This window comes from Chryseobacterium aahli (assembly GCF_022699665.1).
Lineage (GTDB): Bacteria > Bacteroidota > Bacteroidia > Flavobacteriales > Weeksellaceae > Chryseobacterium > Chryseobacterium aahli.
This window is the reverse complement of the sequence record NZ_JALDNB010000004.1, coordinates 288358-346028: the sequence shown is the minus strand read 5'-3', so window position 1 is coordinate 346028 and position 57671 is coordinate 288358. Positions and strand designations below refer to the sequence as shown.

Here is a 57671-nt window from a genome sequence, read left to right as displayed (position 1 = left end):
CCTCTGTTTTCCTTTGAATAAATTTAAGTAGTTTTTATTATTACAAAGTAAAGGCACGATTGTATCGTGTGGCGGATAAAGAAAAACCTCGCAACTTGCGAGGTTTTTAAGTTTTATAAAGCAGCTACATTTTTTAGTGCTACTTAATGTTACTTACAAAGTTAAGTGCTTTGTGATTTTTAGTCTAAAAATCTGTATGGGATAAAATCTTTCAAAGTTCTTTTCAAATTTTCATCTAACTTTCCTTTTCTTAAATGCGCTTTGTTTAAAGTTGAGTTGTTTATTAAGCTCTCATTTTTTGAAATTATTGATAGAAGCTTCTTAAGATCATTAATTTTATATGAAACTAACTTCAATGAAGCTAGATAATCAAAAAAACCGAAGAGTTTTACAATTTCTTTATATTCAATCTCAGTAATGATAGGTATTTCGACACTTTTGTTGGTGGTCAGAAATGTAATGAGATTTGAAAAGTTGGCTTTCCATTCTTTTTGTCTTCGTTCATCTCCTTGTAGCCCATCTAAATCAATGAATTTGTGAATGATTTTTGTGGCTTCGATTCCTGTACAATAAAATTTTAGCGTGTCTTTTAATTCCTTAATCAAAATAGCTTCATTCGTTTTTTGCTTTAGTTCGTTTATAGCTATTTCATTGGGATCCAACTGACCACTATAATAGGAGTGTGTATTTAAGAGTGAAAATTCCTCAGTATAAGTTTTTTTGAAAAAAAGCAATAAAAATTCATCTGTAACGAAGCTAAAAGATGAATCAATTATATAAATATTTATTTCTTCAAAAATATCTATTTTTTTTTGATTCGACTTTCAGCAAGCTAATCGCCTCACTCCAATTATAATTTGAGCTTACAGAATTGTAATAAGAATAATTGTAGTTTTTAATGTAGCTTAAACCGGTTCTCTCGAAAATTTGTGATTTTACATTTGAAAGTCTGCTATCAAGCAAGTTTATTATTTCATTTTCTCTAATTATTAGATTGTCTTGTTCAAATTTTAATTCCTGAAGTTCCTGATCAAGATATCTAGATAGATCAAGCGGAGGAAATATAAAAGGAGCGAAAAATAAATGATTGTTATTATTTATTAAAGCTGGGGTTTGAATGTTTTCGTGGTGCAAATACTTCTGAAGATCGGTGTTCTTAATAATCATGTGGGCTAATCTGAAAAGTTCAGCTTGAAATGATATCCACATATATAATGTTAGTTCCTCAGTACTTTTTACAGAATATTTGAAATTCTTTGATTGAGGAAAGCGTCCATCAGAAAATAGTAATTGGAAAACTGATGCCACATGTGTTTCATTCGTTTTCAAGTAATCTTCATTTACATTAAAAAATCGCTCTGAATGAGAAAACAAGAAATAAAATTTCGAAAACTCATCCAAATAAAAAATGTCGTTATATCTTCTTAAAATATCCTGAACGCCATTGTTTATTTTAAAATACTCATCAACGAATGATAGTGTTTGAGAATCCTGCTCCAGGTTTTCTAATAATTTTAGATTCTCTATTTCCATGCCTTATCCATTTGATCGTCAGTAAATGCCTCAGTAACCTTCATATACTTATCTAAAACCACATCTTTCTTGATATTTGCAATCTTCTTAATAGCCTTTGGTTCCATTCCCAATAGAAGAGAATTAGTTATAAATGTTTTCCTTGCCGTATGGCTCGTAATAAATTTGCATTTAGGAAGAGTTAAAGTTTCTTTCTTGTTGCCAACAAACCAATGAACCGTAAAAGGCTGGGTAATTTCAGCTAATTCGCAACATTCTTTGATGTAATCGTTAAATTTTTGCGATGATATATGTGGCAAAGGCTCATAGATTGTGCCTTTGTACTTTGCTAGAATCTCTTTTGCATATTTTGTTAGTCTAATTGCGTGATTCTGTGTTTTGGTTTTCTGAATAGAGAGTACAATGTGTTCTTCAGAAATATTCGCTAAATGCAACTTTGACAAATCGGAGAATCGAAGACCTGTAAAACAGCCCATGCAATAAAAATCTCTTACATGACTTAATCTGTCAGTGTCAAATTTGTGATTGTACAGTTTCATCAATTCATCAAATGTGAGGTATACAATGTCGATATCGTGCTCTGCAGCAACAAACTTTTCATAATCCCGATTTGAATGAAAGCCTTTTTCTTCAGACCATTTTAGAAATGATTTTAAAACCTTAATAATCTTTGCAAAGTAGTTTTGTTTAACTTCTTTTTCTTTGTAAGCATATTCCATTAGTGTTTCAAAGAAAACCGAATTTACCTGTTCAAATGAAATTGAAATTCCGGAATCATTGCAGAAATTATCAATAAAGTTTCTGACAGTTGTTTGCCCTTTGGTTGTGTTGGGAGTTTTAGTCAGCTTTCCTTTCTCAATATATTCATCAAAGCATTCAAAGAAATCAAATTTGTTTTCTATTAACTGTTCTTTCTTATCGTAAAGTTCATTAAATTTTTCTGTAGAAAACGCAATATCGTTAACCCTGAAATAAAGCAGTATTTTTTGAACTTTGTCTTCTAATTTCTGCAAGTCGTCATTAATGAGCTGATAATTATTGCTTGATTCCTTCTTTAAATTGGGCTTTACTCTGTGACCTGTCCAATGATTTTCTAAAACAGTTAAACCTGTGTTTTTTCTAATCCTTACACCATCAATTCTAATAATAGCCTGAATTGGAATTAAACCATTTTTATTAATCTTTTCTTTTCTTAATTCGAAAACTAACTTCATTCTGTGTTTAAATTTAATAAAGTAAAATAAAGGGTGGCTAATAGGGTGGCTAATTTTAAATTTAAAATCGATTAAGTTTGAAAAATTAGCACTACCTAAATCATCTATATATCAAAGGTATTGAATATAAACGAATTAAAAACAAGAAAAATTAATAAAACAAATATAGTACCCCCGTCTGGGGTACTTGAAAAGACTGCTAATCATTGATTAGCAGTCTTTTTTGTTTTATGACATTAAAAGGACGTATTTTATTTAAATTATTAAGATATACTTATTTTCAAATTTCCCAAACTTACTCTTCTTTTCAGGTAATTATTCTTACTATTTTAGCAATTACAAAGTGTTATTTCCAGCGAAATTTCAAAAACAGTGATTTTCCCCTTTTGTATATTTAAAGAGTTAACTACTTTTGTTAGATAACCTTATAAAACAATATCCATGAAAACTCCTTTTTTATTTAAGAATGTAAGTTCGTTTTTAGGAATACTAGCGCTGTGTTTAGTTGTGTTCACTTATGTACGCTGTACTCCGCCTCCACCTGAAAATCCTGTAGATGATAGTTATAAAAAGAAACTCATCACGCACGAGGATGCACAGATTCTTTTTGATGAATATACAAGAACCAATAACAAAGTTCTAGCAGACTCCAGAAACGGAAATCCCGACTCAAGATGGTATTCTTTTACCATTGAAGAAATGGAAGGGTATATTCAATATGTAAAAGAACAGGCAAAAGAAAAGAACATTAAAAATGTAGGAATTAAAATTTATATGGGAAAATACCCAGCAAATCATCCAACAAACAAAATGGCAAAACCTGAATTTGGCGGCTATCAAACAATCTTTTTAATGCCGACAGCTAAAAAGCAAGGAACTTCTGATGCGACAATGAAAAGACGTGGAGCAACTGAAGAAGATGAAAAGATAGAGTCTATACAGCCTATGAATATGACAAACCTTTCACCACCTCCTAATAGTTTGTCAGCAAACTCTTTGAACTAGAAATTATAGCCATGGCTTGGAATGTAGAATTAGGTAAACAGATATCAATGGTCATTTTGGTGATCATGATGATTTTGATTATAGTTAAATATAAAAGGATCGAAAAAGTGAATCTGTTTTTTTTCGTAGGATATCTTTTATTATCTGTAAGCGATTTCTTTTTCTATTTTTACTACAAGCTGACTAATTTGCCAACCGAAAAATATTACAGTATTTGTCTCGCAATTGTATTTTTAATGTATTTGCTTTACTATTACAAGTTGATATATCTTCCTCTTCTTAAAAAATTACAACTTGTACTCTTAGTTTTGTTCTTTGTAAATATTTTTGCAGTGTCTTTTATTGAGAAGAGTTTTTTTCAAAATTTATCATTTAATATTTTTTACATCAACATTCTTCTGTTGATATTTTCAATCATATTATTTTTATATCAAACTTTCAATTCAGATAAGATATTCGAAATAAAGAACTACCTACCCTTTTGGCTCTCAGTTGGCTCCTTAATCTTTTATACAGGAATTATTCCCCTTTTCTTCTTTCGTGTAAAAGTTTCAGAAGACCTTTTCGCAATTATTGTATTTTTATTAAATCTAATCAACAATATAGTAATAGCTTTTGGGTTATTCTGGAATAAGCCGGATAAGGCTAAACAAGTCGGATTATGAGTATGGAACTGAATAAAATAATAGTTGTTTTTACGGTTACTTTGTTAATTATTGTGTTGACGATGATTTTCGTTTACGTCATATTTATCCGAAAAAAAACGACGCTATTAATTGAGCAAAAAGAAAAAGACTTGCATTTTGAAAAAGAGCTTGCCACCTCGCAGGTAGAAATGAAAGAACAGACGCTCAATTATATCGGGCAGGAGTTGCATGACGATTTAGGACAAAAACTCTCAGTTGTAAGATTAAGACAAAATCAATTGATTCCAAAGCTGGCAAATACAGAAAAAGAAGAGTTAAGCGAATTAAATGAATTATTAGGCGAATGCATCCAGGATGTCAGAAATTTATCTAAAACTTTAATTACCGAACAAATTATTCATTTCGGATTAATAGAATCTATCGAAAGAGAAATTAAAAGGATAAAAAAGTTACGCTTATTGACCATAGAGTTCATTTCGCAAAAGCACGACATTGATATTACACCAAAACATGGGTTGATTTTATTCCGAATCATTCAGGAAAGTATTAATAATATTTTAAAACATTCAAGAGCCAAAAATGTAGCCATAAAGCTGGAAGACGACCACGATACGTTACAAATTACAATTACAGATAACGGAAAGGGCTTCAATACCAATATTATAAATGATGGTTCAGGATTAAAAAACATGGAGTTAAGAGCTAAATTGATACATGCAGAATTTTCTATTCAGTCAAAGCTTGAAGAAGGAACCAAAACCACAATCACATACCACAAAAACTTACCATGAAAACAATTCCGATTGCAATAGTTGATGATCATACTTTAATGTCTAAAGCATTAGAAAGTATGATCGCAGAAAACCCAAAATACCGTGTGGTAATGAATCAGCCGAATGGGGAAGACTTCATCTCTGGGTTAGAAAATATTTCCGAACTGCCCGCAGTTGTTTTGATGGATATCAATATGCCCTACAAAAACGGCATTGAAACGACAGAATGGCTTACTGAGCATCATCCAGACATCAAAGTGATTGCTTTAACGATGGAAGACGATGAGAAAGTACTAATCAGAATGTTAAAAGCCGGTGCAAAAGGTTATTTGCTGAAAGATATGCAGCCTTCTATACTTTTTCAGGCAATTGATACCGTTTTTGAAAAAGGAAGTTTCTATACCGATTTTGTTGCCCAAAAATTGTTGAAAGTACAAACTGAGGATGCAAAAAATGCCTCACTTCTTTCAGATTTAAAAGAACGCGAAAAAGAATTTATCAAATTAGCATGCAGTGAGCTAACCTACAAAGAAATCGCTGACAAAATGTGCCTCAGTCCAAAAACCATCGATGGTTACAGAGATTCTGTTTTTGTTAAATTAGAAATAAAAAACAGAGTAGGTCTTGTACTTTTTGCTTTAAAACATAATTTGTGTTGATTTAATTTAAATACAAAAATAATCACATGAATTTTTGCTCCAGCGGAGCAATTGTTTGTAGTAATATGTAGCCCATAATTTAGAGTTCCGTAGGAACGACACTTAGTTTTAAAACAATCAATCCTTATCAATTTTGGTAAGGATTTTTTTTAGGTCTAAATTCTTAATACGGGTTAAGTTTTTTAACTCAGGTGCTTTTCCTGTGATAATTAAGGTTTTCTCCTCTGTTCTCATGTTTCTGAATATCAGAATTTTGTCATGTAAAATTAAAGTTACAGGCAGAACCTGAAAAGCCAAAACAGAGTAAGGAAAATTAAAAAAACTAATACAATGAAAAAAGCACTTATCGTAGGAATCAATGACTACGCGCCCATCGGATCAGGTGGTCCCGATTTAAACGGATGCATCAATGACGCACGTGATATGGCAAACACCTTAGTAATTTGTGGTTTTGCACCTTCACAAATCAGAATTTTGACCAATCAAAATGCTACAAGAGCCAATATTTTAAATTATCTAAAATCTTTGGTGAACACCAGCGTCAAAGGTGATTCTTTGGTGTTTTATTATTCAGGACACGGAACGAGAGTTGCCAACATCGGAACAGATTTAGAGATCGACGGTTTAGATGAAGCTATTTGTCCGCACGATTATGCAAGCGCAGGAGTTATTCGTGATGATGATTTTAAAGCTGTTCTCAGCAAACTGAAAGCCGGAGTAAATCTTGAAGTTGTCTTCGACTGCTGTCACTCCGGAACAGGAACAAGAAAAATGGATTTAGGACTGAGTGTAGATTTTTCTTACGAAACAGCACGTTTCATTCCACCCATGTTGGAAGATGAGTTTTATATGACGTACGCCAACGAAATTCCATTATCTAAAACTTCGAAAAAAACAACATTTACCACTAAAGCTTTAGTTCCTGTTGTCGGTATGAACCATACTTTATGGGCTGCTTCTAAGGATAACCAGGTTTCTATGGAAGGAAGTGTGAATGGGCAAATCAGAGGTTATTTTACCTATCATTTCTGCAAAATTTTGCGTGCTACCAATGGTAATATTGTCAGAAAAACGCTTGACAACCAAATCGCAATGGCATTAGCAGCAATGGGAGCTGCGCAAAGCAACCAGACTGAAAGCATCAAAACAGAATTTTCACAAAAAATATTTTCATAAAATAAATTGGCGGAATCCGAAAAGCCATCCAAAGAGTAGGAAAAAACTGATTAAAACACCAAATAATCATGTCTAATATTGAAAACAAAAACCCAATGTCTGCTGAAGAAGTTTTAAAGCTTAAAACTATTAAAGCAAAATCGGCTGAAAAATCAGCCAATTTAAAATTATCCGACAAAGAGCCAGAAATGGAAACAATCGACGGAAGAGCCTATCCAAAAGGAATGAAGTCTGTAGCCATCACAATGAATGAGAAATCAGCTGGCGATGAAAACCTTGAAACCGATTTTTTCTATCCAACTCATTCAGACTTCGAGTATCAGCCAAAATTGGAACCTAAAAAAGATCGTAAACCAAAATTTATTGAAAGAGAAAATTTCTTAAGTGCTGAAGGGGCAAGAACAATCTTCGGAGTTGATCAGAGAAAAGTATTCAATTCTACAGCGTATCCGTGGCGTTGTGTCGGAAGAGTAGAAAGCTCCTTAGGAATTGCAAGTGGTGTAATGATAGGCCCGAGACATCTTTTGACTTGTGCGCATATCATCGATTGGAAACCCAATAACCAAACAGGCTGGTTAAAATTCACACCAATGTATTATAATGGTAGCGCACCTTACGGAAGTGCTTGGGGAATCCAAACCTACTACAAACATAAAGTTGCCGGTCCAACTATTGATGGCACAGAAGTTCAGTTTGACTACGTGGTAGTCGTTCTTGACAGACCCATTGGAAACAGTACAGGCTGGTTAGGTTCTAAATCTTACTCAGATTCTTGGGATGGGCAGGCTTCTTTTACTCACGCTGGTTATCCTGCAGATTTGACGGGAACGCAAAGACCTACTTATCAAACAGGCATTGCTTTAGATGGTGATTTCTGGAGTCCGGATGATAATCAAAGTATTCAACACAAAGCTGATATCTGGCCCGGACAAAGCGGTGGCCCGTTTTGGGGGTATTGGAACGGTTCGCCGTATGCAGTTGCCACTCAAAGCGCACACAATCCGAGCATTAATTTTGCAAGTGGGGGTTCAGATTTAGTTGGTCTCGTGACAAGAGCAAGAAACGAATATCCTTAAACATTATTTTGTTTTATAAATGGAGAGTCTGGTTTTAGGATCAGGCTCTTTTTAATTTTTATAAGCTGCGGTGTATTTTTATTTTTAGTATTTCAAAAATAAGTGAAACGGCTTTGTTTAGCTTATTTTCAATAATGACTTTTTAATATTCTTTGTATACCCTTGCGTTTTTAATCGCAAAGTAAGACAAAGCTTTTTTACGATAAAACTGTTTTACTTAAGATATACAAAGGCATTTCAATTAACAAGGAAATACAATTAGTAAAGGTTTGGAGTATTTGAAAATGCAAACCGTTTTTATAATCAAAATCAAAAAAAGCACCTTCAAAAAGTGCTGTTCTGTATTTAAATAAAATTATTTTCTAAACATTTCCGTGTGTGGAATATTGTCTTCCAAATATTTCTTTCCGGTATCTTCAAAACCAAATCCTGAATAAAATCTTAAAAGATAATCTTGGGCAGAAATTCTCACTTCGCTTGTATGAAAGCGATTTTCGATGGTTTCTACTGCGTATTGGATCAGTTGTTTGCCTAAGCTTTTTCCTCTGGCTTTTTCAGTTGTTAAAACTCTTCCGATAGAAGTTTCGGGATATTTTATTCCTTTGTTGAAAATTCTGCAGTACGCTAAAACATTTTTATCTTCTTCTGCCCAAATATGTATTGCCTGCTGATCATATCCATCTAAATCATGATAAGGACAATCTTGTTCTACAACGAAAACATCCACTCTCGCTCTGATAATTTCGTAAAGTTCAGAAGTAGTAATTTCTTCAAAACTTTTTATTTTCCAAATAATATTATTCATTGAAAGTCACGCCGTTATTAACCAAAAATTCATTCGTTTTTTGAATGAAACTTAAAATCTCATCTGTTCCGGTTTTCTTTTCAGCAGATGTTACATAAATTTCAGGAAGATCTTCCCATGTTTTGTGAAGTTCAGCTTTGTAATCTTCAACATTTTTTATGGCGATATTCGGTTTTAGTTTATCAACTTTCGTGAAAACTATTGAAAACGGAACACCGCTTTCTCCACACCACTGGATAAATTCTAAATCAATATTCTGAGGAGTATGACGAGAATCAATCAAAACAAAAAGATTCACCAGATTGTTTCTATTTAAAATATAGTTGTTAATCAACTTTTCAAAATCACGTCTCATCACTTTTGAAACCTTTGCATATCCATATCCAGGTAAATCGGTAAGGTACCAACTTTCATTAATGATAAAATGATTAATCAACTGAGTTTTTCCCGGAGTTCCTGAAGTTTTTGCTAAATCTTTCCTGTTGAGCATTCCGTTGATCAATGAAGATTTTCCTACGTTTGAGCGTCCGATAAAAGCGTATTCAGGGATGGTTCCTTCAGGGCATTCCTGCCATTTTCCGCTGCTTTTTACAAACTCTGCTGTCTTTATAACCATTTTGTCTTGATTTTATTTAGAAAAATAAACCATTAAGAAATTCTTAATGGTTTACGGTCAATTTATATTTTATCTTTTACCCAATTGTATAGAATCTCGTTGAATTCATCGGGTTTTTCCATCATCGCAGCATGTCCGCATTTATCAATCCAGAAAAGATCTGAATTTGGGATAAATTTGTGCATATCTATAGCAACTTCAGGAGGTGTTACGTTGTCCTGTTTCCCCCAAATCAGGCACGTCGGGCGCACAATTTTAGGAAGATCGTTCAACATGTTGTGCTTGATGGCACTTCTTGCCAGCATCACCGTTTTGATTCCTTTCATTCTGTCATTCACTACGCTGAAAACTTCGTCTACCAAAGCCTCTGTTGCCACTGCAGGATCATAGAAAACCTCTTCTGCCTTCTTTCTTATATATGAACGGTCATTTTTTCTCGGGAAACTGTCACCAAATGCTCTTTCGTATAAACCAGAGCTTCCGGTAAGAACTAAATTTTTCACCAAGTCTGGTCTTGCTAAAGTCAAAATAAGTCCCACATGACCACCCATAGAATTTCCTACAATGGTTACGGGTTTGCCAATTTCGCTTTCGATAAATTTAATGACGTATTTGGCGATTGTTGTAAGATTGGTATTGAGTACCGGCAAATCATAGATGGGGAGCTGAGGTACATAGACCTTAAACCCTTTCTCTGAAAAAAAATTCACCATCTTGTCAAAATTGCTCAACCCACCCATTAAACCGTGCAAGAGCACCAATGGATGTCCTTCCCCAGCTTCAATGAAGGTATATTTCTTATCTTTTTTTGTACTAAATATCATAAAATCGCTTTAATAAAGCATTGCAAAAATACAAATTATACACCAAAATTTTTTTGATATCTCTAATTTAAAATAAAAATAATATAATAAGGCTTTTCTTACAGTCTTTTTTAAAAATCTTTTTATTATTCGACGAATAGCAGGGCTTGTAAGTCTTTTCGAATCAAATATTTAAACCGCTTTTGTTGACTCTGGTGTAAAACTTATTAACATTAAGTCAAAAAGTGGGAAAAAGTGGGAGCTTTTGGAAAAATTTGTATAATTTTGTCCCAAATGAGAAATTTCATTGGAACATATGAGTGCAAAATAGACGACAAAGGTCGCCTAAAGGTGCCTTCATCGCTGATTAAGCAGATGGAGAACTTTGAGGAGAAAACCTTTGTGGTAAAGCGTTCTGTGTTCCAACCGTGTCTCGAAGTTTACCCTATGAAAGCATGGGATAAGCTTATGGAAAAGATTAATAAACTAAACAGATTCATTAAAAAGAATGCTGATTTCATCAGGATGTTTACTGCAGGTGTAAAAACTGTAGAACTAGACAGCGTCGGAAGACTACAGATTTCAAAAGATCTTACGCATTATGCAAATCTTACGAAAGAAATTGTAGTGACAAGCGCAGGTGAGCTTTTCGAGATTTGGGATAAAGATGCCTATGAAAAGGTAATCGCAACCAATGAAGAAGATTTTGCAAGTCTGGCAGAAGATGTAATGGGCGCTTTTGATGAAGAATAAATAAAAGTATCACAAATGAGCATATATCACAACCCCGTTTTATTGAAGCAAAGTGTGGATGATTTGGTGACGAATCAGGACGGAATATATGTGGACTGCACATTTGGTGGTGGTGGTCATTCACAGGAAATTTTAGACAGGCTTTCTGAAAATGGAAAGCTATACGCATTTGACCAAGATTTAGATGCGCTAAAAAATACAATTGATGACCCGAAGTTTACTTTAATCAATCAAAACTTTAGATTTTTAGAAAATTCTCTTTTGATGTACGGAGTTGCGAAAGTGGATGGCGTTTTGGCTGACCTTGGCGTTTCTTCTCATCAGTTTGATGAAGCGGTGAGAGGTTTTTCCACAAGAAACAATGCGCCATTGGATATGAGAATGAATGTGATGCAGAGTTTGGATGCCAAAAAAGTAATCAATGACTACGAAGAAGATGCTTTAGCAGATATTTTTTATTACTACGGTGAATTGAGAGAAGCGAGAAAACTGGCAAGAGATATTGTTCATCACAGAAAAATAAAAGCGATCAACACAACGGAAGATCTGAAAAAAATCTTCAGCTTTCTTCCGCCGCATAAAGTGAATAAATTTTATGCACAACTTTTTCAGGCGATTAGAATTGAAGTCAATCAGGAGCTTGAAGTTTTAAAAGAAATGTTGGTTCAGGCTTACAATGTTTTGAAACCCGGAGGAAGACTAGTGGTGATTTCTTATCATTCTTTGGAAGATCGTTTGGTCAAAAGATTCCTGAAAAACGGAATGTTTGAAGGAGAACCGCAACGTGATATCTACGGAAATTATGCGAAAGCATTTGAACTTGTAAAAAGCAAAGCAATCATTCCTGATGACAAGGAAATTGAAGAAAACTCAAGAGCCAGAAGTGCTAAAATGAGAACAGGAATTAAATTATAAATGATAAATAATGATTGATCAGTGATTTAAAATCAATTATTATTAATCAATCATCAATGATAAAAAAGTGGCAAGAAAACCAACATATCGTCCTCAAAAAAGACTCACTTTTATAGACATTATAAAAGGGAATTTTCTGAACCGTGATGAGTTGACAACGCACTACAAATTTTTCCTGTTGATTTTTGTTCTGATGATGGGAATGATTTATTCAAACCATTTGGTGAACAAAAAAATTAAAATTGTTAATGCTTTAAAAGAACAAACAGAAGAGTTTAAATCAAGAAATGCTTACGCACAAAGCAAGCTCATTAAAGTAAAAATGGAATCTGAATTGGGGAAACAGGTTGCAGCAGATTCATTAATGACCTTAGAAAGTCATCCTCACAAATTGTTAATAAAATTGGACAGTACAGATGCAAAAGCCAAGTGAATACGACAACAAACGTAAAAAAACGTTACGATGGGGCTACCTCTTTGCAGTGGGGGCTCTTTGCGTGTTTGTGCTTTTCATCGGGAGAATTATTCTTCTGCAGAATACCAATGTTCAGGAAATTAAAGACGACTACATCAATAATAATTACCGAAATGCCACTTTAAAAGCCGCAAGAGGAAATCTTTATGCTTCAGACGGTTCTATTTTGGCGACGACGGTGATGCGTTATGATGTTTATCTTGATTTTAAAACAATTAAAGATACGGTCTACACCAACAATATCGGTCCGCTCACAGATTCTTTAAGCAAAATGTTCGGAAAACCGAGAGCTGATTTCAGAAAAAGATTTGACGAACAGAGAAAAAAGAAAAACCAATATTATTCTTTGGTAAAAGGTTTGGATTTCGATGAGTACGACAGAATTAGAAAATTTCCAATTTTCAGAAGAGGAAAAAATAAAGGTGGTTTCATCATCGACAGAAATTACAAAAGAGAATTAGCAACTTCAGAAATCGGCGCAGGAACAATAGGAATTGATAACGGAGTCGCAAAGGCAGGACTTGAAGGTGCTTTTTCAAAATATTTAACAGGAATTGACGGAAGCAGATACGAGCAAAGAGTAAACTCTTCTCAGTGGAAACCCATCGACTTTTGGAAAGTGAATGAACCTACCGATGGTCAGGATGTTTATACAACTTTAGATCTTAGAATTCAGGATATTGCCCATTCAGCTTTAGAAAAACAGCTGATAAATTTTGAAGCAAAACACGGAACCGTGATTGTCATGGAAGTGGCAACCGGAAAGGTGCGTGCTTTGGTTAATTTAAGAGAAACCGAGCCGGGAGTGTATGAAGATGCTTACAACTATGCTTTAAAAGATAATATTGAACCAGGGTCTACGTTCAAAACCATTTCGCTTTTGGCGGCAATGGATGACGGATTTATCGATGAAAATACAACCGTAAACGTAGGGAACGGAGTTTGGGTGTACGCAAAACAGAGAATTTCAGACGGTCACGGTGGTGGAACTTATGACATCAGTGATGTTTTGGCAAAATCGAGTAACGTGGGAACGGCAAAATTGATCACTAAATTCTACGCAGACAAACCGGAAATTTTTCTCGATCATTTAAGAAGATGGAAACTGTTTGACAAAATGGATATTGAACTTCCCGGAATTACAAAACCAAGAATTTTAACTCCAAAAAGCAAATCGTGGAATGCTGCAACATTAGCCTCAATTGGTTATGGATATGCGACCAACATCAACCTTTTGCAATTAGCAACATTTTACAACGGTGTAGCCAATAAAGGAAAAATGCTGAAACCGATTTTCATTGACAAAATAATGAAAGACGGAAAAACAGTTTTCGAAGCGAAAGAAGAAGTAATGGTTAAAAAAATGGCTTCTGATAAAGCCATTCAGATGATGACAAGCGCTTTGACGAAAGCGGTAGAAAAGGGTACAGGTAGAAGTATTTTTACCCCAAACTTGAAAATGGCAGGAAAAACAGGAACGGCAAGATTTGAATATTGGTTGCCTGGTCCGATGAAATACAGAGCATCATTTGCAGGATTTTATCCGGCAGACAATCCGAAATACACTTGCTACGTGATGATCAGTGAGCCGAATGTTTCAAAAGGTTTTTACGGAGGAACAGTTTCTGCGCCAGTTTTTAAAGAAATTGCCGGAAAAACTTTCCTGAAAACACCTCAGAATGTTGAGAAAGAAATGCTTGTCGACAGAAAGGTCAATCTGAATAAAATGGTTGAACCGAATGTAAAAGTAGCAGTTAATAATAAACAAATGCCAAATGTAGTGGGATTGATTGGTAAGAATGCTATTCCACAACTTGAAAATTTAGGATACCGTGTAGACTTTAAAGGAGTTGGAAGAATTAAAGAACAATTTCCACTTGAAGGCACAACAATCAGTAAAAACCAGAGAATTTATTTGTCTCTGCAAAATTAAAAAAAAGTCCCGAAGGGACGACCTAAAAAAGTATAGGATGAAATCCTATTAAAATAAACGGTCATAAAAAATAAAATAAACCGCATCAAAGAAATGCAATTAGTTGAATTATTAAACAGAATTCCAGTACTAGAAATTCACGGTGAAAATAACCGTGAGGTTTCCGAAATGGTTTTTGACAGCAGAAAAGTTTCCGAAAACTCTTTGTACATCGCATTGAGAGGAACGGTTGTAGACGGACATTCATTTATTGCATCTTCAATTGAAAAAGGCGCAAAAATTATTGTTTGCGAGGAACTTCCTGAAAATTTAGATGAAGACATTACTTACGTTAAAGTAAAAGATGCTTCTAAAACTTTAGGTCACTTGGCTTCCAATTTCTATGGAAATCCTTCTGAAAAGTTAAAGTTGATCGGCGTTACCGGAACTAATGGGAAGACCTCTGTTTCGACTTTGCTGTTTGATGTGTTTAAAAATTTAGGCTACGATTCAGCTTTATTGTCAACAGTAGAAATCAGAATCGGAGAAAAAATAATTCCGGCGACACACACGACTCCGGATGTAATTACCATCAATAAAATTTTGGCTCAGGCTGTTGAGGAAGGATGCGAATTTGCTTTTATGGAAGTGAGTTCTCATGGCATTGCCCAAAACAGAATTGAAGGTCTGACTTTCAAAATTGCCGGGTTTACAAATCTTACACACGATCATTTAGATTATCATAAAACGTTTGATGAATATTTAAAAATCAAGAAAAGGTTTTTTGATGAGTTAAATGAAAATGCAATCGCCATCACTAACGTAGACGATAAAAACGGAAACGTGATGCTTCAAAACACTAAGGCTGCAAAAAGGTCTTATGCTTTGAAGACGATAGCAGATTACCATGGAAGAACGTTGGAAGTAGATTTCAACGGAATGCTGTTAAACTTCAACGGAAAAGAATTCTGGACAACTTTAACAGGAAAATTCAATGTTTATAATTTGCTTTTGGTCTTCGGAATTGTTTCTGAATTAGGATTTGAACAGGATGAAATTCTTCAGGCAATCAGTATTTTGAAAAGAGTTTCTGGAAGATTTGAAACGTTCAAATCCGATGGCGGAATTTTCTTCATCGTCGATTATGCGCACACTCCAGATGCGTTGGAAAATGTTTTAGACAGCATAAACGACATTAGAACAAAAAACGAAAGACTGATTACGGTTTTCGGTTGCGGAGGCGACAGAGATCAATCCAAAAGACCTGAAATGGGAAATATTGCTTCAAAGAAATCAACTTTGGCAATCATCACTTCAGACAATCCGAGAACTGAAGATCCGAATCAGATTATAAAAGAAATTGAAGCTGGCGTTGAACCTCAAAACTTCAGCAAGTACACTTCAATTCCGGACAGAAGAGAAGCCATAAAAATGGCCATCAAATTCTCAGAACCTAAAGATATTGTTCTCGTAGCCGGAAAAGGCCACGAAAACTATCAGGAAATCAATGGTGTGAAACATCATTTTGATGACAAAGAAGTAATAAATGAGCTTTGGAAGCTTATGAGTAAGTAATAATGTAAGCTTTAAACAACTAAATCAAAATTTGAACTAAATGTTATACTACTTATACGAATACTTAACGAGCCAAGGCATCCACATTCCGGGAATGGGAATGTTGAGGTACATCTCTTTCCGTGCAGGGATGGCGGTTTTGTTGTCTTTGACTATAGCGCTTATTTACGGAAAAAGCATCATCAATTACCTGAGAGGGAAGCAGATGGGCGAGTTGGTTCGTGATCTTGGGTTAGACGGACAAAAACAAAAAGAAGGAACGCCTACAATGGGAGGTTTCATCATTATTATTGCGACTTTAATTCCTGTTTTGCTGTTTACAAGAATTACCAATATTTATATTGTTCTTCTGATTGTAACCGTAGTTTGGATGGGAGCGATCGGTTTCTTGGATGATTATTTAAAGAAAATCAAGAAAAATAAAGACGGATTAAGCGGGAAATTTAAGATTGTAGGACAAGTTGGTTTAGGGCTAATCATCGGAGTTACAATGTATTTTCATCCCGATATTACGGTTAAAAGAAAATATGCAGATACAAAAGTGGTCAACAGAAACAATGTGGAGCAAAACTTCATGCCTGCTGAGAAAATCACTGTTTCTACCGTTCCTTTTGCTAAAAACAATGAGTTTGATTACAGTGGAGTTTTATTTTGGATGAATGACGAAGATGCCCACGAATGGGCTTGGATTGTTTTCATACCAATTGTAATTTTCATTGTAACAGCGGTTTCAAACGGAGCCAATATTACCGACGGAATTGATGGTCTTGCAGCCGGAACAAGTACGGTTATTTTACTGACACTTGCGTTTTTTACCTACGTATCAGGAAACATCATTTTTGCAGATTATCTTAACATTATGTTCCTCCCAAACATGGGCGAAACCACGATTTTTGTCGTCGCCATGGTGGGAGCTGTTATCGGATTCTTCTGGTACAATACGTATCCGGCACAGGTTTTCATGGGAGATACCGGAAGTTTGATGTTGGGTGGTGTAATAGCTGTTTTGGCGGTTATTTTAAGAAAAGAATTAATGATTCCTGTGCTTTGTGGAATTTTCTTAATTGAAAATGTTTCGGTAATGCTTCAGGTAGTTGTTTTTAAATACAGAAAAAGAAAATTTGGGTTAGAATATGCCCAGAACAATAGATTGTTTAAAATGTCTCCTTTGCATCATCATTATCAGAAAGATGGTTTTCACGAAAGTAAAATCGTCAACAGAATGATTATCATCGGTGTCATGTTAGCGATTGTATGTCTTATTACATTGAAAATGAGATAAGATTAATTTAAAAATTGAAAGATTCAAATTATTTAATAATTAAATTTTTCAATCATTAAATCAAAACAGAATTATGAAAATAGTTGTTTTAGGAGGTGGAGAAAGCGGTTGTGGTGCTGCTTATTTGGCTAAAAAGAAAGGTTTGGAAGTATTTCTTTCAGACAAAGGAGCCATTAAGGATAACTACAAGCAGTTTCTGAAGGAGAATGATATTGATTTTGAAGAAGGAAACCACGATGAAGCAAGAATTTTAAGCGCAGACTGGATCGTGAAAAGCCCGGGAATCCCGAAAAAGGCAGAGATGATTCACAAAATTCATATGAAAGGAATCAGAATTTCTTCGGAAATAGAATTCGCTTCAGAATTTACCAATGCCAAGATTATCGCCATCACCGGAAGCAACGGAAAAACAACAACGACCTCTCTAATCTATTACATTCTAAAAAGTGACGGTATGAATGTAGGTTTAGGCGGAAATATCGGTTACAGTTTTGCAAAACAGGTTGCTGATGAGAACCATGAATATTATGTTTTGGAGGTTAGTTCTTTCCAGTTGGATGATATTCAGAATTTCAGACCGTATATTTCTTTGTTGTTAAACTTGTCTAAAGATCATTTGGATCAGTACAATTACAACTACGAAGAATATGCTTTGGCAAAATTCAGAATAGCTGAAAATCAGGAAAATGACAATTTTTTCATCTACAATAAAGATGACGAAATGAGCAAAAATATTCTTGAAAAATTTGAGATAAAAGCGAAGATGATTCCTTTCTCAACCAAAGAGAAACTGAATGAAGGAGGTTTTATTGATGATGATGAACTAATTGTAAAGTTGAAAGATAAATTCTCGATGAAAATTGACGAATTATCTTTAATGGGAAACCACAACGTTGCCAACAGCTTAGCCGCTTCAATTGCCGGTAAAATATTGGAAATCAATAATGAAAGTATTAGGAATTCATTAATGACCTTTCAGGCAGTGGAACATAGACTCGAATTGGTTACCGAGATTGACGGAGTGAAATTCATCAACGACAGTAAAGCGACTAACGTCAATGCAACGTATTACGCCTTAGAAAGTATGAAAACCCCAACCGTTTGGATTGTTGGTGGACAAGATAAAGGAAATGACTACTCAGAAATTGAGAATTTAGTTAAAAGAAAAGTAAAAGCAATTGTTTGCTTAGGGATTGACAATCAAAAAATTATAGACTTTTTTAAAGATAAAAAAGAGTTTATTTATGATACTTCCAGCATGGAGGAAGCGGTGAAAATCTCAAAATCATTAGCCAAAAACGGCGATACGGTTTTATTATCACCATGTTGCGCTAGCTTCGATTTATTTAAAAATTACGAAGATCGCGGCAATCAGTTTAAAGAACAGGTTTTAAAAGCAACGGCTAATAGCAATAGCTAAAAGCAAAGAATATGAACGAACGGTACACAGAAGAAAACAAATTTGAGTATCTAAAGGGCGATAAAGTGCTTTGGATGGTCATTATTGTGATATCTATTTTCTCAATTTTCCCGGTGTATTCTGCAAGTTCAAATTTGGAATACATTGTCAATAACGGAACCACAACGGGTCACGTTATGAAGCACATGTTTTTTGTGATCTTAGGTTTAGTTATCATGAGATTCGTTGGTGTGGTCAAATACGAATACATCGGTAAGCTCAGCAGTATTTTGCTTGGTTTAATGATTCTCTTATTGGTCGTTACGATGTTTACCGGACAAACGATCGATGGAGCAAGTGCCTCAAGGTGGTTGAAAATTCCGGGAACACCGATTTCATTTCAGCCTTCATCATTTGCTTTTTTAATGTTGATTATTTATCTGTGCAGATATTTAACTAAAAAAATAACCAGAGAGCGTACTGTTGGTGAAAATGTCGGCTTTATTTTTGGGCCGATTTTGCTAGTTTTTGTACTAGTGGCAAAAGATAATGGTTCTACAGCTTTGATGATTTTAATGGTTTCTGTGATTGTTTTGATCATCGGACAGCTTCACTGGAAGTACATTGCAGGATTTATTTCGTCTTCATTTGTAGCGATTGTTCTGTTTTTATTGGTTGCATTAAATACCAATTTGATCGGCGGAAACCGTGTACATACATGGATGAGCCGTATTGAAACTTTTACCTCAAGCAAAGCAAAAACTGCCGATGTTGATGATGAAAGTGTAAAGGCAAAAAACTATCAGGTAATGCAGGCAAAAGCTGCGATCGTTCACGGTGGAATTACCGGAATGGGGCCTGGAAAAAGTGCATTAAAACAAATGCTTCCACAGTCTGCATCCGATTTTATTTTCGCAGTAATTGTCGAAGAGTATGGTGCAATAGGAGCTGTTTTCCTGATCAGTATGTACCTCATTATGATTATCAGAATCGTGATGATTGCGAGTAAAATGCCAGCGTTTTTTGGCTCACTGCTCGTGCTCAGTCTCGGTGTGATGATTTTTGTACAGTTAGCGGTTAATATTGCCGTTGCTGTCAATTTAATTCCGGTAACCGGACAGCCGTTGCCATTGATAAGTTATGGGGGAACATCCATGTTGGTAACCTATTTACAGTTAGGAATTATTTTAAATATAAGCTCAAGAATCCAGATATACGATGAAGAAGGAATGGGTAAAAAACAAAGCATCGTCGAAATAAACGACATTGCTTAAGTAGTCCCGAAGGGACGATTTAATAAAGGATAGGATAGATTCCTACCAGATAATGAATCAATTAATTGATATAAAATGAACAATCAATCAGCAAACAGCCAAAAGCCACAAGCCATCCGTGTATTATTGTCCGGTGGTGGAACCGGAGGACACATCTTCCCGGCCATTGCTATTGCAGACGAAATCAAGAAAAGATTTCCTGATGCAGAATTTTTGTTCATCGGTGCCAACGGAAAAATGGAAATGGAAAAAGTTCCGCAGGCTGGTTATAAAATCGAAGGAATTGACATTGCTGGAATCGACAGGGGAAATATGTTATCCAATTTGGGTTTGCCTTTCAAGATTTTGAAAAGTTTATCTAAATCTAAAAGGATCATAAAGAATTTCGCTCCGGATTTTGCGGTAGGCACTGGCGGTTTCGCTAGCGGACCGGCTTTGTACGAAGCGAGTAAAATGGGAATTCCGATTTTTATTCAGGAGCAGAATGCGCATGCAGGAGTGACGAATAAAATATTAAGTAAAAAAGCAAAATCCGTTTTTACAGCCTATCCGAAAGTGGAAGGTTTTCCGGTTGAAAAAATAAAGTTCTTAGGAAATCCGATTCGTGAAAATATCATCTCAGGAATGCAGGAAACCTCTCAGGCAAAAGAAAAAATGGGTTTAGATCAAAATAAGCTCACCATTCTATCAGTTGGTGGTTCTTTAGGTTCAAGAACATTAAACAATGGCTGGAAAGAGAATTTAGATAAATTAAAAGAAAAAGGCTATCAGTTAATCTGGCAAACCGGAAAATTGGATTACAAAGAGATAGTTGATAGTTGTAAGTTGTCAGTTGATGGAAGTTCTGACAACCAACAACCAACAACCAATAACCAAATACAAATAAAGGAATTCATCAAAGACATGGAAACAGCATATTCTGCGGCAGATGTGATTGTTTCAAGAGCGGGTGCGATTGCTATTTCAGAATTGGCGGTAGCGCAGAAACCGGTTTTGTTGGTTCCGTTTCCATTTGCAGCAGAAGATCATCAGACCAAAAATGCGATGAATCTGGTTGAAAAGAATGCAGCCAGAATAGTAAAAGACTCTGAAATGCAGGAGAAATTCTGGAATACATTATCAGAAATTTGCGAGAGTGAAAATGTAAGAAAAGAAATGTCAGACAATCTGAAATACTTTGCTAAACCCAACGCAGCGAAAGAGATTGTGGATGAGATATTTAAAGTAATAAAATAAGAGATGAAGAAGCAGTGAGGTGGATTTATCAAATCTCAAACGTCAAATCTCAAATTAATAAGGAATGAACAATTTAGAAACATATCAAAATTTTTACTTCGTCGGAATCGGAGGTATCGGGATGAGTGCTTTGGCGCGCTACTTCCATGCTTCGGGCAAGAATGTTTTAGGCTACGATAAAACCAACACAAAACTAACTCAGCTGTTGATGAGCGAGGGAATTGATATTGTTTTTGAAGATGTTATTGATGATAAAATCACGTCACTTCAAAAAGAAAATACATTGATAATTTATACTCCGGCAATTAAAAAATTGGGGATTTTAGATTATTTTAATGAAAATCAATTTGAAGTTTTAAAACGTGCAAAAGTTTTGGGTTTAATTACCGAAAACACAGATTGCATCGCAGTTGCGGGAACTCATGGAAAGACTACAACGTCTACTTTGGTTTCACATTTATGTAAAGAAGCAGATTTGCCATTTTCATGTTTTTTAGGCGGTATTTCTGAGAATTTTAAATCGAATTTCCTGTATAACGGAACTCAATATTCTGTGGTGGAAGCCGATGAATACGATAGAAGTTTTCTTAATCTTTCTCCGGATTGGGCAGTGATCACTTCTACTGATGCAGATCATTTGGATATTTATGGAGATAAAAACACCATTGAAGAAGGTTTCAGACAGTTTGCGGCTCTAGTTCCGGAAGACCAACAGCTTTTTGTAAGAAAAGGAATTGAGATTGGAAGAGCACATAAAACCTACGCTGTAAACGAAGCTGCTGATTATTATTCAGACAATCTTCGCATGCATTATGATAAAATCTACTTCGATTTTCATACTCCGACAGAAACTATAAAAGATTTTGTCTGGGATGTTCCTGGAATTCACAATGTCGAAAATGCCACGGTTGCGTTGGCAATTCTGAATAATCTGGGAGTTGATTTTGAAACGTTGAAGAAAGCCATTGCCAATTTTAAAGGTATAAAAAGAAGATATACAAAACACATTTATCCGAGCGGTAAAATTTATATAGACGATTATGCCCATCATCCGACAGAAATTAATGCTGTAGTGGGTTCGATAAAAACGTTTTATCCGGATAAAAAGCTTTTGGTGGTTTTTCAGCCGCATTTGTTCAGTAGAACGAGAGATTTTGTTGATGGATTTGCCGAAAGTTTAAGTAATTCTGAAGAGTTGATTTTGCTTGATATTTATCCGGCAAGAGAACTTCAGGAAAACTTTGAAGGTATTACTTCAGATTGGTTGTTGGAAAAAGTGACTTTAGATAAAAAAGAAATTTCAGGTTTATCAGAAGCTTTTAATAAGATAAAAGAAAAAGAATTTGACATTTTACTCACTGTCGGTGCAGGAAATGTTGATACACTGTATGACCCGATTTGTGAGTGGCTGCAAAATATGTAATTGAACACAAAGAGCACAGAGGATTTTTCTTGATGCGAATGAGGTTTCACAGAGCCGCTTCGCTTATAAAAGTAAAAACGTGAAAGTAATATATTGATACAATGTAATTCCTCATATAAGCGGCTTTGCGAAACTGATGGATAAAAGGTATTATAAAAAACTTAGTGAACTTCGTGTTCCAAAAAATAAAACACACAAATGAATGAGAATGATATTTCAGCAATAATAATTGATGCAGGATTAAAAATTCACAGAAGTCTTGGATCAGGTTTATATGAAACAGTTTATGAGCAGTGTTTGGAGTATGAATTAAAAAACAGAGGATTGTCGGTTGAAAGACAGAAATTTCTTTCAATACAATATGAAAATTTAAATGTAGAAAATGCTTTTAAAATTGATTTATTAGTTGAAAATAAAGTTGTTGTAGAAATTAAAGCTCAGGAAGCTTTAGATAATTTTCACAATGCTCAATTATTAAATTATTTAAAATTAGGAAATTACAGATTAGGTTTATTATTAAATTTTAATTCTAAACTTTTTAAAACCGGAATTCAGAGAGTAATAAATGGATATATAAAATGAAAGCAATGTAGCTAATATAAGCGAAGCGGTTTTGTGAAACTTAAAAATAAAAAAACCTTTGTGCACTCTGTGTTCAAAAAAAAGCAAAATGAAAAACAAATACAGAATTTTAAAAATTGCCATCACAGTGATCATTCTTGGGTTCCTGCTGAGCTTCTCGTTGAAGAAATTCAGTGGTCAGAAGATTACGGATGAGAAAATTTCTGTAAAAATGAATGAGAAAACTCCGGTGTACTTTATTGACGAAAAAGACATCAAACAAATCGTCATCAAAGAAAATCCGTCAGGAAAAGTTGGAGATTTAAATATTCCGGAACTGGAAAAGAAAATCAATGCACTTCCGGCGGTCGACAGCGCTAATGTTTATTTAAATTTAAATGGAAAACTCAATCTAGACATCAAACAACGGGTTCCGGTTTTCAGGTTAAATTATAATGGAAAAGATTTTTATGTAGACGAAAAGGGAACAGAATTTCCTATTTCAAGAACGTATTCTCATCCATGCATGCTGGTGACGGGCGATGTGAAGAAAGATGAATATGAAAAGCTGGCAGAATTGGTTGATAAAATTGACAAAGATGATTTCAGCAAAAAATATTTTATTGGAATTTCAAAATATAAAGACAGCTACAATCTTTTGACGAGTGAAGGAAATTATAAAGTGGAGATTGGAGATTTAGATAATATTGAATTAAAAGTAAAAGGTTTTAAAACGTTTGTTGAGAAATATCTGGTGTTTCAGGATCCTCAAAAATATAGCATGGTGTCAGTAAAATATCAGAACCAGATTGTAACGACTTTGAATCCTTATTTTAAAGAGAACGATAGTATTTTAAAAGCGGGTCATAAAGATTTAGCAAAAACTCCGGTAGCAGTCGCTCCAGTTAAAAAAGCGGAAGTCAATCTGAAACCAGCAGTAAAAAAGGCGAGTTCAACTTCTTTAAAACCAAAAGAAAATACAAAGCCTAAAGCAGTTGTCAAACCCAAGGAGAAAAAGAAAACTCCAGAAAAGAAACCGGCCACAAAGCCAAAAGCAAAGGTCAAAATAGAATAAAAAAGAGTCCCGAAGGGATGACTTAACAAAGGATAGAATAAAATCCGATCAAATCAAAAAAAAGGAATAGGCGAGCCTATTAAATTAAATAAGTAATTAAATCAAATCGATATACACAATGGAAAATCAAGAGTATTCAGTAGGTCTTGACATCGGGACAACCAAGATTGTCGCCATTGTCGGAAGGAGGAATGCACACGGGAAAATAGAAATTCTCGGTGTTGGTAAGGCCAAAAGTCTTGGAGTTCATAAAGGAATTGTGAATAATATTTCACAAACTATTAACTCTATTAAAGCAGCTGTTGCAGAAGCACAGTCAAGTGCAGGTGTACCTATCCATAAGGTCACTGTAGGAATTGCGGGTAAACACATTCGTTCACTGCAGCATTCGGATTACATTATGCGTGAGAATCCGGACAGATTCATCACAGATGATGACATCGAAGCACTGAAAGATCAGGTGAAAAAGCTGGTCATGTTGCCGGGCGAGGAAATTATCCACGTTCTTCCGCAGGAATATAAGGTTGATTCTGAAGGTGAAATTCAGGAGCCTGTCGGGATGCACGGAAAACGTCTGGAAGCCAATTTTCATGTTGTTGTAGGACAAATGGGAAGCATCAGAAACATTGCAAGATGTGTAAGAGAAGCAGGTTTAGAGATGGAAGCACTTACTTTGGAGCCTTTAGCATCTTCTGAAGCTGTTTTAACTAAAGAAGAAAAAGAAGCGGGAGTAGCAATTGTAGACATCGGTGGTGGTACTACAGATATTGCTATTTTTAAAGATAATATTATCCGTCATACTTGCGTCATCCCTTACGGAGGCGGAATTATCACGGAAGACATCAAAGAAGGCTGTTCAATTATTGAAAAGCATGCCGAGCAATTAAAGGTTAAGTTCGGTTCTGCAGTTCCTGAGTTGGAAAAAGACAGCACATTTGTTACTATTCCAGGACTTCACGGAAGACCGGATAAAGAAATTTCCCTTAAAACTTTAGCGCAGATCATCAATGCGAGAGTGGAGGAAATTTTGGAAATGGTCAATACCGAATTAAAAGCTTACGGAGCATTTGAGCAAAAGAAAAAACTGATCGCTGGAATTGTTCTGACGGGTGGTGGTTCAAATTTAAAACATCTTCGTCAGCTGGCAAATTATACAACAGGATTCGATAGTAGAATTGGTTTCGCAAATGAATATATTGCAAACGATAAAAACCAGTATCTTAAAGGACCGGAATTTGCAACGTCTATCGGTTTGCTGATGGAAAGTTTGAAAATCAGAGATAAAAAAACGGTTGCTGTAGAAGAGGAACTTGAAATTCAGGTTGAAGCGAAAGTTGAGCAAAAAGAGCAACAAGCTATTGCTAGTTCTGAATCTCAAACTTCAGTTAATCAGACTACTGAAGAAGAGTTTAAAGCTCCTGTAACAACATCAAGACCTTCGAAACCTACTTTCGGACAGTCTCTGATGGAAAAGGTGAAAAAATTCTTTGAAGAAGTAGAATAAAAATATAAATGATGAATGATAAGCGATGAAAGATATGCTCATCAGCTATCATAGTCGATTATCAATTATAAAAAAATATAAGTATGGAAAATATAGGCACACAAGGATTTTCATTTGATCTGCCAAAAGGAAATTCTTCGATCATTAAAGTTATCGGTGTTGGTGGCGGTGGAAACAATGCCCTAAAACACATGTACGAAAAAGGAATTCACGGGGTAGATTTCGTGATTTGCAATACTGATGCGCAGACTTTAGATAACAATCCGGTTTCAAACAAGGTTCAGTTGGGAATAAACATTACTGAAGGTCTTGGAGCGGGTGCAGATCCTGAAGTGGGTGAAAAAGCAGCGATAGAAAGTATCGAAGAAATCAAGGCAGCAATGGGACAAAATACCAAGATGGTTTTCATCACCGCAGGAATGGGTGGTGGTACCGGAACGGGTGCTGCTCCGGTTATTGCTAAAGTTGCCAAAGACATGGGAATTCTTACGGTAGGTATCGTTACCGTTCCTTTTAGCTTTGAAGGGAAAAGAAGATTGGATCAGGCAGAACTTGGACTAGAAAAATTAAGAAACAATGTTGATTCATTAATTGTAATCAACAATGATAAATTAAGACAGCAATTCGGAAATCTTGGTTTCAAACAAGGATTCTCAAAAGCCGATGAAGTTTTAACCAACGCTGCAAAAGGTATGGCGGAGGTTATTACGGGTTACTTTGATGTCAACATTGACTTTAGAGATGCTAAATCTGTGCTTCAGAATTCTGGTACGGCCTTAATGTCTACAGGAACAGCTTCAGGTGAAAATAAAGCTGAAGAAGCGGTTAGAAAAGCATTAGATTCTCCATTATTGAATGACAACAAAATTACAGGCGCAAGAAACGTGTTATTGTTGATCAGAAGTGGTGTAGAAGAAGCTACGATGGACGAAATCGGTATCATCATGGATTACATCCAGAAAGAAGCTGGTCACACAGCTGATATCATTTTTGGGGTTGGTGCTGATGAAGAATTGGGCGATGCTGTAAGTGTATTGGTGATTGCGACTGGTTTTTCTAATGATAACCAAAAGTTTTCAGGTCCTACCGAGAAAATCAGAATTGGCTTAAATGATACTTTGGATAACCCAAAATCTTCTCCTTTCAAAACAAGAGATGAGAGAGAAGTAACGCCTGAGCAGGGTTATGATTTTGGAGGAAAAAACCTTTTCAGATTAGATGATGAAGATCAGGATGCGTCACAATTTAAGATGTCGGCTTCTGAAAAAAAAATGATGATCGAGGATGAAGATGTGAAAACTGAAATAAAATTCTCTGATAAAGAGGAAGATACATTAGAAAGCCCTATTCAGAGCTGGAGAAATGAAGAATCAAGTAATGAGAATGATGTTAATTTGTTTTCTTTTGATGACGACCCTAATGATTTAGAAATTCAGTCGTTCTCTTTCGATTTTGAAAATAAAAAAGAAGAGCCAAAAGAAAATTCTTTCAGCAATAATTTTTCGAACGAAAAAGCTGTTGAGTTTAATTTTACCGTTAACGAACCGATTGCTGAACCTAAATATGATTTCGGACAGCCAAAAAATGAGGTTGAAACTTCTGCGGTAATCGAGAGAGTAGAGGAAACAACTCATAAAGTTGAAACGTTTTATCAGACTCAAGAACAGCCAAAAGCTGAAGAAAAACCTGTTGTTGAAAAAAGAGTAGAAATAGAAACTACGAGACATACAGAATCTGAATTCACTTTCGTTAACAAACCTGCAGATCAGGAAAGAGCATCAGAAAGAAGAAACAAGCTGAAAGAATTCAACTCTCGTTATCAGAATTTTGATCATGTGAATGAATTTGAATCTGTACCTGCCTTCAAGAGAAAAAACATCTCTATCGACGGTTCCAATGCATCAGACCAAAATATCAACACCTATTTGTCTGACAACAACGGAAACATGCAGATCAGAGAAAACAGATTTTTAAATAAAGACGTAGACTAAAATAATGTAACAATGTGGAAATGTACCAATGTAACAACCCCGAATTGTCATGCTGAGCTTATCGAAGCATCTCATTGGTAAACTGTTACATTGATACATTGTTAAATTAATTAATATGAGTTTAGAACTTATTATAAGTGAAGCAATAAAAACAGCAATGAGAGCAAAAGACAGAGTGGCTTTAGACTCTCTTCGTGCTGTAAAATCTCAGATATTATTGCTGAAAACCGAAGCTTTAGGAGCGGAAGTTTCACCTGAGCAGGAAATTGCAATTTTGCAAAGAATGATAAAGCAACGTAAAGATTCTTATGAGCAGTTTACAGCTCAAGGGAGAAACGATTTGGCAGAAGTGGAAGATGCTCAGATGAAAGTCATTGAGAAATTTTTACCTGCACAATTATCTTCTGAAGAATTAGAAGCAGAAATCAAGCAGATAATTTCAGAAACCGGAGCTGAATCTATTAAAGATTTAGGAAAAGTTATGGGATTAGCTTCAAAAAACTTAGCCGGAAAATCTGACGGAAAAAGTATTTCCGAGATGGCTAAGAAGTTACTTTCATAAACGTGATCGATGAATGATAATTGATGTTTGATATCATTCATCAATTATAAATCATCAATTATATTTTTTTGGATATTCAACCTTTGCATATCGATTTGATTAATGAAGCCCGAAACATTATGTTTCGGGCTTCATATATTTGATAGACTCCTCATAATTACCGGTTTGTTATTCTAAAAACTTACTGATTGATAATTAAAAGGGTTGGGAACTATACAACATTTCATATCATATTTGTTCTGATATGTCTTAGAAAATTTAATTAATAAGTTTTTTTTCATGGAAACTCGTTTTTAGAATCATTTCAAATTTAGCAAAAATTTAGCAAATATTAACTAAATGTTATTATTTATAATTAAATTATTATGTGATTTGAATATGTAATACCAATATTTAATTTTGTTTTGCGAACTCATCAATAGTTTTTATTAATTGAGATAAATTTAGAAATGTTGTAAATTTGTCTACAATTAAAAATTACAAGAAATGTATCCATCAGATTTAGTATTGCCGATGAAGGCTGAACTTACAGATAAAGGTTTTCAGGATTTAGAAACTCCTGCACAGGTAGAAGATGCTTTGAAGCAGTCTGGAACGACTCTTTTGGTCATCAACTCTGTGTGCGGATGTGCGGCAGGCGCAGCAAGACCGGGAGTAGTTTATTCTTTGACTGGAGAGAAAAAACCAGATCATTTGACGACTGTTTTTGCAGGTTTTGACAAAGACGCAGTTGATGCAGCTAGAAAACATTTGGCACCATTCCCTCCAAGCTCACCATGTGTAGCGCTTTTCAAAGACGGAGAATTGGTTCACATGCTAGAAAGACATCATATTGAAGGAAATCCTGCAGGAGCAATTGCTGCAAACCTTCAGGCTGCTTATGACGAATATTGCTAATCGTAAGTAATTAAAAGCTTTATATAGAAACCGTTACAAATTTTGTGACGGTTTTTTATTTAAATCATTCGCAGGAAATTCAAATATGATTATATTTGTTGAAATGGCAACGAAAGCACTTTTCAATACTGTAGTCAATTGGTTTATCCGCCAAAGGATAGATCAGATACAGAATTTCATGGATCATCCTATCGAAACGCAGAACGGAATTCTGTTTTCTCAGTTGTTTCATGCAGAAGATACAGAATATGGCAAGCGATATGGATTTAATACTATATCAAGCTACCAGGATTTTAAAAATAAAGTTCCTGTAGTGACCTACGAAGATTTTGAACCGTATATCGAAAGAGCAAGACAGGGACATAAAGACGTAAGCTGGCCCGGTTACATCAAACATTTTGCTAAATCTTCCGGAACCACGAATGCCAAAAGCAAATTCATCCCTATTTCAGCAGAAAGCCTCGAATACTGCCACATGAAAGCCGGGAAGGACATGGTTTCTATTTATGCCAATAATCATCCCGAAAATCAGCTTTTCACCAATAAAAATTTACGTCTGGGTGGAAGCTCAGAATTATACGCCGATTTTAATACCAAATTTGGAGATCTTTCGGCAATCTTAATTGATAATCTTCCTTTTTGGGTTGAAATCACCACTACTCCGAGCAAGAAAGTTTCTCTGATGGGAGAATGGGAAAGTAAGCTGAAAGCCATTACTTCTGAAGTAAAGAATGAAGATGTTGGAAGTATTTTGGGAGTACCCAGCTGGATGATGGTGCTTTTGCAGAGGGTTTTAAAAGAAACGGATGTCAAAAATATTTCAGAATTGTGGCCAAATCTGGAAGTGTTTTTTCACGGTGGAATCAGTTTTAAACCATACAAAGATCAGTTTAAACAAATCATCGGAAAAAATATCAACTACTACGAAATTTACAACGCTTCGGAAGGTTTCTTTGGAATTCAGGACAGACCAAACAGCGACGAAATGCTTCTGATGTTGGATTACGGTATTTTCTACGAGTTTATCCCGATGGATCAGTTTCATTGTTCAAATCCGAAAGTAGTAAGTTTAGAAGATGTAGAAATAGGTAAAAATTATGCGATGGTAATTACTACCAACGGCGGACTGTGGAGATATTTAATTGGAGATACAGTGATTTTTACATCAGTCAGTCCTTTCAGAATAAAAATAACAGGACGAACGAAACATTACATTAATGCGTTTGGTGAAGAATTGATGATTACCAACGTAGAATCTGCTTTAACGAAAGCATGCGAAGCAACAAAGTCAGCCGTTACAGATTTTACGGGAGCTCCGATTTTTATGAAAGAAAATGAAGGCGGTGCCCATGAATGGATTTTTGAGTTCAGTGAAAAACCGCATAGTTTAGAAGAATTTACTGATGTTTTTGATCAGCATCTGAAAGCCATCAACTCTGATTACGAAGCCAAAAGATATAACAATATTACTTTGAAAAAACCTGTCATTCACATTGCTAGACCCAATTTGTTCTATTGCTGGCTGGAATCTAAAGGAAAGCTTGGTGGACAAAATAAAGTACCGCGTCTGAGCAACGACAGAGAATATATAGATCCTTTATTGGAAATGAATAAAACATAAAAAAACCGCAAAAATCTCTGCGGTTTTTGTTTCTTATTTTTTAAGATCTTCTTTCAGTTTTTTTGCAGCATCTTCTACTTTTTGGGCGCCTTGTGCTGCGGTGTTTTTAACATCTTTACCAACTTCCTGAGCGCTGGATTTGATGTCTTTTCCTACTTTGTTGGCTTCGTTTTTAATATCTTTTCCTGCTGCATTCAGATCTTCTTTTGCTTTCTGGGCAGTCTGATCAATTTTGTCACCTGTTTTATCAACCGTGTTTTTGATGTCAGATTTTGTTTTGTCTATTTTTGCGCTATCTACCAAGCCTGTGCTGCTTTCAGTTGTCGTGGTAGTGGTGACAGATCCATCCGGATTTTCTACTTTTTCAGTTTTTGATGTAGATTGTGTGCAGCTTACAATAAACGCTGATACAGCGATTGCTGCTAAGATTTGTTTTTTCATTGTGTATATTTAAATTATGTTATTAATCTGTTTTTGGTGTAGAAGTGGCCGTATTTTCTTTAGCCTTCAACTTCTTTTCTTCTTCCAGTTTTTTCTTGTTTTCCTTTTCAAGTTCTGCAGTAATTCGTTTTTCTTCTTGTTCTAGCTTTATTGCTTCTTTCAACGAGTCCTGATATTTTTGAGAAGACATTCTTATCTGGCGTACAATATCTACTGTGGTTGCTCCTGCCGAAAAAGAGTCAATAGCTGTCGTGTCATAATGAGGCTGTACTGCCTGAATTTCATTTGTATTTGCCGCTTCACGTTTCGAACAAGCAATTATAAATATGGAAATGATGCATCCCGCAGCCAATACTTTTTTCATGGAACTAATTTAATAGAAATTCTGCAATTACCGGATAATGATCTGACAATTTTACGGAATAATCGACTTTGTAATTTAATGCTGTAATGCTTTTTGAGGTGAAAATATAATCAATTCTCAAAGGAAATTTATAATCATGAAAACTTGTAGAACTTCCGTTTCCTGCTTCTACAAAAGCATCATCAAGATTTCTTCCGAGATTATAATACTCCCAGGAATTGGGAACTGAATTAAAATCTCCTGCCAAAATTACAGGATAAGGTGATCGATCAACCGCTTTTCTGATTTTTTTCACCTGCTCCTCATGCGTTTTGAACGTAGGAATCAATCTTGAAAAGAGTGCTGCCATTTTATTTTTTTCGTCTTTTCCGCAGTTTTTATCCTGCATACCGAGCATGTTTTTATTGAGCCTAAAAGGTTCCAGATAAACATTAATTACTCGGATAATTTTTCCGTCAATATTGATATCTGCATAAAATGAATTCCCTTTTGAGTCATCATTGATTAAATCGCCTTGACGCAAAATTTTATGCTTAGTTTTCAGGATTACCGAAGGGTATTTCACCAGATCTTTCCTTAATGCAGTGCTAGTATCTTTTTCCTGAACGAGAATGATATCGGCATTTTGATCCGTAATATATTTTTTAACAGTTGGCCAGCCTGAGCTTCCGTATTTTACATTAAAGGTTAAAACTTTAATGTCTTTCTGATGAGACTGAGCGGTCTGTTGTGGTGTAAAATTGACCCATCTTCGCACCGGATTATAAAAAATAAAAGTCGAAAGCAAAAAAAACATTGCAATTTTCTTTTCTTTAAAAAACCAGATAATAGTGAATAAAAGATGAAGAATAATCAGATAAGGAAAGGCTAAAGAGAGTAAATTGAGTTTGCTGAAATAGTTCGGAGCGACCCAGGCGTTGGCAAAAGTGCTCAGTAATAATATAATTAATAAAATATGAAAAACTAAAAATACATGTGCACGCTTCATTGAAAACTCTGATATGTGTTTTCCGCAACAAAAATACTGCCAACATTATGATAAATAACGAAATAGGCTTATAATCAATCAATTTTAAACGTAGCAACTACCGGAAAATGATCAGAAAGTTTTACTGAGCGGTCAACTTGATAAGTAACAGGTTTCACAGAAGATGAAGTGAAAATAAAATCGATTCTGATAGGAAATTTATAGTCATGAAAGCTTGTTCCACTTCCTTTTCCCACTTCAAAAAAAGCATCTTTTAAGCCTTTTCCTAAATGGTAATATTCATAAGAATTGGGAACTGAGTTTAGATCTCCGGCTAAAATAACCGGGTATGGTGACTCGTCGATACTTTTACGAATAATATCTACCTGCTCTTGATGCATTTTGAAAGTAGGAATTAATCGCTTAACGATGTCTTTTACTTTCTGTTCGTCCTCTTCACTATTGCCATTGAGTTTGACCATGCTTTTCTCAAACTTGAAAGGCTGAAGATAGGTGTTGATAATTCGGTATGTTTTCCCCTTTATTTCAATATCAGAATATTCAGAATAGGCATTAAATTCTTCATTATACATCCCTGCAAACAATTCTTTGTGAGCTATAGTTTTGTATTTTGAATAGGTAGAAACAATAGGAGCTGTATGATCTTTTTTAAGATCTTTAAATTGATATTCGCGACCTCCATCTTCCTGTAGCAAAACGATATCTGCATTTTGTTGATTGATATATTCCTGAATGTTTTCAATTTCTAATTTTCCACCTTTTATATTAAAAGAAATAATCTTTAGGTTAGCAATCTCCTTACTCTCAGTTGAATAATTAACCCATCTTTTGACAGGATTAAATAAAAATAATCCCAAAAACATGAAAACAAAAGCTCTTTTTTTCCAGGAAAAAATCCAGAAAAAGGTAAGCAAAACGTATCCAATCATCAAAACCGGAAATCCTAAAGACAGCAGATTAAACCAAGGAAAAACTTTCGGCGGAATGTAGGCGTTCAGCAAAACACCCAGCAACAGAAATAATGTGGCTAAGTGAAGTATTAATAAAATCAGACGCAGAATTTTCACAAGTAATTTTAATTAAATCGGTATAAATGTTTCCTCCAGATTCTTGCAAGAATAAATCCTACAATGGCACCTCCAACGTGAGCAAGATGGGCAATACCACCTCCATTTCCTGTGACACCTAAATAAATTGATCCTATCACAACAATTGGCAATACGTATTTTACTTTTACGGGTATTGGAATAAACATAATACCAATTTTTGCTTCAGGATATAATGTTGCGAATGCTGCAATAACTCCGAAAATTGCCCCCGATGCGCCAACCATTGGAGTTCTAAGTGCTATATATAAATTTTGAGATAATTCCTGCCCTTCCACAGTTGTTGCGCTAATTTTTAAATCTCCAACATAGTTAACGTTTGCTTTAGCGAAAATTTCTGCGGGGTTTAGTCCTAAAGCTTCCATGTCACTTATAATTTTCTGTACTTCCACAAAATTCCACAAATTAAAAAGGAAAAAAGCTCCCAAACCACTTAAAAAGTAAAGAATTAAGTATTTTTTGTCTCCTAAAGACTGTTCTAATATAGGTCCGAAACTAAAAAGTGTGAACATATTAAATAAAATATGCATTATACCACCATGCATAAACATGTGCGTTATAATCTGCCATGATTTGAAATTAGGAGAGAATGGATAATAAGCAGCAAGCATAGTATTGAGCTGAGGTAATAAAAATGATGCTATGAATACAACAACATTTATAATAATCAGATTTCTCGTAATTGGCGGTATATTATTAAACATCTTTTTTAAAATTTATTTTTTAAATCATTAAACGGAACTTCATAAAAACATCTTTTTCCGGTAGGTAAAAATTCAGGGAAACCTAATGCCGTGAAGTCTTTGATCACTTGCTCAGCATCAGCTTTGTAAATAAAATCAAATCTTGATTTCGACTGCATTTTTGCCCATTGATTGTGATAAAACTGCATAAATTCGTCCTCGGTTTTGTATTCCAAAATATCGAATAGATTTTCGAGAAACTTCATCACTTGAGTTTCTTTCAATCCTTCAGGTACGGTATCGATTCTGAGCACGTTCTCATGTGCAATTTTCATGTCAAACCCGAGTTCCGGCAGAAATTTTTTAATGGATTTGTATTTATTTTTCTCAATTTCGTTCATGTGATACTCCAGAGAGAAGAGTAGGGCATGACTCACGTTGCCTTTTTTTACATTTTTATTGTTTTCGGCAACCAGCAATCGGTGCATTCTGCCCAAATCGAGCATCAAAGTTCTGTCGCCTTTGTTGAAAAGCCAATATCCGTTCGGAAGTCTCATCAAATCTTCATCAAAATCTTCATCTTCGAAAAGATTGATCTTAGAAGGCTCTGCAGAAATGTTCTGATGATACATTTCCGTAAGATTCTGAATTTCGTTTTTCGTAACCTCTCTTTCTTCCAAAAAAGGATTGTAATCTCGATCTACCGTTATTTCCGGCATTTTATAACTTCCCGAATTATTGGCTTTGCTCGGGAAACTTTTCTGCATCATCTCGTCCAGTATCGGATCTTTTTCAAAATCTAGACTCGGCGCAATATTATAAATTCCCAACGATCTTTTAATCGTAGAACGAATCAAAGCAAAAATCAAATGCTCGTCTTCAAATTTTACTTCCGTCTTCTGCGGATGAATATTCACATCAATTTTCTCAGGATCTAATTCCAGAAAAAGGAAAAAGGTCGGAATATATCCAGGCAAAAGAAGTCCTTCAAAAGCTTCCTGAACCGCTTTGTTGAAGTACGGACTTTTAAAAAATCTTCCGTTCACGAAAAGAAACTGTTCGCCACGTGTCTTTTTTGCACCTTCAGGCTTGGCAACGAATCCGTGAAGTTTACACCAAAGAATATCCTCTTTAATAGGAATCAACTGTGGATGTAATTTTCTTCCGAAAACATCTACAATTCTTTGCATTTGTGTGCCTTTTCTTAACCTGAAAACAGGATCATCATCATGAAACATAGAAAATTCTAAATTCTCATGAGCCAATGCCACACGCTGAAATTCATCAATAACGTGTCTGAATTCTATATTATTGTTTTTCAGAAATTTCCTTCTTGCCGGAACATTGTAGAAGAGATTTTTAACTAAAAAATTAGATCCTTCCGCAGTCTGTACAGGCTCCTGAAACTGAAAAATTCCACCTTCAATATAAATATTGGTTCCAAGCGGAGATTCTGCCTGTTTGGTTTTCAATTCAACCTGCGAAACCGCTGCGATTGACGCAAGAGCTTCACCACGAAAGCCTTTTGTGGAAATTTTAAAAATATCGTCGGTTGCTCGTATTTTTGAAGTGGCGTGTCTTTCAAATGCCATTCTGGCATCGGTTTCAGACATTCCTTTTCCGTCATCAACCACCTGAATAAGATTTTTGCCGGCATCTCTTATGATCAGTTCTATTTTTGAAGCTCCGGCATCAATGGCGTTTTCCAAAAGTTCTTTTACAATCGACGCAGGTCTTTGCACCACTTCACCTGCTGCAATTTGGTTGGCTACATGATCCGGTAAAAGCTGAATAATATCTGACATAAAATGATGAATGAACTTACAAAAATAGTCAAAGGAAATAAGATTTAAAATAAATAAGGGATGAATTAAAAATTAAGTCTGATTAAAATTAATCTGATTACACGTTTTTAAAGGCAAAAAATAATTTTAACGCAAAGTTCGCAAAGATTTTTATATACTAACTGCTTTTAAGGTTCGCAAAGGCGTTCTACTTAACAAAGACCACAAAGGTTTTCATTACTAAAAAACCGGATTTTAAGCCAAATAAAAAGCCCCCGTTTGCAAAACAAACAGAGGCTACAAAACTAAAGTATATACGATTTGTGCTGTCAATTGACTGATTATTTAAGTCTCTTCTAAGACAAGCTTAGATTTTTCTTTCCTGGTTTCTTTTATCATCACTTCACCATTACCGTGGATTTTATCATACATAAATGCCATAAAATTCGGCTTGTTGTAGATTTTTGCGTATCGGTAATTGGTTTTAAAGTGTCTGATATTAATTTTATAGAAATCATATCCAATAACGACCAATAAACATAAACTGATGATATAAAATACACTGAATTCTAATGAGTAATAAACCATCCCTGAGAAAATAGCCCCTAAAACATAAGCAGACATAATGCTCAATAAAAGCTTTGCTCTTGCAATCAATTCAGGGTTTTTTCTGTATTTTTTGTGAGTAAACATGGATGCAAGAATTCCTAAATCTGTTGTAGTACCCGTAAGGTGTGTTGTTTTAACCAAAAAGTTGGATATACTTGCCGTCAAACCATTCTGTAAACCTGTTGCAAAGAGCATTAAAGCGACCAAAACTTCTGCTTCTTCCAGAGTTTTTCGGTAATAAAACTGACCATAAAAACCAACACTCACAAGACATAGAATCTCTAAAATAAGTGGCATTGCATGGGCAAAATATTTACTTTTCTTATTAAAATTAATGACGAAAAAGTTTGCTGTGAAACTTCCGAAGAAGAAAAGGAAAATCCATGCGCCAACAACGGCAACCTGCGACCAGTTTCCTTTACTGATTTCTGCGGCAAATACGGCGTAATGTCCCGTTACGTTTGAGGTAAAAGATAAAAATATAAGTAGAGATGCAATATTTATAGTCCCTGCCGTAAAGGCAGTCAGCGTCCCCAGTCTTATATTGTCTCCCAATGTCCTGCTGTTACTATAATTTCTTAACATTTTTTTAGATTTTAAATGGTGACATTTAATTTAAACTTCAACAAAAACTTCTGCAAGTCTTCCTCTTTCGGGCATGAATTCCGGTACACCAAGCGTTATTTCTTTCACCTGAATGTCTTTAGCCTTTTTGATGTAAGGAGCTAAGTCAAATTTCCCTTTGGTATTCTTATCTTTCAGATTAGCTGAATAATATGCTTCTTCGATATTTTCTGCCGTCAGATAATTGTTGAATGCTCTCTGGAAACTTCCGGTGAAGACATCGCAAACAATTTTATTTACCAAGTGCGGATATTTGTTTTTGATGATGCTGTACGCATCGCAGAATTCTTTTGATCTGATTTTGTTGAAAACCGTTCCTTTGGTATTGAATAAAAGATCTCTGATAGAATCTCCCATATCATAACCCGATACAAGCAAAATGTTGTATTGTGTGTTTTCTTCCGTAGCGTTTTTCTCTTTTAAAACTTTCTTTAATATATTTAAAGATTCAAGAGAATAGTCTGTTGCAATTAAAATGGTCTTGATCATATCTTTTAGATTTAGTTGTTACCGATTTTGATAATACAAAACTATATCTGTAAGATTAGAAGACCTTTAGAACAAAATTAAAATGTAATTAAAGAGATTAAAATGAGATTAGAATTTCATTTTTAAAAATGCTTCGTTTTGAAGCTAAGGTTGTTTTTCTTTCTGCTGTGTCGCATAAATAGTAGGAAAACGCATTTGCACAGTTGTTCCCTGATTTTCGTGTGAACTCACAATCAATTCACCATTATGCATTCTCACAATGTTTCGTGCAAGGGGAAGTCCGATGCCATACCCTTCATAATTTTTGGTGTTGGAGGCTCGGAAGAAAGGATCGTAGATTTTATCCATTTCAGATTCCGGAATACCGATTCCTGTGTCTTTGATGATGATATAAACATCTGTATCTGTAGCTCCAAGTGAAACTTTTACCTGCTGGAAATTGGAATATTTACAACCGTTGTTCACAATATTGGCAACTGCAAGATGAAGAAGCTGCTCGTTCCCCTGAACTTTCAGTTTTTTTGGATTGTCGGGCAGCATGCTGATATCGAGATAAATATTATTTCGAGAATCAATTTTTCTGATGGTCTCAATCACATCCCACAGCAACTGATCAATTCTCACCTTATCAATTTTCTGAATTTTTCCGTCAAAACCGGTTTGAGCAATGATTAAAAGCGCTTTTATTTTTTTATCGAGTTTTTCGGCTTCGTCGAGGATGATTTCTAAAGTTTCTTTGTATTCATCAGCGGTTCTGTTGATAGAAAGTGCAACATCAGCTTCTCCCATAATGGAAGTCAATGGAGTTCTGAGCTCGTGAGAAACATTTCCAATCAGGTGGTTCTGAGTTTCAAATGATGTTTCAATTCTTGTCAACATTGTGTTGAATGTTTCCACCAATTCGTTTAACTCTTTGTTGTCAGGCTGCGGCTCTAGTCGTAAATGTAGATTTTCTGAGCTGATTTCTTTTACTTTTCCGGTGATTTTAAGGATTGGTTTAAATAAAGTTTTAGATAAATAAAAAGAAAAAATCATGCTGAAGAAAATCGAGAGAATCATGCAGGTAATCAATGTTCTCTTTAAAAACCCTAGATAATGAACGACGTAATGGTTTTTTGCAGATGCAATAGCGATGTAATCTTTATTTTGAAATCTAAAAGACTGACCGATGTAGTAAAATTCTTTATCGTTATAATTTGCCTCGCCTCGTCTGATGATGTTTTTAAAAAAAGTATCAGGAATGTGTACTTCTTTAGAAATATGTTTAAAATTTGAATCTGAAGGTACGGCAAAAACATAATCTCTTTCCATAGGAAGTTCTTCGTCGTTTAAACCGTTGAGAATATAATTTTCAGGTAAATCAAGATGCTCTTTTCCTTTTTCGATTTGTACAATGGTAGTCGTACGTATTTTCAGCAATTCATAAAAACGCTGATGCGAAAAATTAACAATAGAAAAATAAACCAAACCTCCAAAAATGGAAATAACGGTTGTAAAAACAACCATCAAAAGCACCATCGTTTTGGTTTGATTTGTAATGACTTTGTTAAGCATTTTCTATGGCTTTTTCAGAACATACCCCATACCAATCACGGTGTGGATGAGCTTTTTGTCGTCCTGATTATCTATTTTTTTTCTTAAATAATTTACATAAACATCTACAACATTGGTTCCGAGTTCGTAGTTGACACCCCAGACTGCATCTAGAATTTCAGCCCTTGAAATTACTTTTTCGGGATTGTTGAGGAAATACATTAACAATTTATATTCGGTAGAGGTCAGAGAAATTTCTTCTCCAGCACGCACTACTTTTTTGGTATAATCGTTGACCGTCAAATCTGAAATCTGAAAAAGATATTCATTAAAAGTTTCGTCTTCTGTGACTTCGGGAGTTGCAATGGGAACGCTTCTTCTTAGTAAAGATTTAATTCTGGCAACCAACTCGATAAACTTAAAAGGTTTTACCAAATAATCATCACCGCCACTTTCGAGCCCGAGAACAATATTTTCTGAACTACCCAATGCCGTTAAAAAAAGAATAGGAACGTGTTTGTTGGTTTTTCTGATTTCCTTGCAGACATCCAGACCATTCATTCCCGGAAGCATAATGTCTAAAATGACCAATTCGAAATCATTCTCCTGCACCAGGCTTACGCCGGTCAATCCGTCAAATGCCACCGAAACATCATATCCCTTTTCCTGAAGTCCTTTTTTAATAAAAGAAACTACGCTGGTTTCATCTTCGATTAGAACAATTTTTTTCATATAGTAACGAATCTCACAAAAATAAGGAAAAGAATACAAATGAGGTTTAGCTTAAAAAACAAAAAGACGAAGAATACTTCGCCTTTGGAATAAATGATATGTAGAAAAGTGTTTTTATTTACCCGAAATTGCTTTTAAAATAATAGGTTCTAAATTGGATGGCAAATCGGCAGATTTTATCTGATAATTTTTGATTTTCATCTCTTTGAACCAATTTTCCCAGTATTCTTTGATGACATCGGCTTCAAAAGGATTTCCTTTTGCGGGATTGATTCCTAAAACAATGACTTCAAGATTATCGAGATCATCATTAGCTTTTACAAATCCCAAACCTTTATCCTGAATTTTATTTTTGAAATCTGAAGAATTTAGTTTTAAAGATTTTACCAATTCCGGTGTGAGATAAGAAGTTTTTTGACCTTCAGAAAATTTAGAATCTTTGTGATAAATATAACCGTCAGTTAGAATGAAAAGGACATTTCTATGATTATCTTTAATGCAGTAATCTTTTGCTTTATTCTTGAAAAACTCCCAAATATCTGATCCGACATATTTTTTATCTTTTATCGCTGACTCGTAAATCTGCATTGGCAACGAAGAATATTTGTTTTGAACCAAATTGATGTTCTCTTTCGTCGTGTTTTTATCGAAAGACACTTTCAACTCTTTTGTCAGTTCATTCATTTTGGGATCTGAAGGTTCAGGATTGAAGAAAACCTGCATCTGATCGTTGAGTTGAATAACTTTTTTGTTTTTAATATGATCTAAAAATCCTTTTTCAATCGCTTTGATGTATTCCGTGTCTCTCTGGAAATATTCCATCGTCGGATTTGGATTTTTATCAGGATCAATTCTGTCTGAAAGATCGATCAAAACGCTAAGGTTCAGGTTTTTCGCAGAATTAACTGTCGGAACTGAACTTTCTGAAATCTTTTCTTTTGGCTTTCCGCATTGAATAAAAAGCGCAGAAGCGATAATGAGGTAAAATATTTTTTTCATAATTAAATTTTATAAAACTGACATATAAACAGAGTTCTGACTATCGGAATTTGCCCCGACTTTATTGAGATTGTAATTGTATTGCTTCTTACATTCTTCTATCATTTCTTGTTTTACTGATTGAGAAACGGCTAATTTTTCACTCATAAATGTAATCCAGCCCTGCATATATTCTGAAGCGTAAAGTTTATAATCTTTTGTAGGAATAATCACTCCGTCAATAATATTCTGAAGTTCTTCAATTCTGCCTTTTGCTTTGGCAATCAATTCTTTGATGCTTCCGATGCTGTTTCTGACTTCCTCTTTTTGTTTCTCAAAATCAACGATTCTTTCCTGATGAACCAAAATGTCTTTTTGTCTTCTGATTTGTTCGTTTTTGATCTTGTCTTTTTCTTTATGTTCTTTCATGACAAAGTCGAAAACCAATCCCCAAATAATGTAAACTATGAACCCGGCGAAAATAATTCCCCAAAACTGATTCTTGGTAAATGCTATTTTGAGATCGAATGGAGGAGACTCAAAAGTTTTGTTCAGTTCATATAATTTAGATTCAATTTCGTAAGCCAGAATTGCATCGAAAACAAATGTGATAATGAATAATAATGCGATTTTAGCGTAATTGCCAAAGCTTTTGTTTTCTCCAAACATATGGATCAAATATCCCAAACCTAAGAAAACAAACGGAATCAAAGTCACAAAAGCACCTTCCAGCGGACCTTCAGCCCAAGCTTTGTTGAAAGCCTGTGCGTCCAAAACACTTTGAATAATATTCCCGTTCGCATCGAAACTTTTGAAAAACGCAGAATACGAAGTTGAAATATAAAAAGTGAAAAGATATAAGCTTATCGGAATCAAGAGAATCAAACCAATCCAGAATTTCGTAGAGGCGCCTTTTGTGGCGTTCACACTGTACGCTTCAGGATTTCTTGGTAAATCATTGATTTCAAATTTCAGACCTTCAATTTTATCCTGAACATTTTTAATGTCTTCATCAATGTTGTTGAGCTTTTCTTCTTTGTTGTCTAAAGAAACGGTCAAACCTTTAATTTCTGTTTCTTTGTTTTTCTGTTCGTTCAGATAAGGTTCTTTCAATTTACTCTGCTTTTCAACGAGCTGTTTTTCTTCGTTTTGAAATTTAGAATAGATCGCATCAAGGCAAATGGACAAAGCAGTGTGATTTCCGCTGTTTCTTGTCCCGTCTCTGTAACCAGATTCGTGATACGTTCGTTTGCGACTTTCTTCGGTTAATTCGTTGTCTACAGGTTCAGTTGTCGGAAGCTGATTTTGATTTTCTTCAGCCGGAACAGTTTTTAATCTGAAAAGATTTTTAATATTTGAGGTCATGGCATTCATGGTAATCAGTTTTTTAAGTCATTAAGAATATCAGTTTTGGTTTTTCCGTTCTTTACTGCTTCGATGAAATAATCGGCAATATCTTTTACGTTTTCTTCTAAGAAACCAAACATTCCGACATATTTTTTTAAAGCAGAATATTCATTTTCTGAGACAATTCCGTCTGCCCAAATCATTACGGTAAGATCGTAGAGATATTCTACTTTTTCTTCAATTGTTTCAGGAATCAGAGATTTTGAATTAATTGGATTCAGAAGAATTTCATCTAAATTTTTTGAAGATATTCCTCTTTCTTCGGCTGATTTGTACAGCATTTTCAATTCCAGCGGACTAAAATCGTCGTCGCAAATTGCCATTTGATATAATCTTAAAAAATGAGCTTTAAGATTTTCAGGTATTTGTATTGTTTCCATAGTTTTATTTGATTATTCGGTCTCTTGTTCTTGGGATTTCCTGATGCGGAATGTCGATTGTTTCCGGTTCTTTTATTTTTTTCTTTGGAATTAAACTGTAGAAGTAATAAAGTAATAAAAGTCCGACAATGCAATCAATGAAAATCCAAATAGGCTTTAAATAAAGGTAAATCGGGAAAATCGGGTTAAAAAGAACAAAGATCAAAACAAAAGTGATGAACCAAAATCTCCTGCTTCTAAATTCATTGACAATAATCACGAATGACATAAACGAAACGATGATCCGAAGAAAAGTATAATAGCCAATCGGTAAATCGACAATGCCGATAAAACAGCACAATGCAGCTATAATGATGAGGTATTTCATATTATTAGTTTTAAATTTTGTCGGACTTTTATTGTGAATTAGTTACAGCCTGAACAGTAAGATCTGTCTACATATTCTTTGCTGTTTCCGGCCATGTAATAGCAGCCACCTCTTTTCCCAACATAAAGAGTATGACCATTATAAGTACAACCTCGACTTGCTGTTGATTTTGATTTTCTTGCTTTTCTTTTCTTCGTTTTCTTTTTCTTTTGTTTTTGAGCTGAAATTTCAGTTTTTGAGGTTGAAGAATTTGTTGATGCTGAGAAAGTTGCAGGTAATAATAAGCCTAAACTTAAAAGGCTAGTAAGAAGTAGTTTTTTCATGATAAAATTGTTTTTGAATAAATTATGTTTAGTTTGTGATTTCAGAATCTTTAGGAGACTCAATATTATAGTAAGTATATTCATCATCACCTGAATACCATTTATATTGTATCTGTTTGAATCTCAAAAATGAAAGGACTTCATGTAATGCTGATTGTGTATCCTGAATATTTTTATTAGCTGCAAAAAGTCCACCTGTAAACTGTAATGTTCTATTTGTTGAACCAATGATTTTCACTTCAATATCGTTTTCCCAAAGTTTTTCTTTTATGATTCTGTAGTATATCAATCTTAGTTTTGGGAAAACTTTTATTTGAGAATTAATGACCATTTTTTCCAGTTTCTTAGCTAGTGCTTGTTCTTCAATATCACTGCTTTCTTTTCCTTCTTTAATTACCGATGCGTAAACTTTATAGAGAGCAATAACTATTGTAATTCCATCAATTGAAGAAACATTTTTGGATAAATCAGAATCTTTTTCTAACCCTTCTATTTCTCTTTGTAATCTTGCTTTTAAATCATCTTTCTTCTGCTCAATTTTAATATGTTCTTTTTCAAGCGTTACCTTTTCATTAGCGTTATTTTTTGTACATTCTACTAAAAAGAAAATTGAAAGGATACAACCAATTAAAAACCTAAAAGTCGGAATGATATTTTTTATAAATATTTTATTCATTGATTAATTGTTTTATACTCCAAAAGTATAACCCTTTGAAAAGCAATCCTTACGGGAAACCATAAAACGAAAAAACCTTTCAAAAAAATGAAAGGTTTTTAATAAATATTTTTTAAATTCTAAATAATTCCCCAATCTTTGCAAAGAGCAATCAGTTGTTCGTTATTGCCGACTCCTAAAGATTCCTTCATATTATTGAGACATTTTTCCACACTGCTCAAGCTGGATGGTTTGATGTTGTTTTCTTTTAAATAATCAGGAATATTTTTTTGCATCATACCTTCTGAAAGTAATTTCACTAGAATAATCTCAAATCTTGTAAAATCGTATGAGTTTCTTGTCTTTATCGAATTTTTAATATTGGTTGAAATATATTTTTGATCACTAAAGACAGCTTTTACAGCTTGCTTCAATTCTTTAAGATCTTCCCGACCTTTGGAAACAAAACCATTGATTTCATGCGTTTTGAAAAGGTCATCAACAATTTCGGCTCTGTCTTCAATTGAGAAAGCGATGATTTTAACAGTTGGAGATTCATTTTTGATAATACTGATTAAATCCCGACCATTCGTTATATGCTGTTCTCTGTGATCACTTACAAACGAAAGATCGGTAATAAGCAAATCATAAGGGTTTTTCTCACGGATACTTTTTTTGATCTTCATAAATGCATCATCACAATACTGAACATTGTCTATAATCTCAATTTTTAATTCTTCAAGAGCTTTCTGAACGGATGAGTTGTAACTTTCGAAATCTTCGGCTATTAGTGCTTTTTTAAACATATTATTAATTTTTTACTGGAAATGAAAGGTTTATTTTTAAACCATTTTCTGTCTTCGTGTCAAAATTAATTGTTCCACCAATAGAATTTATACGGGATTCCGTATTTTGCAAACCATTTTTAGGAGAAAATTCCGAAATTCCTATTCCGTTATCAGAATATACAATATTGATCAGGTCGTTTTCGCGTGAAAAATCAATAAGAACTTTATCGGCTTTGCTGTGTTTTTTCATATTGGTCATGAGTTCCTGTAAAATATAGAAAATTTCAACTTTAGAATTGTCCGGAATGTCTTCCCATAAAGATTCTTCATTGCCTATAATCGGAACTTTAATTGTTTCTGAGGAGTAAGATTTTAGCATTTGAGATAAATGTTGTGAAAAATTATGCTCAAGAGCAACATCGTTTTTTTCATAGGATATATCGCGCGAAATCTGATAAATTCCATCAAGTTTATAAAGCAAAACTTCTTTATTCATATTCTCAGTATTTTCCACTTCCGACATTACATGATAAACTTTATTGGCTACTTTATCATGTACTTTTTTGGAATATCTGAGTTCTGTGTTTTTTACTTCGAGTTCTTTTTCCTGTTTTAATTGTTTTTGTCTTTTTCGATATAGTAAGAAACCTCCGACTAGAAGTATTGTCAAACTGCCTATTCCAACGTTCTTTCTTATTTTCTCAATTTCATTATCGGCTTTTAGTTTTTGATTCAGAGCATTTTTTTGTTCTACATCATATCTTACAACGGCAAATTGATTTTTTGCTTTACTCCTTGCAAGTTGTACACTGTCATTTAAAGTTTGAAATTCTTTAAAATAATTTAAATAATTAATCTTGTCCAAATTAATTAACTTTTGTAATGCTTCAAGTCGATCATCTGGGCTTTTGTTGAGTTTCGCCCTTTTCAACATCATTTTTGCATAAAATAAAGATTTATTTTTATCCCTGCTATAGAAATAATCTGCAAGCGTTGCAAAACTTGAGTTCAATCCTAATGTGTCTTTTTGAATTTCTCTAATTTTTAAAGCTTTTTCTAATTCTGGTACTGCATTGTAATTTACATTTCCTAAAAATTTGGCTTTTGCTAAATTATTTAAAACTCTGGCATAACTTATACTATCATTAGAATTCCTGAGTTTTTGTAAGTGCGTTACTGCTGAATCTTTTTTATTTTGTAATATTAGCATATCACCAATATTATTATTTATAACAGAAATATAATTTTTATCTAATGTTATTTTTAATGCATTCTGATAGTATTTTTCAGCGTCTTGATAGTTTTTTAGTGATTTAGAAGATATTGCTAAATTGTTATAATTTGATGAATATAAATTATTAACAAAATCATTTTTTACCGCTGTCTTTAAATATTTGTCCGCCTCTAAAGATGTTTCAATACTTCCATAATAATCTCCCTTATCAGATTGGATAATTGCCATATTCACAAGAGACCTAGCCGCTCCTATGGAATCATTCTTTATTAGAAAATCATTTTTAGCTAAATTAAAATAAATGAAAGCTGAATCTAAATTCGTGTCTTTATATTTTTTTGCTAATATAAAACTTGTGTTTGATGGATTAGTTGGATTGGATTCATTGATTTCATCATTTTTTTTACAGTAAAATACTAATTGTGATAATAAAATAAAAGTCAATATTTTTTTCATGGAAATAGTTTGATACAAAGTAAGAAAAAAGGACAGATTTATGCAATCTGTCCTTCATTAATTTATGGATTTGTAAAAGGTGGAGGTAATTGTCCTGTATTTCCTCCTGTTCCTCCATCATCACCAGTTCCCGTTCCTGGATCAAAACCTGTTCCGCCTCCGGAATCCTGTGTTGTCACTGTTCCTCCGTTATTATTATTATTATTATTATTGCATGTTGCATTTCCATTATTATTTCCGAATGCTAAGCCAAGTAGCATTAAAAGTATTTGAATCATTTTGTCAAAAAATTTATTGTTAAAGCATTCGTGTTCTTCCCTGCGAAACAGATCGCAGACAGTGTTACACGTTTAAAAAAATTGAAGCGCTTCTAAATTTTTTGGGAAGTGAACCTTCAAAAACGGAAGAGAAACATCTGCTTCCCAACCCGGAGTTTTCTTCCGTTTTATCAGGTGATTTTGAAATCAGTTTTGTAAATTTGTTTTTTGTAATTGTTTGTTTATCACTGATTTCTTTAGCAAATTTGCAACAAAACGTGATGCAGGTGTTAGACAAAACATAGACATCGATGGACAATAAATGGACAGGATTTGATTGTGGAAAACCGTAATGAATTATGATTGAAAATCACCTATTTTGTAATGCTCTTAAAAACTAATTATGTCCAAAAGAAAACTACTAATTCATGAAGTATTTCAAAAGATTAAATCTAAATCTGAAAAGGATACAAAGAACGGATGGGCGACAGATCTTTCTGATGATATTGAAAGAAAGTTGGGTTTTATAATATCTGTGAAAACACTTTCGAGATACCATGATTCATTTATTACGGGAATAAAAGAAGAAACGAGTATAGAAACTTTAATCTTGAATAAACTGAGTGAGTATTTAGATTACAAAGACTTCACGGAATTTTCAAGAGCTTTTACAAAGAAAGATGATGAAGCCAATAAAACAACAGTCAAAATAAGCGTTGATAAAGACGAGGAATCTTTAACGGAAAAGCTTTCCAATATCATTATCAATATTACGAATGAGCAAAATTTCAAAATGCCTGAATTCATAAAGAAAAACGGAATGGGAATTATGGAGATTGTGCTTTTGATATGTTTGACGACGGGAACCGTTGCCTTTTCCAAGAAGCCGAATAATCAAATTCAAGGAATTGCGGGAATTTTAGAACCTCAACCGCAATGTATGTATTGGGATAAAAGTGAATACAAACGGGTAGATTGTCAGGATAAAAATCCGATTTACAATCACAAGATATCTTTTGATTATGAAAAGATGACCTATTTGAAAAGAATTGAAAGAAAAGATACTTTGACAGTGGAAAATGCTTACGGAAAAGTTTGGTATTCAAAATATAATGGGGTAGTGGAATTTTTTACAGATGATGGAGTAGATCCGAATAACGGGAGAGAATTAAGAAAAGCTACAGAATATATTATTGACAAATATGCTGGAGTTATAGAAGAGGAAATAGAGCAATAAAAAAAGCGAAGAAAAATCTCCGCTTTAATTTTTTATTCTGAATCTGTCAACATTCCCAGTTCTCCGAAATGTTTTTTGAACTTTTGAATTTTTGGACCAACTACTGCACTGCAGTAAGGTTGATTTGGGTTGACATGATAATATCCTTGGTGATACTGTTCTGCCGGCCAGAATTTTTCAAATGGCGCCAATTCTGTCACATATTTTCCAGACCATTTTCCTGAAGCTTCAGATTCTTTGATAGCATTTTCTGCTCTTTGTTTTTCAGCATCGTCTTTATAGAAAATGGCAGAACGATATTGAGTTCCGATGTCATTTCCTTGTCTGTTAAGCTGAGTAGGATCGTGAAGGAAGAAAAATACATCCGTCAACTGATCATAAGAAATGATTGCCGGATCATAAGTGATCTGCACGACTTCTGCATGTCCGGTTTCTCCTGTACAAATTTCTTCATAAGTCGGATTATCTTTATGACCACCAGAATATCCTGAAATTGCAGATTCTACACCTTTTAACATATTAAAACAGCTTTCTACACACCAGAAACATCCGCCTCCGAAAGTAATTTGCTGTAAATTATTTTTATCCATTTTAAATTGATTGTTTGTTTAAGTCGTTCATTCTCATACCTATTTTAGGTTGATTAAAAACGTATCAAAAATAAGAAAAAATTGAGCCAAAATGTAATTAAACAATGGTTTAAACACAAATCGCACTGATAGATTTCACAAATAATCACCAATGAAAATCATTTAAGTATTGAAAACAAAAAAGCATCCTCAAAAAGAGAATGCCTGATATATTTTATTTGTTTGAATTACTTTTCCCAAACCAAAGCACTTGCTCCCAAAATGGCTGCATCGGCTTCATCCAATTCACTGAAAACCAATCTTACTTTGTTTCTGAAAATAGGTAAAAGATTTCTTTCCATGTGAAGTTTTGCAGGTTTTAAAATAAAATCTCCTGCTTTGATTACCCCTCCGAATAGCAAAATTGCTTCCGGTGAAGAGAACATGACGAAATTAGCTAAAGCTTCACCCAATTTCTGACCGGTATATCTGAAAACTTCTATGGCTACGGGATCACCTTTTAAAGCACATTCATGAACGGTTTTAGAATTGATGATATCTTCAGGATATTGATTCAGCATAGAATCTGGGAATTCTGCTCTCATTTTTTTTGCAGTAATGGCAATACCTGTTGCAGATGCATATGCTTCAAGGCTACCTTCAGAACCGGTGCTCCAATGTTTTCTTCCGCCTGGCTTTACGATGGTGTGACCTAGTTCTCCTGCAAAACCGTCATGACCGTAGATTAAATGTCCGCTTGAAACAATTCCGCTGCCAACGCCTGTTCCCAAGGTAATCATGATGAAATCTTTCATGCCTCTTGCAGCGCCGTACATCATTTCACCTAAAGCTGCAGCATTGGCATCATTGGTCATTTTGCAAGGCTGTCCGAATTTTTCAGTCATTAAGTCTGCAAACTGAATCACGCCTTTCCATGGAAGATTGGGTGCCTGCTCGATGGTTCCTCTGTAATAGTTTGCGTTGGGCGCTCCTACACCGATTCCTTCTATCATTTTTTCTACTCCATGCTCATCGATCAACGGTTGAATTTTTTCGTGCAATGCATCGATAAATGCTTCCGGCGTATCATACTGATCGGTGGGAAGTGAACCTTTTGCTAAAATCTGGCCTCTGTGATTTACTAAACCAAATTTAGTATTGGTTCCACCGATATCGATACCTAATGCAACCTGTTTTGACAAATCTACTACTGACATTTTCTTATTGTATAATTTCGAGGCAATAAATTTATAAAAAAGATTGTATTAATAATGCTTAATGTAGAATATTATTAAAAAATTATGAGATCACTTTTTTTACCTTTTTTCTTCTTCCCCACCACACTAAAAATCCGGTTACAGGAAGTGAAGCACAAATTAAGCTGACAAGAAATGCAATGATTTTGGTTGGTAATCCTAAGATTGAACCTACGTGAATATCATAGTTGGCTCCTACGGCTTTTTCACCAAAGTTTTTGTCTTTCATATCGTGAGTATGTAGAAGCTCACCAGAGTTTTCGTCAAAAATCAAACTGCTGCTTTTATGATAAGAATAGGAGAGGTGTTTTACATAAACCTCAAAATTCGGATGTTCATGATCATCCATATGGGGATGTCCTAAATCGATTGCGAACCCGAAAGATTCAGGATATTTTGCTTTTACCGTATTGCTGATTTTGTCTAAAGTGCCTTCGGTTCTCAACTCAATCGGAGCTTTTGTTTTAATGGATGTAAAGTCCGGATAAGCCGTACTTCCACCGGAAAAAATAAAGTAGAATGCCGCCTGAACAACAAAAAAGGCATAGAATAAACCGGTAAGTGAAAATATTAAAGCAAATATGGATGCGTAAAAACCTAAAACATTGTGAAGGTCGTAGTTTTTTCTTTTCCAGCTTTTTACATTTTGCCATTTGAATGAAAAACGTTGTTTTCTGGCTGCTTTGTTTTTTGGCCACCATAAGATAATCCCTGAAATCAGCATAATGACAAAGATAATCACCGGTATTCCTACGACGTAAGTTCCCCATTCCTGTTTTAGTAAATAACTCCAGTGAATCATTTTTACAATCTGAAAAAAGCCGTTTTTCTCGTCGTAAGTCTGTAAAACTTTCCCGTTATATGGATTGACGTAAGCCAACTTGTAAATAGGAAATTCTTCAAAATAATTCCATGCTTTCGGATTGTGCTCATACCAATAAAACTGGTAAGACATCTTTTTATCAATCGGAATATTGACCCAATGCACGGGATATTTTTCTTTCACCTGTGCCACCACCGATTTTTCTAAAACTCTGATTGGAAGGATTTGTTTCTGATCAATATTGGGCTCATTATGATAGATAACCTCTTTTCTGGTAAAGTTTTCGACCTCGTCTTTGAACACATACAAAGCACCGGTAATTGAGATAATGAAAATCAAAAATCCGATTCCTAATCCGAACCATAAATGCAGTTTCCCTGTCCATTTTTTGAAAAGACTTGGTTTCTTTTTGTGGTGATATTTTTTCTTCATGAATTTCTAAAGTTGTGCAAATATAAGATTTTCTATTTTTATTTAGATTAATTAAAATCTGTATTCAACCATGAACGTTCCACGCATCCCTAATGAATTCGTGAAGTCTGCGTCTCTTGCTGCCCACCACGCAATTGCAGGCTGGTACATTTTGTTGAACACATTTTCTACTCCTAAAGATACTTTCCAGTTTTGGTTAACATCATAGCTCGATTTAAAGTTGAAAACTGTGTAGCCGGGTACTTCACCTTCGCCATAAACATACAATCCTGTTTTTGCATTTGGGCCAAACCTATTTTGCCTGAAAGCATTGAGCATGTCTACTCCGACAGATAATTTTTCGGTAGGTCTTACCTGAACATATGCTAAAACTTTCGGTGCAGAAATTCTGCTGTTATTAATTTTTGTTGAATAATCTCCGTCATCTTTTACAGAAGTAATTCCTTCCATCCAGCTGTAGCTTCCTCCGAAATTGATCCATTTTGCAGGAGTGAAATGTAAAAATCCTTCCACACCATACACCATTTCGGGAGATCTCTGGATTGTTAAAGCTCTGTCTGGACTTTGGATGAATGTAGCTCCTAATTTTGATGTACTTACGTAAGAAGTTACTTCATAATTTAACCATTTGGTAATTTGCCCTGTTGCTCCCAATTCGTAGTTGTTGACAATGATTGGTTTGGTTTCGAGCTTGGTAATCGTATCGGAAGTTGAGGTTCTTAAAATTCTTCCCAACTCGTTAATTGAATAAGCCTGTGAAAAACTCCCGAAAAGATTAATCATCGGGTTGATATTATAACGGAGTCCAAGATTGGCTACTAATGCATTGTATTCCAATTCTCCACCTGTCACAAAAATACTTTTGGTAAAAGTTCCATCGGCTTTTAGTGACGAAAGAGTGTCAAAATCACCTACTTTTACTTTCATGTTTTCATAGCGAAGTCCTCCTTTGATCGTTAATTTCTTTAGTAAATCAATTTTCACCAATAGAAAAGGGGCTATGTTGGTCATATCCATATCTGGAGTCCAGTAACGGCCGTCTTCTAGTTTCTGAACGGTTTGGTCATTCAGGATATCCACTCCATAAATTACTTCTCCCTGAGAATTTTTAGCATTCCACAATTGAGTATCCAAATTAAGTCTTGCTCCTTTTTTATTGGAAATAACATTAGACTGACCTCCGTTCAAGAAAGTGTCGCTATATCCGTAGACGGTTCTGAAATCCTGCAGATAAAGGTTGAGATTGAGTGAGGTCTTCCAAAATATATTCTTATTGTCGTAGCTGATTTTAAAATTGTGATTTCTCGGTGTTCCCTGAGGTGTTGTGTCTAAGTTTTTGCTTTCGCCTTCCCCGATCGTTGGAATTTGGCCATATTTTCCTGTTTTTAAACCTAAATTAAGATCAGATTTTGAAGCATAACCAATGTAGGATGCTTCAATTCTTTGATTTTCATTAAAATTATAGCCTAATTTCAACATTCCGTTGTAGTTATCCATTTTTGCAGGACTGTACGTTGGACTTAAATTGACACCATCTGCATCTTTCATATACCCAGTTCTTTCGTAAGCGAAAGAAGCTACATAATCGAATTTATCTGTGATTTTTCCGGATAAAAACTGACTGGCTCGCACACCAAGAGTTCCTCCGTAAGGCTGTATGGTAATGCCAACTTGAGAAATTCCGGAAATCTTTTTATCTGATTTGCTTTTTCTTGTAATGTAATTGATAATTCCTCCGTCTGCACCGTTTCCATAGATTGATGAAGCACCTTTGATCACTTCAATTCTTTCGATAACGGTAGGATCAATCACTCGTAAGTCTCTCGCTCCGTTTCTCAGTGGAGTGGATTGCGGTATTCCGTCAATTAAAACCAAAACCTGGCGTCCTCTCAACGTTTGTCCGGTATTTGAAGTCTGTCCTGAGCTTGTCGCCAAACTCGGAACCGTATATTGTAAAATACTTGTAATATCTGAGTTAACCGTTAATTGCGACTGAATCTGCTTTTCGCCGACAATCGTAACTGAACTTGGTATTTCTTTGATGTTTTCGCTTTTTCTGGAAGCCGTCATTACCACTTCGTCTACGTCTTTAACCTGTAAAGAATCTTTTTGTTGAGCAAATGTTGTGACAGTAGCTAAAGATGCTACAGATAAAATGATTTTCTTCATGATTACGCTTTAATTCCTTTTTTCTTTTGTTTCCCCAGCCATATTAAAAATCCCGTTACGGGCAATGATGTGCAGATCAGCCCTGCAATAAACCAAATAATCTTTCCTATGAATCCGAAATAGGATCCTGTGTGAATGTCATAATTGGCATAGGCATATTTTTCTGCAGTATTAAGTTCCTGATGAGGTTTATTAGACAGTAGTTTTCCTGAATATTTATCAAATGCTAATTGATTTCTGATGGCAAATTTTCCATCTTCACCATAGACAGTCACCGGAATGTTTTTTAAATCTTTTCCTTTTTTATTTTTTCCATTTAATGGAATTCTGAAACTTGACGAGCTTACATATAATTTTCGGGTCTCTTTTGCGGTAAGGTCAAAAACTAAGTTGTTTTTTGCTAGAAGTGAATCAGGAGATTCGGCCTCCTTTTCTTTAGGTAAATCGACCGAACCGGATAATGTAAAATTGAACGCATTTTTTACCCAAGGGTATGCGAAATAAATTCCTGAAAGGCTCATTATTAAAGCAATAAATGAAGCGTAAAATCCTAAAACATTATGAAGATCATAGTTTTTACGTTTCCATGTTTTTACGTTTTTCCAGTCAAATGAAAAACGACCTTTTATCATTTTCTTATTTTTTGGCCACCAGAGAACGATTCCCGTAATAAGCATAATGATAAACAAGACAACCGGAATTCCTACTACATATTTTCCCCAGTCAGCTTTTAATAATAAGCTCCAGTGAATGGATTTTAAAATAGGGAAGAGGTCATATTTTTCATTATAAATTCCCAGAATTTCTCCAGTGTACTGGTTCACATAAACCAATTTGTTGATTTTCACTTCATCAAAATAATTCCAGGCTTTTTTATCTTTTTCGTAGTAGAGAAATTCATAAGATTTATTTTTATCTAAAGGAATCTCCACAGAGCTAATCTGATATTTTTCATTAACCTCTAACGAAACTTTATCACGAAGTACTTCAATAGACAAAGGCTCTGCAATGATAGATTCTTTCTTAACGTAAATCGCATCTTTCCTGAGCTGACTTTGAATCTCATCTTTAAAAACATACATCGTCCCCGTCAAAGAAATGATGAATACTATAATCCCAACAGATAAACCAAACCACAAATGCAGTTTAGCAGACCATTTTTTTATAAACGAAGGTTTCTTTTTATGATGATGCTTCTTCTTCATATAAAAAAAGCTAGCCATTGGCTAGCTTTTAATTATTTAAAATTTATATCCTATTGATAATCTGAAGTTTCTTGGAGCTTCAGCTTGGTAATAATAATAGTTACCGTAAGGAGATCCTGAATACAGGTATCTGTTGAATACATTAAATATATTCAAACCAACTCTGAATTTTGTGTTTTCCCAAGATGCACCAGCATCAAATTTTACATAATCATTCATTTGCTGAGTGTTAGTTCCTCCCCAATCCCAGCTGCTTCTATCAGCAAGATAAGTTCCACCGAAGCTTAATCCGAATCCTTCTAAAACACTATCTGTAAATGTGTAATTTAGCCATCCATTCGCTGTATGTTTTGCGTATCCGGGAACTCTTTTCCCTTCAGGATTACCAACAGGATCATTCGATTCTGTTATTTTGTTTTCTGTAAACGCGTAGTTGAAGATTGCGTTGAATCCTTTTGTGATTTCCCCTTTAAGATCAAATTCTACACCTTGTACTCTTGTTTTTCCAAGTAGAATTGAGAATTGTTCGATTGGACTGTTTGTAGGATCGCCTATTGTAGCGTTATTTTTTATAATGTTGTAGGCAGACAATGTTGTATTCCATTTTCCTCCGAACCAATCTTTTTTCAGACCAATTTCCATGTTGTTTCCGGTAATTGGTTTTACTGTACTTCCGTCTCTGAAAATTGCTGCCTGAGGAACGAATGCCTGATCATATAAACCGTAAACAGACATCGATTCATCGATAGAATAGCTAATACCAACACGTGGAGTAATTTTGTCAGCTTCAGATTTTGTTCCATAGCTGTTTTCTTTAACGGTTGTGTAACGAGCAGCAAGTGTTACTCTCAATTTATCATCTAAAAATCCTAATTCGTCTTGTAAATATAGACCAGTATAATTCTGCTCCAAAGTACTTCCTGCGCCAGCTCTTACAGAAAGAGGTTTTGTAGTGCCATCAAAAGGAAGGTATGCTGTGGTATTATTTGGACCGTAGTAAGTTCCTGCTCCGTTTATGTCGTAGTTATTTGTATTTAAATTATACCAATATTTATGATCTGCGGGCAAAGTATAATCATCTGTTTCATTGTACTTATCAAGGTTATATCCTTGAGACCAGTCTGCCATGTATTTTTTGCTTCCTAAATCAAGCCCTGCTAAAATTTTGTGAGAAACAACGCCAGTTTTCGCATATCCATTTAAGAAAACTTGTCCGAACTTCATGGTATTATCACCTTCCCAATATCCTAGACGACGGATCATATAATTACCCTCGAAACTGCTTGGCCAAAGGTTACTTCCCATTGTATATTCATTAACGTAAGTTAATTGAGAAGTTAGCTTCCAGTTTTCGTTAAATTTATGTTGTAGATTTACGTTTACCGTATTATTGTCAACTTTAGTTGGCGCAAGTCCAGAATCTGTGGAAGTATATTCTACAGGTCTTGTAGCGTACCCGTCAAAGCTGAAAACGTATGCAGAACCTACTTCAGACATTTTTGCTTTCTGATAAATGTATTCTGCAGTTAAAGTAGTTTTGTCAGAAAGGTTTACTTTAATTGATGGGTTGATGATGTATCTGTCATTAAACTCGTAGTCCCTGAAACTGTTTTTGTTCTGAGCCATTAAATTTAATCTGAAAGCTACTTTATCAGTAATCTTTGTATCGATATCTGTTTCGCCTCTGTACATATTGAAGCTTCCAAGGGTCACCCTAGCACTTCCGTTTAAAGCATTTCCTGTTGGTTTTTTAGTCACAATATTGTAGATACCACTTGGCTCTCCGTTTGACATTAAAAACCCTGATGGCCCTTTAATAAATTCGATATGATCAACGAAAGACATGTCTTCGCTTAAAGGTCCCCAGTTTGAAGTTACGTTCACTCCATTCATAAATGCTGCGGCTCTGGATCCTCTCATGTTTACTCTCGTATACATATCTCCCCAGTGTTCTAATCTCTGAGCTCCGGCAACGTTTCTAAGAACACCATCACTCAAAGTTGTAACTTGCTGATCTTCCAAAGCTCTATTGGTAATGATTGAGATGTTTTGAGGGATTTTGATAAGCTCCTCATCTAATCTAAGAGAAGATGACCCCTCTTTTTCCACATATTTTTTGTAGTATTTTCCGTTTACTACAACTTCTTCAATATCATTAGACTTGATTGTGTCTTTTTCTTGTGCAAACGTTATCATTGAACCCAACAATGATGCGCAAACCAGTAGCTTTTTCATGAAAGAATTATTTTTGGCAAATATATTGTTTTTAATTATTCTAAATAAATTGTAAAAATTGACATTTGTCATGTTTCTTTAGATGTGCTATTCACTAAATAACAAAAAAAACCGCTTCAATTGAAGCGGTTTTTTATCATATCTGTAATTGTCTCTTACGCGGGAATTTCTCCTCTGTATAAGAATGAAATTATTTCTTTGTTCATTTTGTCAACCATTTCGCTGAACAAATGGAAAGATTCCTGCTTGTAGATGACCAATGGATCTTTTTGTTCGTACACAGCTCCTTGAGAAGATTTTCTCAAATCATCCATTTCTCGAAGGTGAAGTTTCCAGTTTTCATCGATGATTGATAAAGTGATATTCTTTTCAAAATCATTAATTAAACTGTCACAGTTCGAATCATGAGCTTCTTTTAAATCTGTAACAATCGTTAAAGTTTTCACTCCATCTGTAAATGGAACCTGAATCATTTTAAACATTGAACCTTGATTCTGATACACATTCTCAATAATCGGGAATGATTTTTCTTTCAGAAGATTCAGCTTCATGTCATAGTCAGCCTGAGCTGCTTTGAAAAGAAGATCTGTCAGTTCAGGAATTTGTTTAGATTTAAAATCATTTTCAGAAACCGGAGATTCCATGGTGAAGTTTTTAATCACTTCAAATTCAAAATCTTTAAAGTTTCCGGTAGCTTTACCTTTAGCCACAATAGAATTTGAAACATCAAAAATCATGTTGGTGATATCGTACTTCAAGTGATCACCGAACAAAGCGTTCTTTCT

Annotated in this window: 55 protein-coding genes (1 of these 55 running past the window's edge); 23 read left to right on the top strand and 32 right to left on the bottom strand. The window is 34.6% G+C overall.

From position 1 onward, the window contains the following. Positions 1-179 precede the first annotated feature (179 nt). The 3 genes from MQX03_RS10290 to MQX03_RS10280 form a co-directional block, all read right to left on the bottom strand. On the bottom strand, positions 180-662 hold the full coding sequence (locus tag MQX03_RS10290) for a hypothetical protein (protein WP_242802943.1): 483 nt from the start codon (positions 660-662) through the stop codon (positions 180-182). A 130-nt stretch (positions 663-792) separates the two neighbouring features. After that, entirely contained in the window at positions 793-1533 is a 741-nt protein-coding gene (locus MQX03_RS10285; RefSeq protein WP_242802941.1) for a hypothetical protein, read from the bottom strand. Further along, a complete protein-coding gene (locus tag MQX03_RS10280; RefSeq protein WP_242802939.1) occupies positions 1524-2747 on the bottom strand; it encodes a site-specific integrase in 1224 nt (407 codons plus the stop codon). The genes MQX03_RS10285 and MQX03_RS10280 overlap by 10 nt, the downstream gene beginning before the upstream one ends. A 441-nt stretch (positions 2748-3188) precedes the next feature. Between MQX03_RS10280 and MQX03_RS10275 the strand changes: the two genes are divergently transcribed. The 5 genes from MQX03_RS10275 (at position 3189) to MQX03_RS10255 (ending at position 8083) form a co-directional block, all read left to right on the top strand. After that, positions 3189-3752: a hypothetical protein gene (locus MQX03_RS10275; RefSeq protein ID WP_242802937.1), complete on the top strand. Its 564-nt coding sequence runs from the start codon at positions 3189-3191 to the stop codon at positions 3750-3752. A gap of 661 nt (positions 3753-4413) precedes the next feature. Further along, positions 4414-5190: a sensor histidine kinase gene (locus tag MQX03_RS10270; RefSeq protein WP_242802935.1), complete on the top strand. Its 777-nt coding sequence runs from the start codon at positions 4414-4416 to the stop codon at positions 5188-5190. After that, positions 5187-5831 (top strand): response regulator transcription factor, encoded by a 645-nt coding sequence (locus MQX03_RS10265; RefSeq protein WP_129535554.1) that lies wholly within the window; start codon positions 5187-5189, stop codon positions 5829-5831. Before MQX03_RS10270 ends, MQX03_RS10265 begins: the two co-directional genes overlap by 4 nt. 330 nt (positions 5832-6161) lie before the next feature. Continuing rightward, a complete protein-coding gene (locus MQX03_RS10260; RefSeq protein ID WP_242802934.1) occupies positions 6162-7007 on the top strand; it encodes a caspase family protein in 846 nt (281 codons plus the stop codon). Positions 7008-7075: 68 nt separating this feature from the next. Next, a complete protein-coding gene (locus MQX03_RS10255) occupies positions 7076-8083 on the top strand; it encodes a trypsin-like serine peptidase (RefSeq protein WP_242802932.1) in 1008 nt (335 codons plus the stop codon). A gap of 355 nt (positions 8084-8438) precedes the next feature. Here the strand turns inward: MQX03_RS10255 and MQX03_RS10250 are convergent, their stop codons facing one another. The 3 genes from MQX03_RS10250 to MQX03_RS10240 form a co-directional block, all read right to left on the bottom strand. Then, a complete protein-coding gene (locus MQX03_RS10250) occupies positions 8439-8888 on the bottom strand; it encodes a GNAT family N-acetyltransferase (protein WP_229983003.1) in 450 nt (149 codons plus the stop codon). Then, positions 8881-9504, bottom strand: a complete 624-nt coding sequence (yihA, locus tag MQX03_RS10245) for a ribosome biogenesis GTP-binding protein YihA/YsxC (protein WP_129535558.1) — start codon at positions 9502-9504, stop codon at positions 8881-8883. Before yihA ends, MQX03_RS10250 begins: the two co-directional genes overlap by 8 nt. A 62-nt stretch (positions 9505-9566) precedes the next feature. Further along, positions 9567-10328, bottom strand: a complete 762-nt coding sequence (locus MQX03_RS10240) for an alpha/beta fold hydrolase (protein ID WP_129535559.1) — start codon at positions 10326-10328, stop codon at positions 9567-9569. Between the two features lie 273 nt (positions 10329-10601). On the opposite strand from MQX03_RS10240, the gene mraZ reads away from it, so the two are divergent. From mraZ to MQX03_RS10155, 17 genes are all read left to right on the top strand, one after another. After that, on the top strand, positions 10602-11060 hold the full coding sequence (gene mraZ, locus MQX03_RS10235) for a division/cell wall cluster transcriptional repressor MraZ (RefSeq protein ID WP_242802930.1): 459 nt from the start codon (positions 10602-10604) through the stop codon (positions 11058-11060). 21 nt (positions 11061-11081) lie between these two features. Next, a complete protein-coding gene (gene rsmH, locus MQX03_RS10230; protein ID WP_242802955.1) occupies positions 11082-11975 on the top strand; it encodes a 16S rRNA (cytosine(1402)-N(4))-methyltransferase RsmH in 894 nt (297 codons plus the stop codon). Positions 11976-12042: 67 nt separating this feature from the next. Continuing rightward, a complete protein-coding gene (locus MQX03_RS10225) occupies positions 12043-12408 on the top strand; it encodes an FtsL-like putative cell division protein (RefSeq protein WP_129535561.1) in 366 nt (121 codons plus the stop codon). Then, positions 12392-14383 carry a penicillin-binding transpeptidase domain-containing protein gene (locus MQX03_RS10220; protein ID WP_242802928.1) on the top strand — a complete coding sequence of 664 codons (1992 nt, stop codon included), beginning with the start codon at positions 12392-12394 and terminating at the stop codon, positions 14381-14383. Before MQX03_RS10225 ends, MQX03_RS10220 begins: the two co-directional genes overlap by 17 nt. Before the next feature lie 93 nt (positions 14384-14476). Continuing rightward, on the top strand, positions 14477-15937 hold the full coding sequence (locus MQX03_RS10215; RefSeq protein WP_242802926.1) for a UDP-N-acetylmuramoyl-L-alanyl-D-glutamate--2,6-diaminopimelate ligase: 1461 nt from the start codon (positions 14477-14479) through the stop codon (positions 15935-15937). Between the two features lie 40 nt (positions 15938-15977). Continuing rightward, a complete protein-coding gene (gene mraY, locus MQX03_RS10210; RefSeq protein WP_242802924.1) occupies positions 15978-17219 on the top strand; it encodes a phospho-N-acetylmuramoyl-pentapeptide-transferase in 1242 nt (413 codons plus the stop codon). Positions 17220-17292: 73 nt separating this feature from the next. After that, complete coding sequence (murD, locus tag MQX03_RS10205) at positions 17293-18639, top strand: UDP-N-acetylmuramoyl-L-alanine--D-glutamate ligase (protein ID WP_242802922.1); 1347 nt, start codon at positions 17293-17295, stop codon at positions 18637-18639. An 11-nt stretch (positions 18640-18650) separates the two neighbouring features. Beyond that, positions 18651-19892 carry an FtsW/RodA/SpoVE family cell cycle protein gene (locus tag MQX03_RS10200; RefSeq protein WP_242802920.1) on the top strand — a complete coding sequence of 414 codons (1242 nt, stop codon included), beginning with the start codon at positions 18651-18653 and terminating at the stop codon, positions 19890-19892. 75 nt (positions 19893-19967) lie between these two features. Further along, the gene (murG, locus tag MQX03_RS10195) at positions 19968-21128 is read left to right on the top strand and encodes an undecaprenyldiphospho-muramoylpentapeptide beta-N-acetylglucosaminyltransferase (protein ID WP_242802918.1); all 1161 of its coding nucleotides are present in this window, start codon (positions 19968-19970) and stop codon (positions 21126-21128) included. 64 nt (positions 21129-21192) lie between these two features. After that, on the top strand, positions 21193-22551 hold the full coding sequence (gene murC, locus MQX03_RS10190) for a UDP-N-acetylmuramate--L-alanine ligase (protein ID WP_242802916.1): 1359 nt from the start codon (positions 21193-21195) through the stop codon (positions 22549-22551). A gap of 198 nt (positions 22552-22749) precedes the next feature. Next, positions 22750-23133, top strand: a complete 384-nt coding sequence (locus tag MQX03_RS10185) for a GxxExxY protein (protein ID WP_242802914.1) — start codon at positions 22750-22752, stop codon at positions 23131-23133. An 88-nt stretch (positions 23134-23221) separates the two neighbouring features. After that, positions 23222-24187: a cell division protein FtsQ/DivIB gene (locus MQX03_RS10180; protein ID WP_242802913.1), complete on the top strand. Its 966-nt coding sequence runs from the start codon at positions 23222-23224 to the stop codon at positions 24185-24187. Between the two features lie 118 nt (positions 24188-24305). Continuing rightward, a complete protein-coding gene (ftsA, locus tag MQX03_RS10175; protein ID WP_242802911.1) occupies positions 24306-25691 on the top strand; it encodes a cell division protein FtsA in 1386 nt (461 codons plus the stop codon). A gap of 83 nt (positions 25692-25774) precedes the next feature. Next, complete coding sequence (gene ftsZ / locus MQX03_RS10170) at positions 25775-27682, top strand: cell division protein FtsZ (RefSeq protein WP_242802906.1); 1908 nt, start codon at positions 25775-25777, stop codon at positions 27680-27682. A 115-nt stretch (positions 27683-27797) separates the two neighbouring features. Further along, positions 27798-28244 (top strand): GatB/YqeY domain-containing protein, encoded by a 447-nt coding sequence (locus tag MQX03_RS10165; RefSeq protein ID WP_242802905.1) that lies wholly within the window; start codon positions 27798-27800, stop codon positions 28242-28244. Between the two features lie 486 nt (positions 28245-28730). Then, the gene (locus tag MQX03_RS10160; protein WP_129535570.1) at positions 28731-29141 is read left to right on the top strand and encodes a BrxA/BrxB family bacilliredoxin; all 411 of its coding nucleotides are present in this window, start codon (positions 28731-28733) and stop codon (positions 29139-29141) included. Between the two features lie 103 nt (positions 29142-29244). Further along, complete coding sequence (locus tag MQX03_RS10155; protein WP_242802953.1) at positions 29245-30762, top strand: GH3 auxin-responsive promoter family protein; 1518 nt, start codon at positions 29245-29247, stop codon at positions 30760-30762. Between the two features lie 33 nt (positions 30763-30795). On the opposite strand, the gene MQX03_RS10150 is transcribed toward MQX03_RS10155, so the two are convergent. The 19 genes from MQX03_RS10150 to MQX03_RS10060 form a co-directional block, all read right to left on the bottom strand. After that, positions 30796-31203 carry a hypothetical protein gene (locus MQX03_RS10150; protein ID WP_242802903.1) on the bottom strand — a complete coding sequence of 136 codons (408 nt, stop codon included), beginning with the start codon at positions 31201-31203 and terminating at the stop codon, positions 30796-30798. Between the two features lie 22 nt (positions 31204-31225). Then, positions 31226-31567, bottom strand: a complete 342-nt coding sequence (locus MQX03_RS10145) for a hypothetical protein (RefSeq protein WP_242802901.1) — start codon at positions 31565-31567, stop codon at positions 31226-31228. Positions 31568-31571: 4 nt separating this feature from the next. Beyond that, positions 31572-32555, bottom strand: coding sequence for an endonuclease/exonuclease/phosphatase family protein (locus MQX03_RS10140; protein WP_242802900.1), 984 nt, complete (start codon positions 32553-32555; stop codon positions 31572-31574). Between the two features lie 74 nt (positions 32556-32629). Next, entirely contained in the window at positions 32630-33622 is a 993-nt protein-coding gene (locus MQX03_RS10135; RefSeq protein ID WP_242802898.1) for an endonuclease/exonuclease/phosphatase family protein, read from the bottom strand. Positions 33623-33630: 8 nt separating this feature from the next. Beyond that, positions 33631-34365 carry a rhomboid family intramembrane serine protease gene (locus MQX03_RS10130; RefSeq protein WP_242802896.1) on the bottom strand — a complete coding sequence of 245 codons (735 nt, stop codon included), beginning with the start codon at positions 34363-34365 and terminating at the stop codon, positions 33631-33633. A gap of 5 nt (positions 34366-34370) precedes the next feature. Beyond that, positions 34371-36149 carry a DNA mismatch repair endonuclease MutL gene (gene mutL / locus MQX03_RS10125; RefSeq protein ID WP_242802894.1) on the bottom strand — a complete coding sequence of 593 codons (1779 nt, stop codon included), beginning with the start codon at positions 36147-36149 and terminating at the stop codon, positions 34371-34373. A 324-nt stretch (positions 36150-36473) separates the two neighbouring features. Then, positions 36474-37322 carry a YoaK family protein gene (locus tag MQX03_RS10120; protein ID WP_242802892.1) on the bottom strand — a complete coding sequence of 283 codons (849 nt, stop codon included), beginning with the start codon at positions 37320-37322 and terminating at the stop codon, positions 36474-36476. A gap of 30 nt (positions 37323-37352) precedes the next feature. Then, entirely contained in the window at positions 37353-37850 is a 498-nt protein-coding gene (locus tag MQX03_RS10115) for a hypothetical protein (RefSeq protein WP_242802891.1), read from the bottom strand. Between the two features lie 144 nt (positions 37851-37994). Then, on the bottom strand, positions 37995-39404 hold the full coding sequence (locus MQX03_RS10110) for a sensor histidine kinase (RefSeq protein ID WP_242802890.1): 1410 nt from the start codon (positions 39402-39404) through the stop codon (positions 37995-37997). A gap of 3 nt (positions 39405-39407) precedes the next feature. Further along, the gene (locus tag MQX03_RS10105) at positions 39408-40115 is read right to left on the bottom strand and encodes a response regulator transcription factor (protein WP_242802888.1); all 708 of its coding nucleotides are present in this window, start codon (positions 40113-40115) and stop codon (positions 39408-39410) included. A gap of 114 nt (positions 40116-40229) precedes the next feature. Continuing rightward, positions 40230-41114, bottom strand: a complete 885-nt coding sequence (locus MQX03_RS10100; RefSeq protein ID WP_242802886.1) for a hypothetical protein — start codon at positions 41112-41114, stop codon at positions 40230-40232. Between the two features lie 9 nt (positions 41115-41123). Continuing rightward, a complete protein-coding gene (locus MQX03_RS10095; protein ID WP_242802884.1) occupies positions 41124-42467 on the bottom strand; it encodes a beta-carotene 15,15'-monooxygenase in 1344 nt (447 codons plus the stop codon). A gap of 5 nt (positions 42468-42472) precedes the next feature. Further along, the gene (locus MQX03_RS10090) at positions 42473-42880 is read right to left on the bottom strand and encodes a hypothetical protein (RefSeq protein ID WP_242802882.1); all 408 of its coding nucleotides are present in this window, start codon (positions 42878-42880) and stop codon (positions 42473-42475) included. A gap of 4 nt (positions 42881-42884) precedes the next feature. Then, a complete protein-coding gene (locus MQX03_RS10085; RefSeq protein ID WP_242802880.1) occupies positions 42885-43247 on the bottom strand; it encodes a DUF6804 family protein in 363 nt (120 codons plus the stop codon). Between the two features lie 38 nt (positions 43248-43285). Next, a complete protein-coding gene (locus MQX03_RS10080) occupies positions 43286-43570 on the bottom strand; it encodes a hypothetical protein (RefSeq protein WP_242802878.1) in 285 nt (94 codons plus the stop codon). Positions 43571-43598: 28 nt separating this feature from the next. Beyond that, the gene (locus MQX03_RS10075; RefSeq protein WP_242802876.1) at positions 43599-44246 is read right to left on the bottom strand and encodes a hypothetical protein; all 648 of its coding nucleotides are present in this window, start codon (positions 44244-44246) and stop codon (positions 43599-43601) included. Between the two features lie 119 nt (positions 44247-44365). After that, the gene (locus tag MQX03_RS10070; RefSeq protein ID WP_242802874.1) at positions 44366-45031 is read right to left on the bottom strand and encodes a response regulator; all 666 of its coding nucleotides are present in this window, start codon (positions 45029-45031) and stop codon (positions 44366-44368) included. A 4-nt stretch (positions 45032-45035) separates the two neighbouring features. After that, the gene (locus MQX03_RS10065; RefSeq protein WP_242802872.1) at positions 45036-46703 is read right to left on the bottom strand and encodes a tetratricopeptide repeat-containing sensor histidine kinase; all 1668 of its coding nucleotides are present in this window, start codon (positions 46701-46703) and stop codon (positions 45036-45038) included. Positions 46704-46765: 62 nt separating this feature from the next. After that, the gene (locus tag MQX03_RS10060) at positions 46766-46981 is read right to left on the bottom strand and encodes a hypothetical protein (protein ID WP_242802870.1); all 216 of its coding nucleotides are present in this window, start codon (positions 46979-46981) and stop codon (positions 46766-46768) included. Between the two features lie 382 nt (positions 46982-47363). Between MQX03_RS10060 and MQX03_RS10055 the strand changes: the two genes are divergently transcribed. Continuing rightward, positions 47364-48197: a hypothetical protein gene (locus tag MQX03_RS10055; protein ID WP_242802868.1), complete on the top strand. Its 834-nt coding sequence runs from the start codon at positions 47364-47366 to the stop codon at positions 48195-48197. 32 nt (positions 48198-48229) lie between these two features. On the opposite strand, the gene msrA is transcribed toward MQX03_RS10055, so the two are convergent. From msrA to secA, 7 genes are all read right to left on the bottom strand, one after another. Next, positions 48230-48787: a peptide-methionine (S)-S-oxide reductase MsrA gene (msrA, locus tag MQX03_RS10050; RefSeq protein WP_242802866.1), complete on the bottom strand. Its 558-nt coding sequence runs from the start codon at positions 48785-48787 to the stop codon at positions 48230-48232. Positions 48788-49014: 227 nt separating this feature from the next. Continuing rightward, a complete protein-coding gene (locus MQX03_RS10045; protein WP_242802865.1) occupies positions 49015-49983 on the bottom strand; it encodes an ROK family protein in 969 nt (322 codons plus the stop codon). Between the two features lie 82 nt (positions 49984-50065). Next, positions 50066-51277 (bottom strand): PepSY-associated TM helix domain-containing protein, encoded by a 1212-nt coding sequence (locus MQX03_RS10040; RefSeq protein WP_242802863.1) that lies wholly within the window; start codon positions 51275-51277, stop codon positions 50066-50068. Positions 51278-51328: 51 nt separating this feature from the next. Continuing rightward, entirely contained in the window at positions 51329-53446 is a 2118-nt protein-coding gene (locus MQX03_RS10035; RefSeq protein WP_242802861.1) for a TonB-dependent receptor, read from the bottom strand. 2 nt (positions 53447-53448) lie between these two features. Next, a complete protein-coding gene (locus MQX03_RS10030; RefSeq protein ID WP_242802859.1) occupies positions 53449-54669 on the bottom strand; it encodes a PepSY-associated TM helix domain-containing protein in 1221 nt (406 codons plus the stop codon). A gap of 18 nt (positions 54670-54687) precedes the next feature. Next, on the bottom strand, positions 54688-56886 hold the full coding sequence (locus MQX03_RS10025) for a TonB-dependent siderophore receptor (RefSeq protein WP_242802857.1): 2199 nt from the start codon (positions 56884-56886) through the stop codon (positions 54688-54690). Between the two features lie 155 nt (positions 56887-57041). Beyond that, positions 57042-57671: the 3' end of a preprotein translocase subunit SecA gene (gene secA, locus MQX03_RS10020; protein WP_242802855.1), read on the bottom strand. It continues 2442 nt past the right edge of the window; 630 of the gene's 3072 nt are visible here — the last part of the coding sequence; its start codon lies off the right edge, out of view — the gene reads right to left on this strand; it ends in the stop codon at positions 57042-57044.

Excerpts from the sequence above, each read along its gene's own strand:
- MQX03_RS10285 (WP_242802941.1), bottom strand. The coding sequence starts at position 1,533 with ATGGAAATAGAGAATCTAAAATTATTAGAAAACCTGGAGCAGGATTCT.
- MQX03_RS10280 (WP_242802939.1), bottom strand. The coding sequence starts at position 2,747 with ATGAAGTTAGTTTTCGAATTAAGAAAAGAAAAGATTAATAAAAATGGT.
- MQX03_RS10275 (WP_242802937.1), top strand. The coding sequence starts at position 3,189 with ATGAAAACTCCTTTTTTATTTAAGAATGTAAGTTCGTTTTTAGGAATA.
- MQX03_RS10270 (WP_242802935.1), top strand. The coding sequence starts at position 4,414 with ATGAGTATGGAACTGAATAAAATAATAGTTGTTTTTACGGTTACTTTG.
- MQX03_RS10265 (WP_129535554.1), top strand. The coding sequence starts at position 5,187 with ATGAAAACAATTCCGATTGCAATAGTTGATGATCATACTTTAATGTCT.
- MQX03_RS10260 (WP_242802934.1), top strand. The coding sequence starts at position 6,162 with ATGAAAAAAGCACTTATCGTAGGAATCAATGACTACGCGCCCATCGGA.
- MQX03_RS10255 (WP_242802932.1), top strand. The coding sequence starts at position 7,076 with ATGTCTAATATTGAAAACAAAAACCCAATGTCTGCTGAAGAAGTTTTA.
- MQX03_RS10250 (WP_229983003.1), bottom strand. The coding sequence starts at position 8,888 with ATGAATAATATTATTTGGAAAATAAAAAGTTTTGAAGAAATTACTACT.
- yihA (WP_129535558.1), bottom strand. The coding sequence starts at position 9,504 with ATGGTTATAAAGACAGCAGAGTTTGTAAAAAGCAGCGGAAAATGGCAG.
- MQX03_RS10240 (WP_129535559.1), bottom strand. The coding sequence starts at position 10,328 with ATGATATTTAGTACAAAAAAAGATAAGAAATATACCTTCATTGAAGCT.
- mraZ (WP_242802930.1), top strand. The coding sequence starts at position 10,602 with ATGAGAAATTTCATTGGAACATATGAGTGCAAAATAGACGACAAAGGT.
- MQX03_RS10220 (WP_242802928.1), top strand. The coding sequence starts at position 12,392 with ATGCAAAAGCCAAGTGAATACGACAACAAACGTAAAAAAACGTTACGA.
- MQX03_RS10215 (WP_242802926.1), top strand. The coding sequence starts at position 14,477 with ATGCAATTAGTTGAATTATTAAACAGAATTCCAGTACTAGAAATTCAC.
- mraY (WP_242802924.1), top strand. The coding sequence starts at position 15,978 with ATGTTATACTACTTATACGAATACTTAACGAGCCAAGGCATCCACATT.
- murD (WP_242802922.1), top strand. The coding sequence starts at position 17,293 with ATGAAAATAGTTGTTTTAGGAGGTGGAGAAAGCGGTTGTGGTGCTGCT.
- MQX03_RS10200 (WP_242802920.1), top strand. The coding sequence starts at position 18,651 with ATGAACGAACGGTACACAGAAGAAAACAAATTTGAGTATCTAAAGGGC.
- murG (WP_242802918.1), top strand. The coding sequence starts at position 19,968 with ATGAACAATCAATCAGCAAACAGCCAAAAGCCACAAGCCATCCGTGTA.
- murC (WP_242802916.1), top strand. The coding sequence starts at position 21,193 with ATGAACAATTTAGAAACATATCAAAATTTTTACTTCGTCGGAATCGGA.
- MQX03_RS10185 (WP_242802914.1), top strand. The coding sequence starts at position 22,750 with ATGAATGAGAATGATATTTCAGCAATAATAATTGATGCAGGATTAAAA.
- MQX03_RS10180 (WP_242802913.1), top strand. The coding sequence starts at position 23,222 with ATGAAAAACAAATACAGAATTTTAAAAATTGCCATCACAGTGATCATT.
- ftsA (WP_242802911.1), top strand. The coding sequence starts at position 24,306 with ATGGAAAATCAAGAGTATTCAGTAGGTCTTGACATCGGGACAACCAAG.
- ftsZ (WP_242802906.1), top strand. The coding sequence starts at position 25,775 with ATGGAAAATATAGGCACACAAGGATTTTCATTTGATCTGCCAAAAGGA.
- MQX03_RS10165 (WP_242802905.1), top strand. The coding sequence starts at position 27,798 with ATGAGTTTAGAACTTATTATAAGTGAAGCAATAAAAACAGCAATGAGA.
- MQX03_RS10160 (WP_129535570.1), top strand. The coding sequence starts at position 28,731 with ATGTATCCATCAGATTTAGTATTGCCGATGAAGGCTGAACTTACAGAT.
- MQX03_RS10155 (WP_242802953.1), top strand. The coding sequence starts at position 29,245 with ATGGCAACGAAAGCACTTTTCAATACTGTAGTCAATTGGTTTATCCGC.
- MQX03_RS10150 (WP_242802903.1), bottom strand. The coding sequence starts at position 31,203 with ATGAAAAAACAAATCTTAGCAGCAATCGCTGTATCAGCGTTTATTGTA.
- MQX03_RS10145 (WP_242802901.1), bottom strand. The coding sequence starts at position 31,567 with ATGAAAAAAGTATTGGCTGCGGGATGCATCATTTCCATATTTATAATT.
- MQX03_RS10140 (WP_242802900.1), bottom strand. The coding sequence starts at position 32,555 with ATGAAGCGTGCACATGTATTTTTAGTTTTTCATATTTTATTAATTATA.
- MQX03_RS10130 (WP_242802896.1), bottom strand. The coding sequence starts at position 34,365 with ATGTTTAATAATATACCGCCAATTACGAGAAATCTGATTATTATAAAT.
- mutL (WP_242802894.1), bottom strand. The coding sequence starts at position 36,149 with ATGTCAGATATTATTCAGCTTTTACCGGATCATGTAGCCAACCAAATT.
- MQX03_RS10120 (WP_242802892.1), bottom strand. The coding sequence starts at position 37,322 with ATGTTAAGAAATTATAGTAACAGCAGGACATTGGGAGACAATATAAGA.
- MQX03_RS10115 (WP_242802891.1), bottom strand. The coding sequence starts at position 37,850 with ATGATCAAGACCATTTTAATTGCAACAGACTATTCTCTTGAATCTTTA.
- MQX03_RS10110 (WP_242802890.1), bottom strand. The coding sequence starts at position 39,404 with ATGCTTAACAAAGTCATTACAAATCAAACCAAAACGATGGTGCTTTTG.
- MQX03_RS10105 (WP_242802888.1), bottom strand. The coding sequence starts at position 40,115 with ATGAAAAAAATTGTTCTAATCGAAGATGAAACCAGCGTAGTTTCTTTT.
- MQX03_RS10100 (WP_242802886.1), bottom strand. The coding sequence starts at position 41,114 with ATGAAAAAAATATTTTACCTCATTATCGCTTCTGCGCTTTTTATTCAA.
- MQX03_RS10095 (WP_242802884.1), bottom strand. The coding sequence starts at position 42,467 with ATGAATGCCATGACCTCAAATATTAAAAATCTTTTCAGATTAAAAACT.
- MQX03_RS10090 (WP_242802882.1), bottom strand. The coding sequence starts at position 42,880 with ATGGAAACAATACAAATACCTGAAAATCTTAAAGCTCATTTTTTAAGA.
- MQX03_RS10085 (WP_242802880.1), bottom strand. The coding sequence starts at position 43,247 with ATGAAATACCTCATCATTATAGCTGCATTGTGCTGTTTTATCGGCATT.
- MQX03_RS10080 (WP_242802878.1), bottom strand. The coding sequence starts at position 43,570 with ATGAAAAAACTACTTCTTACTAGCCTTTTAAGTTTAGGCTTATTATTA.
- MQX03_RS10075 (WP_242802876.1), bottom strand. The coding sequence starts at position 44,246 with ATGAATAAAATATTTATAAAAAATATCATTCCGACTTTTAGGTTTTTA.
- MQX03_RS10070 (WP_242802874.1), bottom strand. The coding sequence starts at position 45,031 with ATGTTTAAAAAAGCACTAATAGCCGAAGATTTCGAAAGTTACAACTCA.
- MQX03_RS10065 (WP_242802872.1), bottom strand. The coding sequence starts at position 46,703 with ATGAAAAAAATATTGACTTTTATTTTATTATCACAATTAGTATTTTAC.
- MQX03_RS10060 (WP_242802870.1), bottom strand. The coding sequence starts at position 46,981 with ATGATTCAAATACTTTTAATGCTACTTGGCTTAGCATTCGGAAATAAT.
- MQX03_RS10055 (WP_242802868.1), top strand. The coding sequence starts at position 47,364 with ATGTCCAAAAGAAAACTACTAATTCATGAAGTATTTCAAAAGATTAAA.
- msrA (WP_242802866.1), bottom strand. The coding sequence starts at position 48,787 with ATGGATAAAAATAATTTACAGCAAATTACTTTCGGAGGCGGATGTTTC.
- MQX03_RS10045 (WP_242802865.1), bottom strand. The coding sequence starts at position 49,983 with ATGTCAGTAGTAGATTTGTCAAAACAGGTTGCATTAGGTATCGATATC.
- MQX03_RS10040 (WP_242802863.1), bottom strand. The coding sequence starts at position 51,277 with ATGAAGAAAAAATATCACCACAAAAAGAAACCAAGTCTTTTCAAAAAA.
- MQX03_RS10035 (WP_242802861.1), bottom strand. The coding sequence starts at position 53,446 with ATGAAGAAAATCATTTTATCTGTAGCATCTTTAGCTACTGTCACAACA.
- MQX03_RS10030 (WP_242802859.1), bottom strand. The coding sequence starts at position 54,669 with ATGGCTAGCTTTTTTTATATGAAGAAGAAGCATCATCATAAAAAGAAA.
- MQX03_RS10025 (WP_242802857.1), bottom strand. The coding sequence starts at position 56,886 with ATGAAAAAGCTACTGGTTTGCGCATCATTGTTGGGTTCAATGATAACG.